The organism is Pseudoxanthomonas sp. F11 (genome assembly GCF_037046485.1).
Classification (GTDB): Bacteria; Pseudomonadota; Gammaproteobacteria; order Xanthomonadales; family Xanthomonadaceae; genus Pseudoxanthomonas_A.
Window position 1 is genome coordinate 111,713 of sequence record NZ_JBANLZ010000006.1, and the last position, 55,360, is coordinate 167,072.

56 protein-coding genes, 1 tRNA gene and 1 pseudogene (2 of these 58 cut by a window edge) are annotated in these 55,360 nt (G+C 67.7%); 40 read left to right on the top strand and 18 right to left on the bottom strand.

The window, feature by feature from the left end; all coding sequences use genetic code 11:
- A protein-coding gene (locus V8246_RS16525) for an NfuA family Fe-S biogenesis protein (protein ID WP_162110943.1) crosses the window boundary here: on the bottom strand, positions 1–347 show its 5' portion. 250 nt of this gene lie to the left of the window's left edge; 347 of the gene's 597 nt are visible here — the first part of the coding sequence; its start codon is at positions 345–347; its stop codon lies off the left edge, out of view.
- Between the two features lie 90 nt (positions 348–437).
- On the opposite strand from V8246_RS16525, the gene V8246_RS16530 reads away from it, so the two are divergent.
- Complete coding sequence (locus V8246_RS16530; RefSeq protein ID WP_162110944.1) at positions 438–785, top strand: 4a-hydroxytetrahydrobiopterin dehydratase; 348 nt, start codon at positions 438–440, stop codon at positions 783–785.
- Entirely contained in the window at positions 785–1,198 is a 414-nt protein-coding gene (locus tag V8246_RS16535) for an energy transducer TonB (protein WP_336190210.1), read from the top strand. Before V8246_RS16530 ends, V8246_RS16535 begins: the two co-directional genes overlap by 1 nt.
- Before the next feature lie 3 nt (positions 1,199–1,201).
- Here V8246_RS16535 and V8246_RS16540 read toward each other — a convergent pair whose 3' ends face one another.
- On the bottom strand, positions 1,202–2,191 hold the full coding sequence (locus tag V8246_RS16540; RefSeq protein WP_336190211.1) for an RluA family pseudouridine synthase: 990 nt from the start codon (positions 2,189–2,191) through the stop codon (positions 1,202–1,204).
- Between the two features lie 393 nt (positions 2,192–2,584).
- Here V8246_RS16540 and V8246_RS16545 point away from each other — a divergent pair, with 393 nt between their 5' ends.
- Positions 2,585–5,728 carry an Rne/Rng family ribonuclease gene (locus tag V8246_RS16545; RefSeq protein ID WP_336190212.1) on the top strand — a complete coding sequence of 1,048 codons (3,144 nt, stop codon included), beginning with the start codon at positions 2,585–2,587 and terminating at the stop codon, positions 5,726–5,728.
- A gap of 370 nt (positions 5,729–6,098) precedes the next feature.
- On the opposite strand, the gene V8246_RS16550 is transcribed toward V8246_RS16545, so the two are convergent.
- Positions 6,099–6,746, bottom strand: a complete 648-nt coding sequence (locus V8246_RS16550) for a response regulator (RefSeq protein ID WP_336190213.1) — start codon at positions 6,744–6,746, stop codon at positions 6,099–6,101.
- Between the two features lie 156 nt (positions 6,747–6,902).
- Here V8246_RS16550 and V8246_RS16555 point away from each other — a divergent pair, with 156 nt between their 5' ends.
- The 3 genes from V8246_RS16555 (at position 6,903) to V8246_RS16565 (ending at position 9,326) form a co-directional block, all read left to right on the top strand.
- Entirely contained in the window at positions 6,903–7,778 is an 876-nt protein-coding gene (locus tag V8246_RS16555) for a M28 family peptidase (RefSeq protein WP_336190214.1), read from the top strand.
- A gap of 424 nt (positions 7,779–8,202) precedes the next feature.
- Positions 8,203–8,424, top strand: a complete 222-nt coding sequence (locus tag V8246_RS16560) for a hypothetical protein (protein WP_162110951.1) — start codon at positions 8,203–8,205, stop codon at positions 8,422–8,424.
- 95 nt (positions 8,425–8,519) lie between these two features.
- Positions 8,520–9,326, top strand: coding sequence for an isocitrate lyase/phosphoenolpyruvate mutase family protein (locus V8246_RS16565; RefSeq protein WP_336190215.1), 807 nt, complete (start codon positions 8,520–8,522; stop codon positions 9,324–9,326).
- Between the two features lie 430 nt (positions 9,327–9,756).
- Here V8246_RS16565 and ggpS read toward each other — a convergent pair whose 3' ends face one another.
- From ggpS to V8246_RS16580, 3 genes are all read right to left on the bottom strand, one after another.
- Positions 9,757–12,054: a glucosylglycerol-phosphate synthase gene (gene ggpS, locus V8246_RS16570; protein WP_336190216.1), complete on the bottom strand. Its 2,298-nt coding sequence runs from the start codon at positions 12,052–12,054 to the stop codon at positions 9,757–9,759.
- Positions 12,055–12,445: 391 nt separating this feature from the next.
- Positions 12,446–12,715, bottom strand: a complete 270-nt coding sequence (locus tag V8246_RS16575; protein ID WP_313224139.1) for a hypothetical protein — start codon at positions 12,713–12,715, stop codon at positions 12,446–12,448.
- A gap of 53 nt (positions 12,716–12,768) precedes the next feature.
- Positions 12,769–13,047, bottom strand: coding sequence for a hypothetical protein (locus V8246_RS16580; protein ID WP_336190217.1), 279 nt, complete (start codon positions 13,045–13,047; stop codon positions 12,769–12,771).
- Between the two features lie 126 nt (positions 13,048–13,173).
- Here V8246_RS16580 and V8246_RS16585 point away from each other — a divergent pair, with 126 nt between their 5' ends.
- From V8246_RS16585 to V8246_RS16595, 3 genes are all read left to right on the top strand, one after another.
- On the top strand, positions 13,174–13,509 hold the full coding sequence (locus V8246_RS16585; protein ID WP_336190219.1) for a hypothetical protein: 336 nt from the start codon (positions 13,174–13,176) through the stop codon (positions 13,507–13,509).
- A gap of 412 nt (positions 13,510–13,921) precedes the next feature.
- Complete coding sequence (locus tag V8246_RS16590; protein WP_336190220.1) at positions 13,922–14,224, top strand: hypothetical protein; 303 nt, start codon at positions 13,922–13,924, stop codon at positions 14,222–14,224.
- 16 nt (positions 14,225–14,240) lie between these two features.
- On the top strand, positions 14,241–14,603 hold the full coding sequence (locus tag V8246_RS16595; protein ID WP_336190221.1) for a hypothetical protein: 363 nt from the start codon (positions 14,241–14,243) through the stop codon (positions 14,601–14,603).
- 45 nt (positions 14,604–14,648) lie between these two features.
- On the opposite strand, the gene V8246_RS16600 is transcribed toward V8246_RS16595, so the two are convergent.
- A tRNA-Ser gene (locus tag V8246_RS16600) sits at positions 14,649–14,738 on the bottom strand.
- Between the two features lie 113 nt (positions 14,739–14,851).
- Complete coding sequence (locus tag V8246_RS16605) at positions 14,852–15,859, bottom strand: LysR family transcriptional regulator (protein ID WP_162110958.1); 1,008 nt, start codon at positions 15,857–15,859, stop codon at positions 14,852–14,854.
- Between the two features lie 116 nt (positions 15,860–15,975).
- On the opposite strand from V8246_RS16605, the gene V8246_RS16610 reads away from it, so the two are divergent.
- Entirely contained in the window at positions 15,976–16,554 is a 579-nt protein-coding gene (locus V8246_RS16610) for an NAD(P)H-dependent oxidoreductase (RefSeq protein WP_336190222.1), read from the top strand.
- A gap of 58 nt (positions 16,555–16,612) precedes the next feature.
- On the top strand, positions 16,613–17,347 hold the full coding sequence (locus V8246_RS16615; protein ID WP_336190223.1) for a DNA alkylation repair protein: 735 nt from the start codon (positions 16,613–16,615) through the stop codon (positions 17,345–17,347).
- Positions 17,348–17,540: 193 nt separating this feature from the next.
- Here V8246_RS16615 and serS read toward each other — a convergent pair whose 3' ends face one another.
- Positions 17,541–18,821, bottom strand: coding sequence for a serine--tRNA ligase (serS, locus tag V8246_RS16620; protein ID WP_336190224.1), 1,281 nt, complete (start codon positions 18,819–18,821; stop codon positions 17,541–17,543).
- Between the two features lie 111 nt (positions 18,822–18,932).
- On the opposite strand from serS, the gene V8246_RS16625 reads away from it, so the two are divergent.
- Together V8246_RS16625 and V8246_RS16630 are read left to right on the top strand one after the other, a co-directional pair.
- A complete protein-coding gene (locus V8246_RS16625; protein ID WP_336190225.1) occupies positions 18,933–19,580 on the top strand; it encodes a TonB family protein in 648 nt (215 codons plus the stop codon).
- 265 nt (positions 19,581–19,845) lie between these two features.
- The gene (locus V8246_RS16630; RefSeq protein ID WP_336190226.1) at positions 19,846–20,406 is read left to right on the top strand and encodes a TonB family protein; all 561 of its coding nucleotides are present in this window, start codon (positions 19,846–19,848) and stop codon (positions 20,404–20,406) included.
- Positions 20,407–20,638: 232 nt separating this feature from the next.
- On the opposite strand, the gene aroA is transcribed toward V8246_RS16630, so the two are convergent.
- The 3 genes from aroA to serC form a co-directional block, all read right to left on the bottom strand.
- Positions 20,639–21,943 carry a 3-phosphoshikimate 1-carboxyvinyltransferase gene (gene aroA, locus V8246_RS16635; RefSeq protein WP_336190227.1) on the bottom strand — a complete coding sequence of 435 codons (1,305 nt, stop codon included), beginning with the start codon at positions 21,941–21,943 and terminating at the stop codon, positions 20,639–20,641.
- 107 nt (positions 21,944–22,050) lie between these two features.
- Entirely contained in the window at positions 22,051–23,196 is a 1,146-nt protein-coding gene (pheA, locus tag V8246_RS16640) for a prephenate dehydratase (protein ID WP_336190228.1), read from the bottom strand.
- Between the two features lie 97 nt (positions 23,197–23,293).
- Positions 23,294–24,379, bottom strand: a complete 1,086-nt coding sequence (gene serC / locus V8246_RS16645; protein ID WP_336190229.1) for a phosphoserine transaminase — start codon at positions 24,377–24,379, stop codon at positions 23,294–23,296.
- A 202-nt stretch (positions 24,380–24,581) separates the two neighbouring features.
- Between serC and msrP the strand changes: the two genes are divergently transcribed.
- Together msrP and msrQ are read left to right on the top strand one after the other, a co-directional pair.
- A complete protein-coding gene (gene msrP, locus V8246_RS16650; RefSeq protein WP_336190230.1) occupies positions 24,582–25,550 on the top strand; it encodes a protein-methionine-sulfoxide reductase catalytic subunit MsrP in 969 nt (322 codons plus the stop codon).
- Between the two features lie 7 nt (positions 25,551–25,557).
- Positions 25,558–26,187 (top strand): protein-methionine-sulfoxide reductase heme-binding subunit MsrQ, encoded by a 630-nt coding sequence (gene msrQ, locus V8246_RS16655; protein WP_336190231.1) that lies wholly within the window; start codon positions 25,558–25,560, stop codon positions 26,185–26,187.
- On the opposite strand, the gene V8246_RS16660 is transcribed toward msrQ, so the two are convergent.
- Positions 26,156–26,959 (bottom strand): FHA domain-containing protein, encoded by an 804-nt coding sequence (locus V8246_RS16660; protein WP_336190232.1) that lies wholly within the window; start codon positions 26,957–26,959, stop codon positions 26,156–26,158. The two genes, msrQ and V8246_RS16660, sit on opposite strands and share 32 nt — an antisense overlap.
- A 99-nt stretch (positions 26,960–27,058) precedes the next feature.
- Between V8246_RS16660 and V8246_RS16665 the strand changes: the two genes are divergently transcribed.
- Entirely contained in the window at positions 27,059–27,334 is a 276-nt protein-coding gene (locus V8246_RS16665) for a polyhydroxyalkanoic acid system family protein (protein ID WP_336190233.1), read from the top strand.
- 2 nt (positions 27,335–27,336) lie between these two features.
- Here the strand turns inward: V8246_RS16665 and V8246_RS16670 are convergent, their stop codons facing one another.
- Entirely contained in the window at positions 27,337–28,053 is a 717-nt protein-coding gene (locus tag V8246_RS16670; protein ID WP_336190234.1) for a hypothetical protein, read from the bottom strand.
- A gap of 87 nt (positions 28,054–28,140) precedes the next feature.
- Between V8246_RS16670 and V8246_RS16675 the strand changes: the two genes are divergently transcribed.
- From V8246_RS16675 to V8246_RS16690, 4 genes are all read left to right on the top strand, one after another.
- On the top strand, positions 28,141–29,385 hold the full coding sequence (locus V8246_RS16675) for a patatin-like phospholipase family protein (RefSeq protein WP_336190235.1): 1,245 nt from the start codon (positions 28,141–28,143) through the stop codon (positions 29,383–29,385).
- A gap of 94 nt (positions 29,386–29,479) precedes the next feature.
- Positions 29,480–30,031 carry a phasin family protein gene (locus V8246_RS16680; protein WP_336190236.1) on the top strand — a complete coding sequence of 184 codons (552 nt, stop codon included), beginning with the start codon at positions 29,480–29,482 and terminating at the stop codon, positions 30,029–30,031.
- Between the two features lie 240 nt (positions 30,032–30,271).
- The gene (locus V8246_RS16685; protein WP_336190237.1) at positions 30,272–31,219 is read left to right on the top strand and encodes a restriction endonuclease; all 948 of its coding nucleotides are present in this window, start codon (positions 30,272–30,274) and stop codon (positions 31,217–31,219) included.
- Positions 31,220–31,300: 81 nt separating this feature from the next.
- Positions 31,301–31,723, top strand: coding sequence for a group II truncated hemoglobin (locus tag V8246_RS16690; protein ID WP_336190238.1), 423 nt, complete (start codon positions 31,301–31,303; stop codon positions 31,721–31,723).
- Positions 31,724–31,759: 36 nt separating this feature from the next.
- On the opposite strand, the gene V8246_RS16695 is transcribed toward V8246_RS16690, so the two are convergent.
- Both V8246_RS16695 and V8246_RS16700 read right to left on the bottom strand, forming a co-directional pair.
- Entirely contained in the window at positions 31,760–32,365 is a 606-nt protein-coding gene (locus V8246_RS16695; protein WP_336190239.1) for a hypothetical protein, read from the bottom strand.
- Between the two features lie 45 nt (positions 32,366–32,410).
- The gene (locus V8246_RS16700; protein WP_336190240.1) at positions 32,411–34,399 is read right to left on the bottom strand and encodes an SDR family oxidoreductase; all 1,989 of its coding nucleotides are present in this window, start codon (positions 34,397–34,399) and stop codon (positions 32,411–32,413) included.
- A 152-nt stretch (positions 34,400–34,551) separates the two neighbouring features.
- On the opposite strand from V8246_RS16700, the gene V8246_RS16705 reads away from it, so the two are divergent.
- Entirely contained in the window at positions 34,552–34,809 is a 258-nt protein-coding gene (locus tag V8246_RS16705; RefSeq protein WP_312770685.1) for an acyl-CoA-binding protein, read from the top strand.
- Positions 34,809–35,435, top strand: coding sequence for a TetR/AcrR family transcriptional regulator (locus tag V8246_RS16710; RefSeq protein ID WP_312770686.1), 627 nt, complete (start codon positions 34,809–34,811; stop codon positions 35,433–35,435). Before V8246_RS16705 ends, V8246_RS16710 begins: the two co-directional genes overlap by 1 nt.
- Positions 35,436–35,551: 116 nt before the next feature.
- Here the strand turns inward: V8246_RS16710 and V8246_RS16715 are convergent, their stop codons facing one another.
- Positions 35,552–36,505, bottom strand: a complete 954-nt coding sequence (locus V8246_RS16715; protein WP_312770687.1) for a YafY family protein — start codon at positions 36,503–36,505, stop codon at positions 35,552–35,554.
- Positions 36,506–36,677: 172 nt separating this feature from the next.
- Positions 36,678–37,082: a hypothetical protein gene (locus V8246_RS16720; protein WP_312770689.1), complete on the bottom strand. Its 405-nt coding sequence runs from the start codon at positions 37,080–37,082 to the stop codon at positions 36,678–36,680.
- 165 nt (positions 37,083–37,247) lie between these two features.
- On the opposite strand from V8246_RS16720, the gene V8246_RS16725 reads away from it, so the two are divergent.
- The 18 genes and pseudogenes from V8246_RS16725 to fliI all read left to right on the top strand — a co-directional run.
- Positions 37,248–38,102 carry a hypothetical protein gene (locus V8246_RS16725; RefSeq protein ID WP_336190243.1) on the top strand — a complete coding sequence of 285 codons (855 nt, stop codon included), beginning with the start codon at positions 37,248–37,250 and terminating at the stop codon, positions 38,100–38,102.
- Entirely contained in the window at positions 38,086–38,652 is a 567-nt protein-coding gene (locus V8246_RS16730) for a hypothetical protein (RefSeq protein WP_336190244.1), read from the top strand. The genes V8246_RS16725 and V8246_RS16730 overlap by 17 nt, the downstream gene beginning before the upstream one ends.
- Before the next feature lie 342 nt (positions 38,653–38,994).
- On the top strand, positions 38,995–40,206 hold the full coding sequence (locus tag V8246_RS16735) for a flagellin (RefSeq protein ID WP_336190245.1): 1,212 nt from the start codon (positions 38,995–38,997) through the stop codon (positions 40,204–40,206).
- 81 nt (positions 40,207–40,287) lie between these two features.
- A complete protein-coding gene (locus V8246_RS16740; protein WP_336190246.1) occupies positions 40,288–41,469 on the top strand; it encodes a flagellin in 1,182 nt (393 codons plus the stop codon).
- 82 nt (positions 41,470–41,551) lie between these two features.
- Positions 41,552–42,757, top strand: coding sequence for a flagellin (locus V8246_RS16745; protein WP_336190248.1), 1,206 nt, complete (start codon positions 41,552–41,554; stop codon positions 42,755–42,757).
- Positions 42,758–43,194: 437 nt separating this feature from the next.
- Complete coding sequence (fliD, locus tag V8246_RS16750; RefSeq protein WP_336190249.1) at positions 43,195–44,559, top strand: flagellar filament capping protein FliD; 1,365 nt, start codon at positions 43,195–43,197, stop codon at positions 44,557–44,559.
- A 52-nt stretch (positions 44,560–44,611) separates the two neighbouring features.
- Positions 44,612–45,028 (top strand): flagellar export chaperone FliS, encoded by a 417-nt coding sequence (gene fliS, locus V8246_RS16755; RefSeq protein ID WP_336190250.1) that lies wholly within the window; start codon positions 44,612–44,614, stop codon positions 45,026–45,028.
- Positions 45,025–45,330 (top strand): hypothetical protein, encoded by a 306-nt coding sequence (locus tag V8246_RS16760; protein WP_336190251.1) that lies wholly within the window; start codon positions 45,025–45,027, stop codon positions 45,328–45,330. Before fliS ends, V8246_RS16760 begins: the two co-directional genes overlap by 4 nt.
- A gap of 3 nt (positions 45,331–45,333) precedes the next feature.
- The gene (locus V8246_RS16765; protein ID WP_336190252.1) at positions 45,334–45,921 is read left to right on the top strand and encodes a PilZ domain-containing protein; all 588 of its coding nucleotides are present in this window, start codon (positions 45,334–45,336) and stop codon (positions 45,919–45,921) included.
- A gap of 215 nt (positions 45,922–46,136) precedes the next feature.
- A complete protein-coding gene (locus V8246_RS16770) occupies positions 46,137–46,769 on the top strand; it encodes a response regulator transcription factor (RefSeq protein WP_336190253.1) in 633 nt (210 codons plus the stop codon).
- Between the two features lie 237 nt (positions 46,770–47,006).
- Positions 47,007–48,431: an RNA polymerase factor sigma-54 gene (rpoN, locus tag V8246_RS16775; protein WP_336190254.1), complete on the top strand. Its 1,425-nt coding sequence runs from the start codon at positions 47,007–47,009 to the stop codon at positions 48,429–48,431.
- A gap of 15 nt (positions 48,432–48,446) precedes the next feature.
- Positions 48,447–48,827: a response regulator transcription factor gene (locus tag V8246_RS16780; protein WP_245093753.1), complete on the top strand. Its 381-nt coding sequence runs from the start codon at positions 48,447–48,449 to the stop codon at positions 48,825–48,827.
- Entirely contained in the window at positions 48,820–50,298 is a 1,479-nt protein-coding gene (locus tag V8246_RS16785) for a sigma-54 dependent transcriptional regulator (protein WP_336190256.1), read from the top strand. The genes V8246_RS16780 and V8246_RS16785 overlap by 8 nt, the downstream gene beginning before the upstream one ends.
- Positions 50,299–50,375: 77 nt before the next feature.
- Positions 50,376–50,729, top strand: coding sequence for a flagellar hook-basal body complex protein FliE (gene fliE / locus V8246_RS16790; RefSeq protein WP_336190257.1), 354 nt, complete (start codon positions 50,376–50,378; stop codon positions 50,727–50,729).
- Positions 50,730–50,773: 44 nt separating this feature from the next.
- A complete protein-coding gene (gene fliF, locus V8246_RS16795) occupies positions 50,774–52,447 on the top strand; it encodes a flagellar basal-body MS-ring/collar protein FliF (RefSeq protein ID WP_336190258.1) in 1,674 nt (557 codons plus the stop codon).
- Positions 52,440–53,450 carry a flagellar motor switch protein FliG gene (fliG, locus tag V8246_RS16800; RefSeq protein WP_260618976.1) on the top strand — a complete coding sequence of 337 codons (1,011 nt, stop codon included), beginning with the start codon at positions 52,440–52,442 and terminating at the stop codon, positions 53,448–53,450. The genes fliF and fliG overlap by 8 nt, the downstream gene beginning before the upstream one ends.
- Before the next feature lie 83 nt (positions 53,451–53,533).
- Positions 53,534–54,064, top strand: a pseudogene (locus V8246_RS16805) (FliH/SctL family protein); the annotation flags it as partial.
- A protein-coding gene (gene fliI / locus V8246_RS16810; RefSeq protein WP_162111040.1) for a flagellar protein export ATPase FliI crosses the window boundary here: on the top strand, positions 54,061–55,360 show its 5' portion. 98 nt of this gene lie beyond the right edge of the window; only the first 1,300 of its 1,398 coding nucleotides appear in the window; it begins with the start codon at positions 54,061–54,063; its stop codon lies beyond the right edge, outside the window. The pseudogene V8246_RS16805 and the gene fliI, both read left to right, overlap by 4 nt.

Sequence of the window (55,360 nt, forward strand, 5' to 3'; positions counted from 1 at the left end):
ATCACCCAGCGCACCCGCTCGACCAGCGAGGCGGTGTCGCCGGGCGCTTCACCCTTGATGCGGGGCGCCTTGATGGTGAGCTGCGTGCTTGCACCCTTCATCACGTAATCGATCTCGGCGCCGTCCAGCCAATGCACGCTGGCGGCATCGACATAAAGCGTGAAGCCGTCGCAATCGACGGCCCATTCGTCGCCTGCCAGGTCGCGCGGCTCGGAGAACTCCAGCCGTGCGTCGGCCTGTGCCGTGCCGGGATGGACGGCGCTGAGGCGCACACCCAGTCCAGGCAGGGCCTCGCGTTCGATGAGCTTGCGGAAATGCGCCTGCGCGCTGTCTGAAATCTGGATCATGCGGGTATTCTAGCCCCCTGCCCGACAGCCATTCACCTTCACAGGCCCGTCGTCGGTCTTCATTCAGACTGGCCGCCCAGGAGACGCGCGATGTCCGATCTGATACCCCTCGCCCAGGCGCATTGCGTGCCACTGCGTGGCAGCGAACACCGCCTGCCGCCCGCCCGCATCGCCGAGCTGCTGCCGCAGGTACCCGGCTGGGAACTGGTGGAGGACGGCCACGCGCTGTCGCGGACGTTCCCGTTCGAGAACTACTACGAAACGATGGCGTTCGTGAACGCGCTGGCGTTCATCGCCCATGCCGAGGACCATCATCCGGACCTGGGCGTTCATTACAACCGCGCCGTCGTGCGCTATTCCACGCACGACGTGGGCGGCCTGAGCGAGAACGACTTCATCTGCGCGGCCAAGGCCAGCGCCCTGCTGGGAGAAGCCTGATGGACCTTCGTCCGACCCGCCTGCCGCTTACTGCGGCACTGATCCTGGCGCTGTCGCTCTCCGCCTGCGCGAAGAAGCAGGAAGAGGCAGCGGCACCCGCGATCCCTCCCACCGAACTGGCCGCGATCGACACCCCGCCGCCGGCTTATCCCCCGGAAGCGGAATGCGACAGCGAAGGCGGCACCACGGTGTTGCGCGTGACCATCGACAAGGATGGCGTGCCCGCGCAGGTGGCGCAGGCGCAGAGCAGCGGCCATGCCGCGCTGGACAAGGCGGCGCTGGAGGCCGTGCGCACCTGGACGTTCCGCGCCGCCACCCGCAACGGCCAGCCGGTCACCCACACGATCACCGTGCCGGTGACCTTCCCGCCCGTGCTGGAAAAGCCGACCCGTTGTTTCGCCCAGGGCAGCTGAGACTCAGCCCAAGCGATCCAGCGCCTCGGCCAGGTCGTCGGACAGCGGCGCCGTCAATACATAAGGCGTACGCCCGCCATCCAGCGCGAACTGCAGCGAGGCCGCATGCAGGAACAGGCGCTTCAGCCCCACCTGCTCGCGCAGGCGCTTGTTGACGGCCGGGTCGCCGTACTTGTCGTCGCCGGCCACGGGATGGCCGATGTGCTGGGCGTGCACGCGGATCTGGTGGGTACGCCCGGTCTCGATGCGGACCTCGCAGTAGGAATGCCCACCCCGTCGCTCCAGTACGCGGAAATGACTGAGCGACGGCTTCCCATCGCGATGCACCTGTACGTGCCGCTCCCCGCCCTGGCGCAAGCCGATATGCAGCGGCGCATCCACACTCATCACCCCATCGGGCATGCGCCCCACCAGCAGGGTGAGGTAACGCTTCTCGATCCCGCGCGTGCCCTCCTCGCTGTCCTCGCGAAGCAGCGCCTGCAGTTCCGACAGCGCCGAGCGCTTCTTGGCCATCACCAGCAGGCCGGAGGTGTCGCGGTCCAGCCGGTGGACCAGTTCCAGGGACTGGTGTGGCCGCAGCGCGCGCATGGTCTCGATGGCGCCGTGGCTGATGCCGCTGCCGCCATGGCTGGCCACCCCGGTCGGCTTGTTGATGACCAACAGCCGCTCGTCCTCGAACACGATGGCCGCTTCCATCCGCTTCAGGAAGCCTGAAGGCGGGGCCACCTTCTCTCCCACCTCGGTGAGACTGACGGGCGGGATACGGACCTCGTCGCCCCCTTCCAGCTTGCGCTCCGCCTTGGCCCGGCCGCCATTCACCCGCACCTGGCCGCTGCGGACCAGCTTGTAGACCAGGCTCCGCGGAGCCCCCTTCAGCTGGCCCAACAGGAAGTTGTCCAACCGCTGCCCTGCCCGGTCTTCCGGCACCGTGATGGTGCGCACGGCGGTCTTGGGCGGGGCCGCCGGCTTGTCCGAGGGGGGGCTAGGGGTCATGAACGGTAATCTGTTAAACTCGGGGGGCGAGATAAGGGTTTGATTTCGCTGGGAGTTGCAGTTGGGCCAGAAGCCCGTCTCCCCGCGATTCCGGCAAGTGCGCGGCCACCGCCCCAGGGGCGGCCATGTTAGCGGCTGATCGGCAGGCCCGGATACCGCCGGGTGCGTGACGGCACCTGATGCTGAACATGTCCCGCGCGGCGCCACCTCACCAGGGAAGCTGCCGCCGGCCCCGCAACACCTATTAGAAAGAAGCGCTCCCGCGGCCTGCCGTGGTGTCGTAGCGCTGGAAACCCGACCCGCCCCGCTGCGCCTGCGCAAGGGGTGGTGCAACGTTCCAGAGGCGAAACGCCATGGCGTTCCGCGCGGTAGCAGCGCGCGAGGAACGCACAAATGAAACGCATGTTGATCAACGCCACGCAGGCCGAAGAGCTGCGCGTGGCCATCGTCGACGGTCAGACCCTGTACGACATCGATATCGAACAGCCGTCGAAGGAACAGAAGAAGTCCAACATCTACAAGGGCCGCATCACCCGGCTCGAGCCCTCCCTGGAAGCCGCCTTCGTCGACTATGGCGCCGACCGCCATGGCTTCCTGCCGCTGAAGGAAATCTCCCGCGACTACTTCCAGGCCGGCGTCGACCACAACAAGGCCGGCATCCGCGAACTGCTGAAGGAAGGCCAGGAGGTCGTCGTCCAGGTGGACAAGGACGAACGCGGCAACAAGGGCGCCGCCCTGACCACGTTCATCTCGCTGGCCGGCCGCTACATGGTGCTGATGCCCAACTCGCCCACCGCCGGCGGCGTGTCGCGCCGGATCGAGGGCGACGACCGGGCCGAGCTGAAGAAGGCGATGGACGCCCTGCAGATCCCGGACGACATGGGCGTGATCATCCGTACCGCCGGTGTCGGCCGCGACGCCGAAGAACTGCAGTGGGACCTGGACTACCTGCTGAGCGTATGGAAGGCCATCGCCGAAGCGGCGCTGACCAAGCCGGCTCCGTTCCTGATCTACCAGGAAAGCCGCCTGATCGTGCGCGCCCTGCGCGACTACCTGCGCAGCGACGTGGGCGAGATCCTGGTCGACACCGACGAACTGTACGAGACCGCCCGCGAGTTCATGCAGCAGGTCATGCCGCACAACCTGCGCAAGCTGAAGGCGTACAAGGACGACATCCCGCTGTTCAACCGCTTCCAGATCGAGTCGCAGATCGAAGGCGCGTACGAGCGCAACGTCCGGCTGCCCTCCGGCGGTTCCATCGTGGTCGACCAGACCGAGGCGCTGACCGCCATCGACGTCAACTCGGCGCGCGCCACCAAGGGTGGCGACATCGAGGAAACCGCGTTCCACACCAACCTGGAAGCGGCCGAGGAAGTGGCCCGCCAGCTGCGCCTGCGCGACCTGGGTGGCCTGGTGGTCATCGACTTCATCGACATGTCCTCGAACAAGCACCAGCGCGAAGTCGAGAACAAGCTGCAGAACGCGCTGAAGTACGACCGCGCCCGCGTGCAGATCGGCCGCATCTCGCGTTTCGGCCTGCTCGAGATGAGCCGCCAGCGCCTGCGCCCGTCGCTGGGCGAGTCCAGCCAGATCGTCTGCCCGCGCTGCGAAGGCCATGGCCGCATGCGCAGCGTGGAGTCGCTGTCGCTGTCGATCATCCGCGTGGCCGAAGAGCACGCCATGAAGGACAACACCGGCCAGGTGCTGATCCAGGCACCGCTGGAGATCGCCAACTTCCTGCTCAACGAGAAGCGAGGCGCCCTGCGCGAGATCGAGCAGCGCCACGACGCCCCCATCATCATCGTCGCCGACGAAGCCCTGCATACCCCGCATTACGAAGTCACCCGCATCCGCCAGAACGAACTGGGCGAAGAGACCAGCAAGCCCAGCTACCAGCGCGGCACGCCGCGCAAGCTGCCGGTGCACGCGCTGACCAAGGCGCAGCTGAACATCCCGGCCGCCCCGGCGGTGACGCACGTCAAGCACACCCAGCCTGCCCCGGTGCGCGAGGAACGCGAAGTGCCGGCACCCGCGCCCGCACCGGCCCCCGTGGCCGCGCCTGTCGCCGTCGCGGCACCCGCCTCCGGCGGCGTGATCGGCTTCTTCAAGCGTCTGTTCGGCGGTGGCGAAGCCGCGACGCCAGCCCCGCAGGCACGTCCGCAGCAGGACAACCGCCAGCGCAACGATCGCAGCGAGCGCAACGGCCGCCGCGACAACCGCGGCCAGCAGAACCCGGGCCGTGGCGGCAAGCAGGAAGGCAACCGTCGCGACGAGCGCAACAAGGGCCAGAACGCCCAGGCCGGTAATGCGCAGCAGCAGAAGCCGCGCAACGAGCAGCCGCAGGGCCAGAAGCAGCCGAAGCCGCAGAACGCCCAGGGCAATGCGCAGCAGCCCAAGGCACCCCGCCAGACGCAGGGTCAGCAGGGCGGCAAGCAGCAGGTCCAGGAGGGCCGCCAGCAGGGTCCGCGTTCGATGCAGCAGGACGCCGCCGCCAAGCCGGCCGTGCCGACCGCCGCCGATGCGGTGACGACGGCCGCCGCCGCGGTCGGCGCCACGCAGGACGTCGCGCGCACCGTTCCCGCCGCTGCGCCCACGCCGGTCCCGGCCGCCGATGTGCCGGTCATCGACACGGAGGCGACGCAGCCCGTCGCAGTCACAGTCGAAGGCGATGGCGCATCGTCCGCAGATGCCGGTGAGACCGGTGAAGGTGGCCGTCGCCGCCGTGGTCGTCGTGGTGGCCGCCGCCGCCGCCGTGGCAACGGTGAAGCCGGTGCCACGGGCGAGGAAGGCCTGAACGCCGACGACCTGGGCAGCGATGACGACACGCCTGTCGCCGACCGTTCGCAGCCGGAGTTCGACTTCGAAGACGACGAGCCGGCGGTCGGCGCACCGCGTGCGCAGAAGGCACAAGCCTCCGCTCACGCCGTCACGGCGGCCGCACCGGTCGTGGCGGCCGTGGTCGCTGCGCAGGCACCGGAGATGGCGCCCGCCGCGGACGCGACACCGGTGCAGGCGCCCTCGCCTGTCGCCGTCGAAGCCACCCGCGCCGTCGAGGTCATCGAAGACGTGAAGGCCGAAGCCGCCCGTGCCCGCCCCGAGGTGGTCGCCACCGTGCAGCAGGAAACGCCTGCCGCAGTGGCCATCGTCCAGACGGTCAAGACCGAGATCGCCGCCGAACCGGCACCCGCGATCGAACAGACCCCCGCACCGGTTGCCACCGTCGCGGAAGACGTGGCCCCGGTGGCCGCCGTCGTGCGCACCGAGCCGGTGCAGATCGACCTGGTCGACGCGGTCAACGAAGCGACCGCCGATACCGAGGCCGCGATCGAAGCCGTCACGCCGGCGCCCGCCCCGGCCGCACCGAAGCCGGTCAGCACGCCCGCCACCGGCTCGCTGTTCTTCGTCGCCGATGCGGACACGCCGCCGTCCATCACGCGTAGCCTGTTCGAACCCGCCGTCACGCCGGTCAAGCCCGCCGACGACATCGCCCAGGGCGACAAGCAGGACGACGACACCACCGAAGAACGCAGCGCCTGACGCGCTGCGCTTCTTCCGAGGGTGGAAAGCACACTGGCCGCGCAAGCGGCCAGTGTCGTTTTAGGGGGCAGTTGCCGACTCAGGAGTTTCATCATGCAGTGGTCGCGGCGAACACCGGACACCGCGTGCGCTTGCGGTGACCGTCGCGGCTCACACGGGAAATGGATTCCAGCATTCGCTGGAATGGCGGGATGGAAAGCCCATCGACGCCCGCCGTCGTCCGAGCGAACGCTGGGACCCCTCTTGCCCTGCCGGTGAACGTCACCGCTCACACGGGACATGGACTCCGGCATTCGCTGGAGTGACGACAAGGGGACGGCATCATCTCACTCGCGATCCCACCGACCGTGTGGGCTACGAAGCGATCGATTCAAAGCGAACGCGTGGGATCCGTCAGCCCCCACTGCGCGGCCAGCCGCGCCAGGGCGATGTTGTCGTGCACGCCGGTCTTCTCGAACAGGCGCGTCTTGTGGGTGTTCACCGTCTTGGCGCTCAGGTTGAGCCGCCGCGCGATCTCTTCCTGGCGCAGGCCCTGGGTCAGCAGCATGGCCACTTCCAGTTCGCGGGGCGACAGCGCGTCGAACGGCGAGGCATCGCCGCCCACCGTATGCAAGGCCAGGTTCTGTGCCACGTTGCTGCCGAGGTAGCGCTTGCCCCTCGACACTTCGCGCACCGCGCGGATCAGTTCGGCCGCATCGCCGGCCTTGCCCAGGTAGCCGGATGCGCCGGCCTCGAGCAGGCGCTTGGGCAACGGCCCGTCCTCCAGCACCGACACGATGATCACCCGCACGCCCAGATCGGCACGCACGATGCGCTCGGTGACCTCCAGGCCGCTGTAACCGGGCAGGTGCAGGTCGCACAGCACCACGTCCGGCTTCAGCTGGCGCACCAGCGGCAAGGCCGCTTCGCCGGTCTCCGCCTCGCCCACCACCTCGATGTCGGGGTCGGTGCCCAGGATCAGGCGCATGCCGGTGCGCACCAGGGCGTGGTCGTCGATCAGGAAAACACGAATGGTCATGGACACGGATGCCTTCGGGAAACGGGTCGAGCGTAGGCGGGCCATCCGTCGCCGCGCAATTAACATTGTAGCGACGCACCCCCACTACATGCGTGTAGGCGGGTCGAGGATATGCGGCGCCTGCGGCATACTCGGGTTTTCCGAGGGGATGCCACCATGACCGATATCCGGCGCCGCCTGCGCGCGGCGTTGTTCCTGTCGATGTTCGCCAGCCTGCCGGCCTGGGCCGACGATGTGTCCGCCCGCTGGCTGACTCAGGTCACCGCCGTGAGCGCCAGCAGCGACACCGCTGCGCGTGGCGCCGCCATCGGCCAGCGCCTGGATGCACTGGGCATCGCGTGGAAACGCGAGGACTTCCAGCAGGACAGCGAATCCGGAACCAATCTGGTCGCCGACCTGGGCGGGCCGGCAGATGCGCCCCTGCTGTTGATCGGTGCGCACTACGACCGGGTCGACGTGGGCCATGGCGCCACCGACAACGCATCAGGCGTCTCGGCCGTGCTGGAACTGGCGCAGGCGCTGAAAGCCAGGCCGCTGGCGAACCACCGGGTGCAGGTCGCATTCTGGGACCTGGAAGAAAAGGGCCTGCTGGGCGCGCGTGCGTGGGTCGCCACGCCGGGACGCGAGCAGCCCGCGCTGTACGTCAACTTCGACGTGTTCGGCTGGGGCGACACGCTGTGGATGATGCGACCTGCTGCCGAAGGCGACAGCTTGCTGGTCGCCGCGCTGCGGGCGGCCAGCCAGCACGAGAAGCTGGGTTTCTCACCCGGCGACCAGTACCCGCCCACCGACCATCTGGCGTTCCTCAAGGCGGGCTGGCCGGCGGTGTCGTTCTCGCTGGTCGGCGGTGACGAGATCGATCCGATCCTCGCCGTCTTCGGCGGCGGCAAGCCGACGCAGGTGCCCAAGGTGATGCAGGTGATCCACAGCGAACGCGACACTACGGCCGAAGTCGACGGCGCCCGCGTGGACGATGCGCTGCGCGTGGTCGAACAGGGCCTGCGCGCCTGGGACGCATCCACCACGCCCTGACGCCGCCCTGCGGACATGCCAACGGGCCCTTGCGGGCCCGTTCGCGTTGGGGGGGCGAGAACACGCCTGGCTCTCCGGGCGGCGACGGTGTCGGACTCGCGGTCCACCGCCAGGCGCAGCAAGGAACAGGGGGTGTCCGGTACGCTGCGTTCGGTTCTCTCGTGGTGCCCTGGGTGTCAGCCTTGCGGCTCGGAAGCAGGGTTTGCGCAGGCGACGGAGGGGGTGGATCCGCCGGCCCGACCACTGGCGTACGTTGTACGCCGGCCGTTGCGAAGACCATGTGTAGGCCGTTCAGTCGCACCGCACATTTCTCACGCGGGTTGCACATGGCTTAACCTCAAGAAAAGGGGTACGGGCGCGCATGCGTCCGCATCACGGGACGATGCGTAGGTTGTGTCACAGGCAGCAACCCGTCTCAGCCCCCATGATGACCTTCGATCTGTTCCACGCCCCCGCCCAGGATGGCCTGTACGCGCTGTCCATCAACGAATCGCCGCCCCTGCATTTCGCCAGCCGGGGCGCAGCGCTCAGTTACGCCGTGAAGCTGGCCACCCAACGCCAGCAACAAGGCCTCGACTACGCCATCAACATCGAAGGCGGCGATGGGCGCTGGCGGCTGTTCGAAGGATGGCGGCTCTGCGCGTGAGACGCGGGCCGTCACCGCCCTGAAGTCTTCCGCGCATCGCGTCGCGGACGCCCCGGGCATGGCAGGCTGTGCGCTCACTCAAGGAGACGCCCCGCATGCCGCCCTCATCCGAAGCCGCCGCCCGCTTCCGCGACCTGCACCGCCAGGGCCTGTTGCGCCTGGCCAATGCCTGGGACGCCGGCACTGCCCGACTGATCGAACAGCGCGGCGCGGCCGCCGTCGCCACCACCAGCGCCGGTCTGGCGTGGGCACAGGGCTACGCCGATGGTGACCGGCTCGATCAGGACGTCCTGCTGCAGGCCGTCGAGCGCATCGTCCGCGTCATCCGCGTCCCGCTGACCGTGGATGTGGAAGGCGGCTACTCCGACGACCCCGACAGCGTCGCTGCGTTGGTGCCGCGCGTCGTGCACGTCGGCGCGGCCGGGATCAACCTGGAGGACGGCGCCGGCGCACCCGACCTGCTCGCCGCCAAGATCCGTGCGATCCGCAAGGCCTGCGTCGCACAGGGAATGGATGTGTTCATCAACGCGCGCACGGACGTGTATCTGCGCGGACTCGCGCCCGACGAACAGCGGGTAGACGAGACGCTTGCCCGCGCGACGGTGTACCGGCAGGCCGGCGCGGACGGGCTGTTCGTGCCCGGCCTGGTCGACGTGGACGCCATCCGGGCCATCGCCGCCGCCTGCGGGTTGCCGCTCAACGTGATGCTGCGTCCGGCGCTTCAGAATCTGGCGGCCCTGCAGGCCCTCGGCGTGCGCCGCGTCAGCACGGGGTCAGCGCTGGCCGAATCGATGTACGGTCGCCTGTCCGCGCAGGTGGACGAGTTCCTGCACGCGGACACCACCTCGTTGCCCGACCCGCAGGCGATGGGCTACGGTGCTCTCAACGCCCTGTTCGGCTGACGCCGCGGCACATAGAGGGTAGGAAATTTCCTACATCCGGCCGGGGCGCCCCCCGACTGCGGGCGCGGACACGCTGCGCGACCATGCGCCCTGTCCCCGGCAGCACGCCCTGCGCAGGCCACGAACGGCCGCTCTGCAACGGAAACGGGCGCTGCCTTGAGCAAGCAGCACTGCCGGAGCCGGGGACTCCCCCTTTCAGACCCGACCGCCTCTGGTCGGGTTTTCTTTTGCCCGTCGTGGCGCGCCTCAGCGCCCGCCCGGACCCAGCCAAAGTTCCGGCGCCTGCGCCAGGCCGAACAGCACCAGCGCGGTCGCCGCGATCAGCATCCAGGCCATGCAGCGCATCAGCAGGGTGCGCATGGGTGGGTCTCCTGTCCCGAATCCGCTTGGACTATCGCCGCCACGCCGGCATGCGTCAAACGTAAATGCATTAAGCCGCGATCGCCGCCAGCGTTTCCGCATTTACCTCATCGGGAGTCCCCTGCGCCGCCGCCAGGAATTCGCGTCCCCACCGCGACAGGTCGTGATGGCGCACGATGTCGTACAGCCGGCGCTGGCGGTCCTCGCGCTCCGGCGGCGTCATCGCCAGCGCCTGGTTGAGGCTGCGTACCAGGTCGGCCGGGTCGTGCGGATTGGTCAGCACCGCCCCCTTCAGTTCCGCGGCGGCACCGGCGAACTCCGAGAGCACCAGCACGCCATCGCCATCGTTGAGGCCCTGCACCGCCACGAACTCCTTCGCCACCAGGTTCAGGCCATCGCGCAGCGGCGTGATCCACATGACATCGGCCGCTGCGTAGTGCGCCACCACGCTGGCGAACGGCAGCACGCGCGAGAAGAAGCGCACCGGCGTCCAGTCCAGCCGCGACAGGCGGCCGTTGATGCGGCCCACCGCCTGTTCGATCTGCTGCTGCAGCGGACGGTAGACGGTCATTTCCTTGGCCGCCGGCACGCACACCATCACCAGCGTCACCCTGCCCTGCAGTTCGGGCGAGCCATCCAGCAGGCGTTCGAAGGCATGCAGCTTCTGCAGGATGCCCTTGGTGTAGTCCAGCCGCTCGATCGACAGCACCAGCTTGCGCTGTCCGATCTCGTCGCGGATGCGGGCGATGTCGGTGGCCACCTCATCGCTTTCCAGGCAGGCGCGGATACGGCCCACATCGGTGCCGATGGGATGTGCGCCGATGCGGACGGTGCGGCCATCGATGCGCAGTTCGGTGGCCATGTCCTCCACGCCCACGGCGCAGCCGAAGGTCATGAAGCGCGGCGCGCACGACGCGCGCTGGGTCACCTCCACCGGGAACGTACTGCGCACGGCGTCGGTGAAGTTCTCCGCATGCCGTGGGATGTGGAAGCCCACGTAGTCGCAGGCCAGCAGGCTGCCCAGGATCTCGCGGCGCCACGGCAGGATGGCGAAGATGTCCGCCGAGGGGAACTGGGTGTGGTGGAAGAAGGCGATCTTCACGTCCGGCCGCAGTTCGCGCAGCACCGAGGGCACCATCCACAGGTTGTAGTCGTGCAGCCACACGGTGGCGCCCGGCGCCGCCTCGGCCGCCGCGGCTTCGGCGAAGCGGCGGTTGACGCGCTTGAACAGCGCCCAGTCGTCCTCGCTGAAACGCGCGCGTTCCCAGAAGCTGTTGATGACCGGCCAGAACGCTTCCTTGGAGAAGCGTTTGTAGAACACGTCCACCTCGTGCTTGGTCAGCGGCACGTGCGCCGCCGTCAGGCCCGGGTAGCGTTCGGCATCCACCGGCGCGCGCGGCTCCACGGGCGGCGCCTTGGGATCGTCCACCGTCCACGCCACCCACGAGCCCGGCTGGCCCTTGCCGAAGAAGCTCAGCAGGCTGGGGATGATGCCGTTGGGCGAACTGTGCGGGCGGCGCACGCGCTGGCCGTCGACGATGTGCTCCTCGTACGGCAGGCGGTGGTAGACCATCACCAGTTCCGCCTTGCCCGGCGCGTGGATTGGCGGCGCGTAGGCGTCGGCTTCGATCAGGTCGAAGTGCGCCATCGCCTGCAGGATGCCGCCGCAGCCCGGTGCGTCCGCATGCAGCACGTTGTCCATGTCGGCGGTGGCGGCGACCAGCGCCGGCTCGGACTCGCCGACGCACACGCCGGGGAACCCCTCGCCGTACATCGACAGGTCGTTCAAGGTGTCGCCCGCCACCAGCACGCGCGACGGCTCCAGCGCCAGCGCGTCCACCAGTGCGGTCAGCGTGCTGCCCTTCTGGGTACCGCGCGGCAGGATGTCCAGGTAACGGTCGGCCGAATACAGCACCTCGCAGCCCAGCGACGCGGCCACGGCTTCCACGTCGGCCTGGATGGTCGACAGTTGTTCCGGATGGCAGTAGTACGAGCAGCGGCGTTCCTGGGGCACTTCCTGGCGCACCAGCATCGGGAAGCGGCGCATCGCCTCGGCCACCACGTGCTCGCCCGGCCAGCGCGCCTCGATCCGCGACTGCAGCGGCTGGATCGGCTGCATGTCGGCGGTGCGCAGTACGGTGGCGCCCACGTCGCAGATCACGTAATCCGGTGTGGGCAGGCCGGGGTCGGCCAGCAGCGGCAGGATCGCTTCGCGCCCGCGACCGGTGACCCAGGCGAGCTTGACGTCGGGATGGGCGTCCACCAGGTGGTACAGGCGTTTGCGGGCATCCGCATCGCCGGCCAGGAAGGTGCCGTCCAGGTCGGTGGCGAGAAGAAGAGGTTGTGCGGGTTGTTTCAACAGGCTCATGCAGGTGCACTCCAGGGTGGGGAGATGCCGCGCACAAGGCACGACGCGAAGGCGTTCACGGGGACGCCGGCGGGGATTCATCGCATCGGAAGGAGGCGCCGGAACGGCGCAGGAAACAGGGTGCCGCGTGCAAGGCACGCTACGCGCGGGAGCGCTGCAGATGTGCGTCCGTCCCCGAAGCATGGACGCGGACATCGACTGATGCGATGCAGCATTGTAGTCCGCATCGTCTTCGCTCAGGTCAACGTGATGTTAAGAACGTTAAATCGCCGCCGTGATCCGCGCGATGCGTCCATCGCGCGCCTGAGCAGCACACGGGCGCGGCACGACGCATGCGCCGCCGATATCGGCAGCGCCACGCGCTGTACGCCCGTGCAACGCGGGGCTGGGATCAGCGGGATTCGGTGATGCGAAGAATCTTGCCGCGGGTGTCGACGGTGAAGACGAGGGTCTTGCCATCGCGGAAGTAGGTCCAGTTTTCGCCTTCGCGTGCGCCGTATTCGTTTTCCAGTGGCGTGACGAGGTCGGGCTTGCCGGCGATTTCGACAAGCCTGCCGATGCTGTCGCCGCTGCTGATCACGCGATTGCCGAAGGCGTAGGTGTCGGCAAGGGCGGTGCCGGTGGCCAGCATCAAGGCCAGGAAGATGGCAGTCTTACGCATGGGATTTCCCTTTCCGTTGGGTGTGCCCCGAGTATAGACCCGGGCCATCGACGTTACAGCGACAGGATTCTCGTCAACGCCACGGCAGCCACGGCGGCGGCCAGCCATACCGCCACGCGCTTGATGAGCGCGCTGTTCGATCCGCCCTGCCCCGCTTCGCGCGGCGGGTTGAAGCCCACCACCAGCACGTGCATCGGCAGCGCGATGACCAGCAGGAACGCGAACACCCAGTTCAACGTTTCGTCCCCCAGCTTCGGCCAGATCAGCGGCATCACAACGCCGGCGAAGAGGCCGGCGATGGCGGCGGTGATGGGGGTGGGGGTCAGTTTCATGCGGATCTACGCCCTCGCGGAGGTCGCCGAAGTCTGGCGGAGTCGGACCAAAAGGACGGCGTATCGAAAAGTCGTAGGATGGGTTGAGCGAAGCGATACCCATCAACGCCACCCGTGAGGTCAAGGATGACCAACTACCGCCGCACCTTCGTCCCCGGCGCTACGTACTTCTTCACCGTCAATCTCGCCGACCGTCGTGCCATGCTACTCGTCGACCACATCGACCTGTTACGCGGTGCGATCCGATACGTGCGCCGCCGTCATCCGTTCTATATCGATGCAATGGTCGTGCTTCCGGATCACCTGCACGCCATCTTGACCCTGCCATCCGGCGATGCCGATTTTCCCCTGCGCTGGCGCCTGATGAAGACCTGGCTCTCACGCCACCTGCCGCACGGCGAACGTCGACGCGCGAGCCGTATCGATAAAGGCGAGCGCGGCATATGGCAACGACGGTACTAAGAGCATCTGATACGTGCTGAACCTATTTTTTGCGCGACATGTGCATTACATCTACTGGAATTCAGTCAGGCACGGGCACGCGACGCGCATTGTGGAGATTCTTGAACGATGGGGTGCTGGCAGCGGATTTAGCGTGCCCAGGCAGTGACGCGGATTTTTGAGGTCGTCGGTGATGGGCATCGCTGCGCTCGACCCACCCTACGCGCTTGAATCGCCATTGGGAGCCCCGCCCACAAGTCAGGCAGTAACGCTTCAGTCAAGTCGCTATTCTCAAGATGGCATGAGACGACTCTTCGGGCCTGACAGGCGGTTAAAGCCAGAAGCCCGGCGGTCGATACCATGACCAATGGCTAGTTGTATATACAATCGAGCTGTATATACAATTGCGGCCCACACAGCGTGGTAGGCAAGGATGAAGCCGTTCAAGATTTCTCCCCGGGTCAAAGACAAGCTAGAAGACCCATCTCACGGTGTGGCAATCAGCGAAGTGCTGGAGTGTTTCGCAAATATGGAAGGACCCGCCTTCCAGGATGATCGTGCTGATCATGTTACAGACCCACCGACGCAGTGGTTTGTTGCTGAAACAGACACGCGACGCAAGCTAAAGATCGTTTACGTCGAGTACCCCGATTACTTCGCCATCAAGTCTGCATACCCTGCTAATGCCACTTGGATTAGCTTGTACGAAGAAGCTTGCAGACAACACAACGCTTAATACAACGGAGCTACTTATGAACACGAACACCGATCTAGCTCAGGCCGAGCAGGCCTGCCCGTGGGAGAACGGAGAGCTGGGCAACTCGGTGGCGCATGCTGTCCCGGTTTCCCGGGAGCATGCAAAGGCTGTAGATGACTCTCTAGGTCTGCAGATGATTTCCATTCGGTTGCCGAAGCAACTGATTGAGGACCTGAAGCTGCTTGCGGATAAGGAAGGGCTGGGGTATCAGCCGCTAATTCGGCGCGTGCTGCTCCGGTATACGGCAGGTGAGTTCCGAAACATGGCGCATGGCTATGCTCTGCCGCCATGTGTAGAGGCACCCGTTGCCGAGCAGGAGTCTGAGCCAGAAGAGACTCACTCTCGAAAGTATGGATGAGATAGAAGCCCCGGCTTGGTCGGGGTTTTTTGCACGCATTGAAAGTGGCGGAGAGAGTGGGATTCGAACCCACGGTAGGCTTGCACCTACGGCAGTTTTCAAGACTGCTGCCTTAAACCGCTCGGCCATCTCTCCGTTTTCTGGAACTGCCCGCGACCCCGTCGCGGTGCACCGTCGCCCTACCCCGGCGGCGCGCCCGGCCCCTTGCAGGCCGCGGCGCATTTTCGCACGAACCCCGCCGCCGTGGCTTACGAGGCCTTCTTCACCTTGGCGGCCTTGGTGTTGTCGATGGCCATCGCGATGGCCTTGTCCTTCTCCTCCGAACACTTGCCACCACAATCCAGCCGTGACGACTCGATCTGCTGCGGCAGGTGTTCGGCCAGGAAATCGATGAACACCCGCACCGCCGGCAGCATGCCCCGGCGCGAAGCGAACACCGCGTGGCAGATGCCCTGCGGCAGGCTCCATTCCGGCAGCACCACCTCCAGCTCGCCCTTGCGCACCGCCTCCGCGCACACCGTCTCCGGCAGCAGCGTGATGCCGTAACCGTCCTTCGCCATCGACTGCAGCAGCGGAAAGTCGAAGCCGGCCAGGCGCGGATTCAGCTCGATCCGGCGCACCTCGCCATCGGGACCGTGCAGCTCCCAGCGCTGACGCGCCTCGTCCTCGCTGATGCTCAGGGTGACATGCTCGGCCAGGTCTTCCGGCATCTTCGGGCGGCCGGCGCGGTTGAGGTACTTGGGACTGGCGACCAGCAACTCCTGGATCTGGCCGAAGCTGCGCATCACCAGGCTGCCGTCGTCGTCCAGCTTGGCGCGCACGCGCAGGGCCACGTCGTAGCCCTCGTTGATGATGTCCACGCGGCGGTTGTTGACGTGCAGCTGCAGCCGCACCTTGGGGTACTTGTCCAGGAACGCCGGCAGGATCTTGGGCAACTGCATCTGCGCCACCGCCACCGGCACGCTGACGCGCACCACGCCGCGCGGCTCCGCACTCAGGCGATCAACCACCTCGCGCGCGGCCTGGGCCTCGGCCAGCATCGTCTGCGCATGGCGGTGCACGCTCATGCCCACGTCGGTCACCGCGAAGCGGCGCGTCGAACGCTGCAGCAGGCGCACGCCCAGGTCGGTTTCCAGCTGGCTGATGCGCCGGCTCAGGCGCGACTTGGGAATGCCCAGCGCCCGCTCGGCCGCGGCGAACCCGCCGTGGTCCACCACCATGGCGAAGTAATAGAGGTCATTGAGGTCGTGCTGCATGAATTAGGTCCACCTTTGGAACGATCAGTGACGTTTGAACACGTTTATCCCACAAATGCAACGACCTACAGTGTTCTCCAACGCGGTTGAGGCCGCATCCCGACCGGAGAACCACCATGAAACTATTGCATATCGACAGCAGCGCCCTGGCCGCCAACTCGGTCAGCCGACAACTGACCGCGGCCATCGTAGCCCGTTGGCAGGACACCGTGCCCGGCCTGGAGGTCACCTACCGCGACCTGGACGCCGACCCGCTGCCCCACCTGACCAATGCCGTATTGGGTGGGGGCGATGCCGCCGCCGCACAAGCCGGCGAGGCCGCGATGCAGCAGTTCCTGGCCGCCGACGTCATCGTGGTGGGCGTGCCGCGCTACAACTTCGGCGTGCCGTCCACGCTGAAGGCCTGGATCGACCGCATCGCCGTGGCCGGCCGCACCTTCAAGTACACCGAGAACGGCCCCATCGGCCTGGCTGGGCGCAAGAAGGTCATCGTGGCCGAGGCCAGCGGCGGCGAGTACGCCGGCACCGCGATCGACTTCGTGGCACCCTACCTGAAGCAGGTGTTCGGCTTCCTGGGCATCACCGATGTGGAATTCGTCCGCGCCGAGCGCGTGGCCTATTCACCGCAGCACAAGGCCGAGGCCATCGAGGCCGCCCTGGCCAGCATCCCGACCCCGCTGCGACAGGCGGCCTGAGCCCAGGGTGGAGGAACGGGACCGGTATGCTGCCGGCACCCGTCCCCGCACCCCGATGATGGCCCCGAAGAAGTCTCCGCCCGACTCCATCGAACCGGCACGGGCACTCGCCCTGCTGAAGAACGCCGCCAGCCCTGCCCATCGCGCCGGGCTGGCGCGTTATGGCATCCCCGACACCCACGCCCTCGGCGTCCCCATGCGCGAAATCCAGGCGCTGGGCAAACGCATCGGTCGCCAGCCTGCCCTGGCGCAGCCGCTATGGGACAGCGGCATTTACGAAGCACGCCTGCTGGTCGCCTTCGTCGCCGACCCCGCGCAGCTCACCGTCACGCAGATGGACCGCTGGTGCCGGCAGTTCGACAACTGGGCGGTCTGCGACACGCTGTGCCTGCACCTGTTCGACCGCAGCCCGCATGCGTGGGGGCGGATCGAGGCGTGGTCACGCAGGCGCGGCGAGTTCGAGAAACGCGCGGCGTTCGCGTTGCTGGCGGGACTGGCGGTGCACGACCGCCACACGCCCGACGCCCCCTTCCTCACCGGACTGGCCCACGTGGACGCAGCCGCCGGCGACGCACGCAATTTCGTCAGCAAGGGGGTGAGCTGGGCGCTGCGGGCCATCGGCCACCGCAATGTGGCGCTGCATGCGGAGGCGACGGGATTGGCCACCCGACTGGCGGCGTCCGACGACCCGACGCGGCGCCGGATCGGCAAGGAGGCGCTGCGCGATCTGGGCCGCGCAACGGTGCGCGCCAACGTGGCGAAGGCCCCCAAGGGACGCACGAAGACGACTTGATGCTCCCCTCGCCCCGCTCGCGGCGAGAGGGTGCCGAAGGCGGGTGAGGGGCGAGCGGAGACTGAGCCTTTACGTGACGATCAACGCTCAACGTTCGCCTGTCACCAAGGCGCGGATAATGTTGCGCGAAGAGCGCCCCTCATCCGCCCGTCGGGCACCTTCTCCCCGCTCGCGGGGAGAAGGATTCAATACCTCAGGCGATCCGTTCGGCCCCGCCCATATACGGACGCAGCACCTCCGGCACGGTGATCGAGCCGTCGGCGTTCTGGTAGTTCTCCATCACCGCGATCAGCGCGCGACCCACGGCGGTGCCGGAGCCGTTGAGCGTGTGCACCGGCTCGGGCTTGCCGGTTGCCGGGTTGCGCCAGCGGGCCTGCATGCGACGGGCCTGGAAATCCTCGCAGTTCGAGCACGAGGAGATCTCGCGGTAGGTGTCCTGTGACGGCAGCCAGACTTCCAGGTCGAAGGTCCTGGCGGCGCCAAAGCCCATGTCGCCGGTGCACAGCAGCATGCGGCGGTACGGCAGGCCCAGCTTCTCCAGCACGGTCTCGGCGGCGCGGGTCATGCGCTCCTGCTCGTCGTAGCTCTCCGATGGGCGCGTGATCGACACCAGTTCCACCTTCTCGAACTGGTGCTGGCGGATCATGCCGCGCACGTCGCGGCCGCCGCTGCCGGCTTCCGAACGGAAGCACATCGAATGCGCGGTCATGCGCAGCGGCAGGCGGGCGTCGTCGAGGATCTCGTCGCGGACGATGTTCGTCAGCGGGACCTCCGAGGTCGGGATGAGGTAGCGCTTGTGCTCGCCCAGTTGGGTGGCGAACAGGTCTTCCTCGAATTTCGGCAGCTGGCCGGTGCCGCGCATGGAATCGGCGTTGACGATCACCGGCACGCTGGTCTCTTCGTAACCGTGTTCGTTCGTGTGCAGGTCCAGCATGAACTGCGCCAGCGCGCGGTGCAGGCGGGCCAGCTGGCCACGCAGCACGGTGAAGCGCGCGCCGGACAGCTTGGCGGCGGTGTCGGCGTCCAGCCAGCCGTGGCGGGCGCCCAGTTCCACATGGTCCTTGACCGGGAAATCGAACGTGCGAGGGGTGCCCCAGCGATGCTGTTCGACGTTGCCGGCCTCGTCGCTGCCGACCGGCACGCTGGCGTGCGGCAGGTTGGGGATGCCCAGGGCGATGCCTTCGATCTCGGCGCGGATCTCGTCCAGCTTCACTTCCGAGGCCTTCAGCTCGTCGCCGAAGCCGGCCACTTCCGCCATCAGCGCGGACACGTCCTCGCCCTTGGCCTTGGCCTGGCCGATGGCCTTGGAGCGGGTATTGCGCAGGTTCTGCAGCTCCTCGGTGCGCTTCTGGATCTGCTTGCGGGCGGCCTCCAGGTCGGCGATCCGGGACACGTCCAGGTCGAAACCGCGGGTCTCCTTGAGGCGCTGGGCGAGTTCGGCGGGCTGGGTGCGGAGCAGGACGGGATCAAGCATGGAAACAGCGGTCTGGCGAGGGAGGCCGGCATTATCGCCCATCTGCGACCGCCTGCCCGCGCGGTTAACCCCGGCTGTGCAAGAATCGGCGCGACTTCACCGGTGATCCCCATGTCGGCCCCGCAACCGCACGAATCCCACTTCACCTTCCGCCTGCCCCGCACCGCCCTGCGCAACGCCGCCATCGCCTTCGGCGTGGGCCTGGTGCTGTTCCTGATCGTGTGGTGGGCCGGGCGCGACGACGGTTTCTACACCGCGCAGCCCACCCTGCCGGGCAAGGCCGCGCCGGTCGAGGCGCTACCCGAGCCGCTGTCCACCGGCGACGGGGCCAGCGGAATGGAAGAGCCGGCGCCCCGTGCCGCCAGCGATGAACGCCCGCAGCTGGTGGAAGAAAAGCCGATGCCGACGCCGGTACCGGAAGCCGCGGCCCCCACCCCGCCTGAAGCCACGGCCCCGGTCGCTCCCGGCGTGACCCTGGCGCCCGGCGACGTGCCGGTGCCCATTTCGAGTCAGAGTCGGCCACCCGACTATCCGCCGGCGGCGATGCGCAACGGCGACCAGGGCACGGTGCTGGTGCGCGTGGAGGTGGGCGCAGACGGCGTGCCGACCTCGGTCGAGGTGGCCCAGCGCAGCGGCTCGCGCGACCTCGATCGCGCCGCGGTGGACGCCGTGCGCCAGTGGCGCTTCCAGCCGGCGCAGCGCGATGGCCAGGCCGTGGCCGGTGCGGTGACGGTGCCGATCGATTTCAAGATACGGTGATGCGGTGCCGGCATCGCGCACGATGCCGCCAGGGCGCACGTAGAACCCCGCCTGAAAACCAGGACGCGTCGTCATGTCCCACGCGTCTCGGTGCGACGCATAAGCGCCGGTCGCATGCACGCCGTCTGCACACGCGTGAATACGGATTCCACTACCTGAACTCAGACTGGCCCTTTCCACTGCGAAATCACGCATCGTCAACATCGCCACGCGAAAACTCGGCCCCGTTCCAACGCGAAACCCACAACGCGCAACGGAGGTTCACATGTCGATGCCCACGAACAACGAATACCGTACGGCAGACACCGTGCAAGACACCACGGTGGAACCGCGACGTTCCACTTCGCCCGTGCTGCTGATGCTGCTGGCCTTTGCGGTGACGGCCGCGGCGCTGGTCTGGTGGACGCAATCGCGGCGGGCCACGGAAGCCCCGGTGGCTGCCCTGCCCGCCCCGATGATGGATGATGCGAACCCGCCCGCGAGCGAGCGAGCTGCGGCCACCAATGAGCGCAAGCGCTCAGAGCGTGCGCCCGTCACCCGCCCTGCCCCCATCAGCCGCGACGCTCGGCCGATGGCCGGCAATGCCGAGCCGAAGTATCCGGCCGCGATGCTGCGTGCCGGCGTCGGTGGCACGGTGGTGGTGCTGGCCGAGGTCGACGCCCAGGGCAATCCGGTGGACGTGCGCGTGGTGGAACGCAGCGGCGAACGCGACCTGGACCGCGCCGCGGTGAACGCCGTGCGCCAGTGGCGCTTCGAGCCGGCCATGCGCAACGGCAAGGCCATCGCCACCAGCGTGAAGGTGCCGGTGGACTTCAAGCCCATCTAAGCGCTGCATCGCGCCCGATACGGAGCTGACGAGGAAAGGAAAGGGGGACGCGGGCAAGGCGTCCCCCTTTTTTCGCATGACTTTCTGTAGGAGCGACGCAAGTCGCGACCGGGATTCGTCGGCACCCGGATCCTTTCAACAAGTCCCTGGAGCCGCAAGTGACGAACGAAAGCACGCTGGAGCCCCCAAGCTGCGGTCGCGACTTACGTCGCTCCTACAGGAAACGGCAGCGTCAAGCCTTCCGCAACGCGAACCCCGCACCCGTTGCCAGTGCGTCGTAGTTCGGGAACGAGGTCGCCACATTCGCCACATCACCGATGCGCACCTCGCCTGAAGCCAGTTGGCCGGCGATGGAGAACGCCATCGCAATGCGGTGGTCGCCATGCGAATCCACGGCGCCGCCCTGCAGCGGACCCGGGAAGATCGTCGCACCATCCGGCGTCTCATCCACCCGCAGCCCCAGCGCGCGCAGGCCGTTGGCCATGCTGGCCAGGCGGTCGGACTCCTTCACCCGCAGCTCCGCGGCGCCGCGCACGACCGTGGGGCCATCCGCGGCTGCGGCCGCGACGAACAGCGCGGGAAACTCGTCGATCATGTCCGGCACCAGCGCTTCCGGCACCTCGATGCCACGCAGCGGCGCATGGCGCACCACCAGATCGGCCACCGGCTCGCCGCCGTGCTCGCTGGCGTTCTCTTCGGTGATGTCTGCGCCCATCAGGCACAGCGCCTGCAGCAGGCCGGTGCGACGCGGGTTCAGTCCGACCGCGCGCAGGCGCAGTTCCGATCCCGGAATGATGCTGGCGGCGACCAGGAAGAACGCCGCCGAGGAGAAATCGGCCGGCACGGCGATGTCGGTCGCCTTCAGGCGCTGACCGCCGCACAGGCGCGCGAATCCGGGCGAGAATTCGATCTCCACGCCGAACGCCTTCAACATGCGCTCGGTGTAGTCGCGGGTGGGATGCGGCTCGCGCACCATGGTGTCGCCTTCCGCATACAGGCCGGCCAGCAGCACGGCGGACTTCACCTGCGCGCTGGCGACGTCCAGCGTGTAGTCGATGCCCGTCAACCGTTGGCCCCCGTGGATGCGCAGCGGCGGCAGGCCGCCCTCCTCGGTATCGATGCGCGCACCCATCGTGGCCAGCGGCCCGGTGACGCGGCGCATAGGGCGCCTGGACAGGGATTCGTCGCCGACCAGCACGCTGTCGAACGACTGCGCGGCCAGCAGGCCGGCCAGCAGGCGCATGCCGGTGCCGGCATTACCGCAGTCCAGCGGGCCCTCCGCCGCCTTCAGGCCATCGACGCCCACGCCGTGCACGACGCGACGCGAGGGCGACGGGGTTTCGATCCGCACCCCGAGCCGCGAAAAGATCGCGGCGGTGGCGCGAGTGTCCTCGCCTTCCAGGAAGCCGTCGATCGTCGAAGTGCCATCGGCCAGCGCAGCGAACATCACCGCGCGGTGCGACACCGACTTGTCGCCGGGGATGTCCAGGGTGCCGTGCAGCGGTTGGCCGGCGGAGGCGATCCAGTCTTGTTTCATGAGTATCGAGATTCGGGATTCGGGAGTGGAGATTCGGTACATCGGGCGGACTGGGTCGTGATCGATGTTGCGGCGAATCACGAATCCCTACGCCCGAATCCCGGCTTTCAGGGCACCGCAACCGGATACGACCCCAGTACCTTGATCTGCGCCGAATGCTGCTTCAGTTCGGCCAGCGCCTGCTTCATCGCCTCGTCGTCGATGTGTCCGGCCAGGTCGATGAAGAAGCCGTACTCCCACTTGGCGTGGTGCGAGGGCCGCGACTCGATCCGGTTCATGCTGATGCCGTGGCGTGCGAACGGGCTGAGCACGTCGAACAACGCGCCCGGCTTGTCGTGGATGAAGACCAGTACCGAGGTACGGTCGTGGCCGGACGGCGGGAAGATGCTGCGGCCGATCACCAGGAAGCGCGTGGTGTTGTCCTTGTCGTCCTGGATCGGGCTCATGACGACCTTCTTCAGCCCGTACACGTGCGCCGCGCTCTCGCCGCCGATGGCGGCGGCGTCGTCGCTGCCGCGGGCGCGGCGCGCGCCTTCGGCATTGCTCGACACGGGCACCTTCTCGACCTTGGGCAGATTGGCGCGCAGCCAACCGGCGGTCTGTGCGAAGGACTGCGGGTGCGCATAGATGCGCTCGATGTCGTCGATGCGGCCGGTGCGCGACATGAGGAACTGGTGCACGCGCAGCTCGACTTCACCGCAGATCTTCAGGTCCGAGGTCAGGAACATGTCCAGGGTGATCTGGATGGTGCCCTGCCCCGAGTTCTCCACGGGCACCACGCCGAAGTCGGCGTTGCCGCTGGCCACCTCCTGGAACACCTCCTCGATGCTGGCCAGCGGAAGACCGTGCGCCGAGCGGCCGAAGTGCTTGAGCACCGCCTGCTGGCTGAACGTGCCCTCCGGGCCGAGGTAGCCGATCTTGAGCGGCTCCTGCTGCGCCAGGCAGGCGGACATGATCTCGCGGAAGACATGCACCAGCACCTCGTCGCTGAGCGGGCCTTCGTTGCGGTCCACCACCATGCGCAGCACCTGCGCCTCGCGCTCGGGACGGTAATAGTCCACCGCGGCAGCCAGCTTGCCCTTGGCCTTGCCGACCTGGTGGGCGAAGCGCGCGCGCTCGGCGATCAGCGACTGGATCTGGCGGTCGATGCCATCGATCTTGGCGCGTACGTCGGAGAGGGCCGGAGCGGGCGTGGCTTCGGCCTTCTTGCTGGCTGCGGGCTTCTTGCTGGATTTGCTGGGCTTGGAGGCCATGTTTCTGGTTTCCTGGGGAAGCTCTCTGTAGGAGCGACGTAAGTCGCGACCTGAAGGTGGGCGGTCGCGACTCACGTCGCTCCTACATCAGCTTTGATCATCCGTTACGCTGCTGGAAATCCTGCATGAACTGCACCAGCGCCTGCGCACCTTCCACCGGCAGCGCGTTGTACAGCGAGGCGCGGATGCCGCCGACCGCCTTGTGGCCCTTCAGCGCCAGCAGTCCGGCCGCCTTGGATTCGGCCACGAAGCGCGAGGTCAGGGTCTCGTCGGGCAGGAAGAACGGGATGTTCATCCGCGACCGGACCGCTGGCACCACCTCGTTGCGATAGAAGCCACCGGAGGCATCGATGGCGTTGTAGACCAGCGACGACTTCAGCGCATTGCGGCGCGCGAACTCCTCCACGCCGCCTTCGGCGAGCATCCACTTGAACACCAGCCCGGCCAGATACCAGTTCCAGGTCGGCGGCGTGTTGAGCATGGAGTCGCGCGCGGCGTGCGAGCGGTAGTCGAAGATGTCGGCGCGCGGCTGGCCGCTGCGCTCGAACAGGTCCTTGCGGATGATCACCACCGCCACGCCCACCGGGCCCAGGTTCTTCTGCGCACCGGCATAGATCACGCCGTATTTCGACACGTCCAGCGGCTCGGAGGCGATGGACGAACTGAAATCGGCGAACAGCGGCACCTCGCCGACGTCCGGGGTATCGCGGAACTCGACGCCGTGGATCGTCTCGTTGGCGGTGATGTGCACGTAGGCCGCATCGGGCGTGAGCTTCCAGCTGTCGCGTGGCGGAATGTCGTGGAAGCCGCCGGCCTCGCCGTCGGCGGCGATGTTGACCGTGCAGTACGGCTTGGCCTGCTTGATCGCCGTCTTGCCCCAGTGTCCGGTGACCACGTAATCGACCACCTGGCCGGGCGCGGCGAAGTTCAGCGCCAGCAGGGCCTGGTGGGTGGTGGCGCCGCCGGACAGGAACAGCACGGCATAGTCGTCCGGGATGCCGACCAGCCTGCGCAAGTCGGCTTCGGCCTCGGCCGCCACGGCGATGAAGTCCTGGCTGCGGTGGCTGATTTCCACGATGGACGCACCAACGCCGTTCCAGTCGAGCATCTCAGCCTGCGCCTGCCGCAGGACCGATTCGGGCAAGGTGGCGGGACCGGCACTGAAGTTGAACGCGCGCGTCATGGGACACCTGAACAGGAGGACCCTTAGTATGCCGCAGCGCATCAGTTGCAGGGGCAACGAAGCGGACGCATGGGCATGAATCCCGGACTCGCCGCATCCTCCGCTCGTCCCGGCTCGTATAGGCTGGACGTTGGGTGCCGCCGCGGGAATTTTCTGGCGCGGGTAACGTCCAACCAACACCCCCCGCTTCACGGAGATGTCCATGTCCCTGCGCGACGCCCTGCGGATTCCCGCCTCACAGATCACCGACGAGTCGGTCTACCGGGACCGCCGCCGCCTGCTCCAGGCGTTCGCCGCTGCACCGGCCCTGGCGCTGGCCGGCTGCGCCGAGGCCGAACCTCCGCCTCCGCCCAAGGTCACCGTGACACCGGAACAGGCCCGCTCCGGCTTCCGGACGACCGAGACGCTGACCCGCTACCAGGACGTCACCACTTACAACAACTTCTACGAGTTCGGCACCGGCAAGGCCGATCCCTCGAATGCGCGCAAGACGCTGAAGACCTCGCCGTGGTCGGTGGTGGTGGGAGGAGAATGCGCCAAACCCGGCAGGATCGCGCTGGAGGACCTCATCAAGGGCCTGGCGCCGCAGGAGCGCATCTACCGGCTGCGCTGCGTGGAAGGCTGGTCGATGGTGATCCCCTGGCTGGGCGTGCCGCTGGGCGAGGTCCTGAAGAAGTTCGAGCCCACCTCGAAGGCCAAGTACGTGGCCTTCACCACCCTGGCCGATCCGGTGCAGATGCCGGGCGTGCGCTACCGGTCCATCAACTGGCCCTACCGCGAGGGCCTGCGCATCGATGAAGCCATGCATCCGCTGACCCTGCTGGCCACCGGGCTGTACGGCAAACCGCTGCCCCAGCAGAACGGTGCGCCGCTGCGGCTGGTGGTGCCGTGGAAGTACGGCTTCAAGAGCATCAAGTCGATCGTGGAGATCAAGTTCGTCGAACGCATGCCGGAGACGGCCTGGCACGACCTGCAGCCCTCGGAGTACGGGTTCTTCTCCAACGTCAATCCGGACGTGGACCATCCCCGCTGGAGCCAGAAGACCGAGCGGCGCATCGCCGGCACCCAGAGCAAGCTGTTCGCCGAGCGCATCCCCACGCGCATGTTCAACGGTTATGCCGACCAGGTCGCCTCGCTGTATGCGGGTCTCGATCTGAAGAAGTGGTACTGACCTGACGATGCGCAAGGCATCCGCCGGCCTGGTCGCCGCCAAGACCCTGGTCCACGCGCTGGCCCTGACTCCACTGGCGATCCTGGCATGGCAATTCCACGACGTCTGGCGCAATGGCAGCGACGCGCTCGGCGCCGATCCGGTGGCCGAGATCGAACACCGCACAGGCTTGTGGGCGCTGCGCCTGCTGATGGTGGCACTGGCGATCACGCCGCTGCGCCAGCTGACCGGCCAGCCGATCTTGTTGCGCTTCCGCCGGATGACCGGCCTGTACGCCTTCTTCTACGCCAGCCTGCACCTGGGGGTTTACCTGGCGTTGGACCTGCGCGGCTACTGGACGCAGATATTCGAAGAGATCGTCAAGCGCCCCTACATCACCGTGGGCTTCACCGCCTGGCTGCTGCTGGTGCCGCTGGCGATCACCTCGACGCAGGGGTGGATGCGGCGCCTCGGCCGGCGCTGGGGCCAGTTGCACACGCTGGTCTACGCCATCGGCGTACTGGCGGTGCTGCACTTCTGGTGGCTGGTGAAATCCGATATCCGCGAGCCGCTGCTGTATGCAGGCATCCTGGCGGCGCTGCTGGGCTGGCGCCTGTGGAAATCGCTCAGCCGGCGCCGAACAGCAGCAGCGCGCTGAGCGCAGCCGCCATCAGGACGGCCGCCAGCAGCAGCCACGGCCAACGCCGAACGGACGCTTTCGTTGCCGGCGGGGCACCGCCCTCCGCGGGCGTCTGGCCGGCATCGTCCAGCGATGCCGACTCCTCCGTCCGCGCACTGGGGGCCCATGGCACCTCGAGCACGAAGCGGTGCTGGGCGTCGAACACCACCTGGTCGCCCGCGGCCAGCAACGCATCGCGCACCGCCATGCCGTTGACGCGGGTGCCCTCGGCCGACCCCAGGTCGCGCAGCAGAACGCGGTCACCGCGCAGCTCCAGCCGGGCATGCCGATCGGCGAAGGCCGGATCGTCGACGCGGATGTCCGCCTCGCGCGCGCGGCCGACAATACGCGGGTGCTCCAGCGACACGCTCCTGCCGTGATACTTGCCTCCGACGCCCCGCAGCACCACCCGGGCGTCGCCCTGGCCTGCGTCGCTGTCGCGCACCTCTGCGGCCGAGCCGAACCCGGATTGCAGCAGCAGCTCCACGCCTTCCACGTAGACCGCATCGCCAGGCCGCAGCAGCGCCATCCGCTTCACCGGGCGGCCGTTGATGTGCACCCCGCGCATGCCGTTGGCCACCTGCAGCCACAGGCCGCGCCGATCCACGCAGATCTGCGCCAGCAACGCACCCTGCAGCGCGTCGCCCACACCGATGGTGCCGGCGGCCTCTCGCACGATGCGGTGGACGCCGGTGCTGAGCGGCCGGTCGGGCGCAGGGCGGTTGCTGAAATGAAGTCTGAGGTTCTGCACGCGACGGGAGCCTATCAGGTTGCCGCCCGGCCGTGATAGCCGTCTTGGCAGCGCACGGCATGGCCACGCAGAATAGCCCTACGCCACAGGAGCCTATGCATGGCCAGCATCGACATCGAGCACCCGCACTCCAAGACCCCCGCGCAGGCGCGGAAGGCCATCGAAGGCGTGGCGAAGAAGCTCTCCGAGCGCTTCGACATGGACTATGGCTGGGATGGCGACACGCTGAACTTCAGCCGCTCCGGCGTGGACGGCAAGATCGCACTGCTCGCCGACACGTTGCGGGTCACCGCGAACCTGGGTTTCCTGCTGTCGGCGATGAAGGGCCCGATCGAGGCGGAGATCCGTCGCGTCCTGAGCGAGAAGTTCGACTGAGGTCAGTCCCGGAAGGGATCCGGGTCCGCGGCGAACAACCGGCGCGAGACCGCACGCTCGGCGCGTTCGATATCGCGCACGAAGGCCTTGCCGTCGCCCAGCGCGGCGAAGGCGGCGAACCCGCGCTCAAGGAAGCCCTGCAGGTCGCCCAGGCCCGTCGCCCGGGCCGGCCCGCGCGACAGTTTCAGCAAGGTGGCCACGCCGGGCGTCTTCACCGCCTGCGCCAAGCCCACGCCGACCTCAGCGATCAGGTCGATCTGGTGCCGACGCAGGCGGCGCAGGCCCACCTCGCGATACGCCTGGCCGTACAGCTCGGCGTCCAGCCTGCGCCGCTGGGGCGCCAGCGTGTGCAGCGTCTCGGCCATGCGCATGTCCAGCGCATGCGTCAGCACGCCCAACTCGATGCCGTGGGCCACGGTCTCCAGCACGGAGGCCGGCAGCAGGCGCTGCATCATCGGCATGACCTTGGCCACGTTGGCGTCGCGCCCGCTGAAATCGTGGTCGCCGTACACATCGGTCAGGAAGAACATCGCCGCAGCGCGGCGGGTGGGATCGGCGAGGAAGTGGGCGAAGCTGGTCTCCAGCCTGGCCGCCTGCCAGCGCCTGACCTCCGGCAGCCAGCGCAGGCGGTTGCGCGGTTCGCGCACGGGATCGTGCGCTGTCTGGTGCCATTCCAGTCGCCTGCCCACGCGTGCGATCAACGGATTTGCTCGAGCCATGGGCACCATGATCCGGGCGGGGGGAGACCGCCGCAACCCGGCGGCCGGTCGGCTACACTCGGGCAGCAAGGTCACTACGGGTAGTACATGCTCTCGATTCACAGTGCGCGACAGCGGGGCCACAACGGCAAGATCGGGCTGGCGATCGCCGGCGGCGGCCCCATCGGTGGCATGTACGAGTTGGGAGCCCTGCGTGCCCTGGACGAAGCACTGGACGGCCTGGACCTGACCCGCATGGACTGTTACGTGGGGGTCAGCTCCGGCGCCTTCCTGGCCGCCGGTCTGGCCAACCGGATGAGCACGGCCGAGATGTGCCGCATCTTCATCACCGGCACCAGCGACGACGCGGAGTTCCGACCCGAGACCTTCCTTCGCCCCAACGTGGGCGAGTACCTGCGGCGGGCGGCCAGCCTGCCGGGGCTGTACGCCGACTGGGTATCCCGCCTGCTGCGCAGCCCGCACCGCGCCACGCGCTGGTCGGACCTTTTCCTCCGCTTCGGAGGCCTGGTGCCCACCGGGATCTTCGACAATCAGGAAGTGGAACGCTTCCTGCGCGACATCTTCACGCGGCGCGGCCGCAGCAACGATTTCCGAACGCTGGACGCGGACCTGTTCGTGGTGGCGGTGGACCTGGACAGCGGCGAGGCCGTGCGCTTCGGCGAGCCGGGCTGGGACGACGTCCCGATTTCGCGCGCGGTGCAGGCCAGTTCCGCCTTGCCCGGCCTGTATCCGCCGGTGGAGATCGGTGGTCGCCACTTCCTGGACGGCGCGCTGCGCCGCACGATGCACGCCAGCACCGTACTGGACCGCGGCATCGACCTGATGATCGGCATCAACCCGCTGGTCCCGTTCGACGCGAACCAGGCGACACCCCAGGCCGACCAGGCCGAACAGGTCGGCCTGGCCAGCGGCGGACTGCCCGCGGTGCTTTCGCAGACGCTGCGGACTCTGCTGCAGTCGCGCATGCAGATCGGCATGGAGAAGTACCCGCTGCGGTACCCCGACATCGACCAGCTGGTGTTCGAGCCGAACGCGGACGACAGCGAACTGTTCTTCACCAACCTTTTCAGCTTCTCCTCGCGCCACCGGGTCTGCCAGCTCGCCTATCGCAACACGCTGGCCGACCTGCGCAAGCGCGCGGCCGCGCTCAAGCCCATGCTGGCCGCACACGGCATCCGCTACAACGAGGACATCGTCCAGGATCGCAACCGGTCGATCCTCGCTGGTCTGGACGTGGCGCCGCGCATGACCGAGACCACCGCCCGCCTGCGTCGTGCGCTGGACGACGTCGACCAGCTGGTGTCCCGCCACCGCGCGGCCCGTCATTCGTGATGCGCTTGCGGTTGCGCCGCCCGCTGGTGTGAAAACTCTAGACGCGACGCCGATTCTGGCGCGCAATCCCCACACCACCCACTGACGGAACGCCATGGCCACGCTGAAGAAATCCGCACGCAAGAAAGCCGCTCCCGCTTCCAGCAACGAAACCCTGCAGGCTCAGGCCGAGCAGCTGTCCAAGCGTCTGGGCGAGTCGGCCCAGCAGGTCTGGCTGGCCGGGGTGGGCGCCTTCGGACGCGCGCAGGCCGAAGGCACCAAGCTGTTCGAGACCCTGGTCAAGGAAGGCCTGTCGCTGGAGCAGATCACGCGCAAGACCGCCGGGGGCAAGGCCCAGGCCATGCGCGATGCGGTGGAAAGCACCGTGGGGCAGGCGCGCGAACGTGCGTCCGACACCTGGGACCGGCTGGAAAAGGTGTTCGAGGAACGCGTGCATCGCGCACTGCGCCGCCTCGAGGTGCCCAGCCGCGAGGACCTGTCCGCCCTGATCGATCGCGTCGATGCCCTGAACGCCGAGCTGCGCAAGTTGGGCGGCGTGCCGGCCGCGAAGCCGGCACGGGCGCGCAAGCCCGCCGCCAAAAAGCCGGCGCCGGCCGCGAAGAAGACGCCCGCCAAGCGTGCATCGCGCAAGAAGGTCGCACCATAAGGTCGCATGGGCTTTTCTGTGCGCTTTCCTGAACATTTTTTTGTTGCGCGGCACCATCCAATGGCGTAACAATCATTCCAGCCCGCCAGTCCACCGAAGTTCGTTTGCTCCCCTCCCCTTACGGCTTCGGACTGGCGGGCTCCTTCATTCCGCCACGCGGCGCGCGGCGGGCCGCCACAGACGGCCGCAGGCATGGGCCGGTAGAATGGCCGGTCGAATAACAACAACGCCCCGCGCCGCATGTCCATCTGGTTCCTTGGCCTGGCCGTCACGCTCGTCAGTGGCGCGGCCGCTACCGCCTATTTCTGGCTGGTCCGCCGCCCCCGCGATGAGATGTCCTACGGTCTCCATGCGTTGTCTGGGCTGCGCTGGCGCGAGTTCTCGAAACTGGTCCTGGCCGCGATGGCGCGCCGCGGACTGGTAGAAGCCAGCCCCGACCCCCAGGACAGCCGCGAGCCCCAGTCCACCTTCCTGCTCACCCGTGGCGACGAACGCTGGCTGCTCTCGTGCAAGCATGGTTCGGCCTACCGGATCGCGGCCGCACCGGTACAGGAACTCGCCGCCAGCATTCGCCTGGGCGCAGCCCACGGCGGCATCCTGGCGACCGAAGGCAATGTGGAGAAGGAAGGTCGCGACGCCGCCCAGGGCAACACCATCGAACTGCTGGACGGCCCGCGCCTATGGCCCGAAGTGGTGGACCTGATCGAACCGGGCCTGCGCGAGCAAGTGGTCGACTACGCTGCCGCCCGCGCCAAGCGTCACATCGGCATCGCCTGGCTCGGGGCCGTGGCCATGGGCGCCCTGGCCATGGCCGCCTGGCCCGCCCCCCCTGCGCCGGCCCGCTCGGCCCCGGGTGCCGCATCGTCCGTGTCGCCGGCGTCCAGTCCTGCGATCCCTGCACCGGCGCCGGCACAACCCGCGGCGTTCCGCGAGCCCACAGAAGAAGAACTGGAAATCCAGATGCGCGAGGTGCTCAAGGCACTCGCCAGGACCCCCGGCGTCACGCGCGGCGTGTGGCAGACCAAACTGACCCTCAGCGTGGACCTTGCGGCCGGAGGGCAGGACGTCTGGCCGCGGATCTGCAGCGAACTCGAACGCTACCCTGCACTGCGTACGAGCCGTGTGCAGCTCAACCCACCTCCCGGCAGCAGCGAACCCGTGCGCTGGCGGCAGTGCAAGACCCTGTGACGCCGCTGCGACGTTCCGTCGCTGTGGCTGACGCGCGTACAACGGGATGATCCCGCCACCGCCCTGCCGCATGCCGATCCCATGAGCGACGTTCCCGACCCCACGCCCTACGAGCGCATCGGCGGCGAAGCCGGCCTGCGCCGGATGACGCAGCGCATGTATGCGCTGATGGATACCCTGCCGGAGGCCGCTGCCGTGCGCGCGCAGCACCCGCCGTCGCTGGAGGGCAGCGAGCAGAAACTGTTCGAATTCCTCAGCGGCTGGCTCGGCGGCCCACCGCTGTTCACGCAGAAGCACGGCGCCCCGATGCTGCGCGCGCGCCACCTGCCCTTCCGGATCGGCATGGAGGAAGCCAGCGGCTGGCTGGCCTGCTTCCATGGCGCGATGATCGAGACGGTCGAAGACGCCCACCTGCGCGACTTCATGTGGTCGCGCATCGAGCCGCTGGCGCTGCACATGCGCAACCTGCAGGCGGTGCCGCTGAGGTGGGCGAACGAAGGCTAAAGAATTCCGGCCCGGACCACGCCACCGGGAAACGGCTTACATGCAAATTACATAATCGTCCGGGTCGAGCGCCGTCTCGACCCGCAGTATCACCAAAGCCTCCGACCAGAGTTCGTCCCCCGGCTCCGTGCGATCTCCTGTGCCGAATCGCTCCGGCGGACCATAGGCCGACCGCCAGTCACCATTGACACATGCAGCGAATCCGGATCGCAGGCATGGAAATCCTGTGCAACCTGCCTTGTACGCATCAGGCAGCGCCAATGCTCGCATCGCCAAATCGCGGAAGCGCGCGGATTGCTGCTTAGTCAAGGCCATGTCGATATCACGATGAAATCTGCCGTTCCAGCGATATCCGACACCTTTCGAAGGCCTCAAGCGTGCCTCGCCCCCGTCCTTCGATGATCTTGCGTGGATGACGGAGCTGTCGAAGCAGCCTCGGGCAGCCAGGACGACGACCCAGTCCTGCGACGCGCAGGCCATGGTCTGCGTCGGGGGCAATTTGCCCAACAAGTCTCCTTCGATCTCGGATCTCGCCGCGGCACGCTTACCCTCTGCGGTCCATGCGGCCAGCCAGACATCGCGCTCGTCCAAGATGCGAGATGCCAGCCATGAGACGCCGACCACGGTACCCACCAGGAGCATGCAACCCAGCCTGAGTGCCCTGGCCCAGGAAATCTGCATCGCCCACTACCAATGCACGCCCCGCATCAGCGCGGCGAACGCGATCTGCTCCTGGCTGGGCGATTCGTCCTTCAGCGCCTTGCTGTCACCCTTGGCCGCGGCCGAGTCCGGGAAAAGTTCGAAGGCGGTGTTCATCACCACCTCGTACGCCTTCGGCGCCACGGCGTTGACCAGCGCTGCGAAGATGCCCAGGCGGGTCGCGATGCGGCTCGGCTTCTCGATGATCGCCTTGACCAGCAGGTCGGCCGCCTCCTCCGGCGACAGCGTGGGCACGCTGTCGTACATCTTCGTGGGCGCGATCATCGGCGTCTTGACCAGCGGCATGTTGACGGTGGTGAAGCTGATGCCCTTGCCCGACAGCTCGCCCTGCGCGCAGCGGCTGAACGCGTCCAGTGCCGCCTTCGACGCCACATAGGCCGAGAAGCGCGGCGAGTTGGCCAGCACGCCGATCGAGCTGATGTTGATGATGTGGCCCTTGCGGCGCTCGGTCATCTTCGGCAGGAAGCCCATGATCAGCCGCAGGCTGCCGAAATAATTCAGCTGCATCGTGCGTTCGAAATCGTGGAAGCGGTCGTAGCTCAGCTCGATGGATCGGCGGATAGAGCGGCCGGCGTTGTTGATGAGGACATCGACATGGCCGTGTTCGTCCAGCACCGTCTTCACCAGGCGGTCGCAGTCGGCCATGTCGGCCAGGTCCGCGGTATAGGCGAACACCTTGCCGCCAGCCTTCTTCATCTCGTCGCGGGCCTTGAACAGCTCCTCCTCGCCGCGCGCCACGATGATCGTGATGGCGCCCGCCTCGGCTACACGCTGCGCGGTGGACAGGCCGATGCCGGAGGATCCGCCTGTAATGACCACCACCTTGTTGCGCACCTTGCCCTTCAACGAGCGGTCGATGAACAGGTCGGGATCCAGGTGGCGTTCCCAGTAATCCCACAGGCGCCACGCATAGTCGTCCAGGCGAGGCACGGCGATGCCGCTGCCCTTCAGCGCACGCTCGGTCTCGCGGCTGTCGAAGCGGGTGGGATAGGTGATGAACTTCAGCACTTCCTTCGGGATCTTGAAGTCGCGCAGCAGCATGCCGATGAAACGCTTCACCGGCGGCAGGTTGCCCACCGCCATGCGGATGCTGCCCGGCACGAAGGCGAACATGCGCGCATCGATGCGCATGGTCATCTCCGGCGCATGGCCGGCGCGGCAGAAGGTGTTGAGCACTTCGCCCACCCGCATCGGCTCCGGATCGGTCAGGTGGAAGGTATGCCCGTCCAGCTTCGGTTTGTGCGCGATGTGGTCCATCGCATCGGCGACGAAATCCACCGGCACGATGTTGATCCTCCCGCCCTCGATACCGAGCACCGGCACCCACTGCGGCAGCAGTTCGCGCAGCTTCTTGATGAGGGTGAAGAAGTAGTACGGCCCGTCGATCTTGTCGATCTCGCCCGTCTTAGAGTGACCGACCACCATGCCCGGGCGGTAGATGCGCCACTTGATCCGCTTCTCCCGGCGCACCAGACCCTCGGATTCGTGCTTGGTGCGCAGATAGGGGTCGTCCAGGCCTTCGGCTTCCTCGAACATGTCCTCGCGGAAGATGCCCGGATACAGGCCGGCGGCGGCGATGGAACTGGTGTGATGGAAACAGCCCACCTTCAGCGCGGCTGCCAGGTCCAGTGCATGTTGGGTGCCATCGATGTTGGCGGCCTGCTGGGCTTCCCGGCTGGCGGTGAGGTCGTAGATGGCGGCCAGGTGGAAGAAGTGCTTCACCTTGCCGGTCAGCGTGCGCAGTTGGGCGGGGGTCAGGCCGCACCGGGGCTTGGTCATGTCCCCGTGCACCACCGTCACGCGCTTCATGTCCCAACCCGCCTTCTTCGCGATGGCGTCGAACTTCTTCTGCGAGTCCTTGCGGACCAGTACGTAGACCGTCCCGCTACGCTTGAGGAGGTTGCCGACCAGATAGCGACCGATGAATCCCGTGGCGCCGGTGACGAAATAGCTCATGACTGCCCCATTCCTCAAGTTGTGTGGGCCGGCCCCTCCGACCGCCCTGCGCGGTAACTTGCCAGAGCCATCCCGTTTCGACAATCCCGTCACGGATTGACCGCCTGCACCACCCGTGGTGTGATGGACTCGATCACTGGGAGGGATCATCCATGGCCGATCTGAAGACTGCATTCGAACAAGCATCCAAGGACATCCAGAACCTGTCGGAACGTCCGGACAACGACACGCTGCTGCGGCTTTACGGGCTGTACAAGCAGGGCTCGGAAGGTGATGTGAGAGGAGACAAGCCGGGCTTCTTCGACTTCGTCGGCACCGCCAAGTACGAAGCCTGGGCCAAGCTCAAGGGCACCGCGCCCGAAGACGCCCAGAAGAAGTACGTGGACCTGGTGAAGAAGCTTCTCGCCTAGTGGCGCGCGATACCCGCCAGCGCATCCTCGACGCCGCCCTGGCGATGTTCAACTCACAGGGCGAACCTCACGTCACGACCAACCATATCGCCGACGAGCTGGAGATCAGCCCGGGCAACCTGTACTACCACTTCCGCAACAAGGACGACATCATCGAGCAGCTCTTCGCGCGGTACGAGGAGCGCATGGACGCGGCGCTGACGCCGCCCACCGACCGTCTGCCCGGGCTTGAGGACATCTGGCTGCAACTGCACCTGGTGTTCGAGTGCATCTGGGACTACCGCTTCCTGTACCGCGACCTGGTGGAAATCCTCAGCCGAAACCGGCGCTTGCGCATGCGCTTCGCGCGCATCCTGCGGCGCGCCGACGACAGCGCGCATGCGGTGATGCGCGGCATGGGCCATGCGGGGGTGATGCGCGCCTCGGCGGCGGAGCTGGCCGCCACGGCCACCAACGTGCTGGTCGTGTCCACCTTCTGGCTCAACTACGCATCCACGCGCGGCGAGAAGGACGAACAGGCCGCCATCCGCCAGGGGATCGTGCAGGTGATGATGCTGGTGGCCCCCTTCCTGCGGGATGCGGAACGGGTACACCTGAACACGCTCACGCAGGCGTACACCGCCTAGGCACGCATCCTGTGCAGAAGGCGACTCAGCCTGCGCTGTGCCACGGATCGTGAAACCGACCGGCAGGCAGCGGGCTTGAAGCCCTTTCTACGTCCGCCTTTCCTTGAAAGCCCCGCTCAAGCGGCCGCCAATGCACTCCCCAGCCTCGACGCTGCCGCGCGCAACTCCGGCAGCAGGCCGCGGTCGTCGACGAACTCGAAGTCCGGACCGATCAGGGCCAGCAGCGCCAACAGCGCGTCGATGGATTCGCCGCCCAGTTCCAGGATGCAGTGCCGGTCGTCGCCGGCCTCCAGGATTCCGCACCACGGCGGCACGCGCGTGGCCTGTTCAGCGACGGAGCCGGGCAGCCGCAGTCGCACCTGGTAGCGCGTGAAGGGTTGGGTGATCGACTTGGCCACATAGTCCGCCACGTCGCCCGGGAACGCGCGTGGCGGGAACTGGGTACCCGTGTCGTGGAGCGACTGCACGCGATCCACGCGGAACGTCCGCCAGTCCTCGCGCTTGAGGTCCCACGCCACCAGGTACCAGCGGCTGCCGGTATGCACCAGCCGCAGCGGTTCGATCAGCCGCTCGCTGGCGCGCTGGCTGCGGTCGCGATACTGCATCCGCAGCCGGAAACCATCGCGGCAGGCCGCCGCAATGCGCAGCAGGGCGTCGACATCCGATGTGGGCGCACCGCCCGCCAGGGAGAGCGTGACCGAGTACAGGGCACTGGCCCGCTTGCGCAGGCGGGCCGGCAACCACTGATCCAGCTTGGACAGCAGCCGCAGCGACGTGTCCTCCATGCGGCCGACGCTGGCGGCGGCAGTCCGCAAGGCGACCGCGACGGCCACGGCCTCGTCGTCTTCCAGCAGTACCGGCGGCATCGCGCTGCCCGACCCCAACCGGTAGCCGCCGCCCAGGCCGGGCGAGGCATCGATGGGATAGCCGAGTTCCCGCAGCCGCTCCACGTCGCGGCGCAGCGTACGGCGGTCGATGTCCAGCCGCTGACTCAGTTCCGCGCCCGTCCAGTGGCGGCGCGACTGCAGTAGCGACAACAGGCGGAGCAGACGGTTGGAGGTGCTGAGCATGGACGCAGTATCAGGCCAATTGAGGACCGATTCTGTCCTGGATAAGCTCCTTGCGGCCCCACCATCCCTGGCGCGCACGCGCGGCGGATGTTCCGAACCGGCCGTCGCCCGGCGCCCAAGACGCAGACGCCCCGGCGAGCCGGGGCGTCGACGTTCCCTCTGGTGTGAGGGGTCAGGCGCGACGGCTGCGACGGGGCGCGGACTTGCGCGCCGCCGGCTTGCGGACGGTCTTGGTACGCGCCGGCGCGGCCTTGCGGGTGCGCGACGCCTTGCGGGCGGGCTTCTTCAGGCCCAGCTTCACCAGCACCGGTTGCAGGCGCGCCTCCACGTCGGCACTGAACTGGCCGACGCGGGCCTCGCCCTGCTCCCGGACATCCGCCAGTCGGCCCAGCACATCGCGCTGCGCCGCGTGGGCGAACGTCGCGGCCTGCTGGCGCACGGCGTCGATGCGTTGACCCGCCTCCGCGGCGGCGCCGCGCGCTTGGCGACGCGCCACCGCAACCACGCCGAGGCCGGCGAGCCAGAGATGGCGCAGGGTGGGTTCAGGGGTCTTGCGGCGAGTCTTCTTGGCAGCCATAGCGGGCATCCACATACCGGCCCGGGTGGCCGGCTTCCATGACGCGATGCTGTCCGGCCTGCGTCGAGCAATCACACTATTGGCCGCTCCACTCACATATTCCGTAGGGGTTGCCTGTCGACCGCGTTCGCGGCGATGCTCGCCACATCCTGGGAGGGACGACAGATGGCAGCCAGATTCTCGAAGTGGGCCCCGTTTCCGCACGACGCCAAGGCCTATGCCTACACGGGCGATGCACTGAAGAAGGCATGGCCGGCCCTGCATGCCGGCGACCAGGAGCCCTACCCCGACGAGAAACGCGCGAAGGCATTGATTGCCGCGGCGGGCAAGGCGGCCAAGGGCATCGCCGCCGACGATCTTGCACAGCGCCTGCAGGACGCATGGCGCGCATTCCACCGCGGCGACTTCCGGGCGGCATACGAGGCCGGCGAGGCGCTGGGGCCGCTCGGTGCGTCGGTGGCGGTGAAGGCGCTCGGCATCCACGCCACGTATCTGGTGGACGACGAAGCCGAGCAGCTCAAGCGGTTCGAACATGCGGCGCAGCTCGCCGAGGCGGCGGTCAAGGCGCTGCCGGACGAGGCGAACAGCCATTACCGTCATGCCTTCGCCCTGGGCCGCTACAGCCAGGGCATCAGCATCGCCAAGGCGCTCAAGCAGGGCATCGCCGGCAAGGTGAGGATCTCGCTGGATGCCGCGCTCGAGCTGGCCCCGAAGCATGCCGAGGCGCACACCGCGCTGGCGCTCTACCACGCCGAGATCATCGGCAAGATCGGCGCGATGATCGGTGGCCTGACCTACGGCGCCAAGGCGAGCGAGGCCGAGTCGCATATCAAGACCGCGCTGAAGCTGACGCCGGATTCGCCCATCGCCCATATGGAGTACGCCAACGTGATGCTGCTCCTGCACGGCGACAAGAAGGAGGAGGCCGCTGCGGCAGCCTTCGAGAAGGCCGGCAAGCTGAAGCCGCACGATGCCATGGAAGCGCTGGACGCAGCGCATGCCAATGCGCAGATCGAATAGCAACGCCCTCCTTGCGCTCGCATCGGCCTTGCTGGCCGCAAGCGCGACGGCAGTGGCCCAGGTCGTCGCGCCCGCAACCCCTGCCCCATCGTCGCCGGTGCAGGCGACGGATACGCTGGTGGACGCCCTGACCTGCAGGACCGCGGCCGGCGACATCGCCGGCCTGCTGGCCAGGCTGCGGCGCGAAAGACCCGGCGAATTCGCACAGACAGAGCGCCAGTACAGTACGCCGAAGATGGATCTCTACCGGCTCGACACGCCCGTGGATGCCTGGGGCAACGAAGGCGATGCCGTCGTGATCACCGACAACCGCGTGCTGCTGCTCGTGGAGGCGCCCATCGATACCGCCAGCATGCGCCTGGAGCAATCGCTGGCGGACAGTCGCGAGGCGCCGCTGTCCGGCGCACTCGATGATCTCCATGCGCTGGTGGTCTACGCCGGCGAGCATCCCGGCATGCAACAGCGCACGCTGATCGGATGCGAGTACCGCATGCCCGGACTCTCGCTGCTCACCCATCCGGACGACGCCTGGCGCACGCCGACGCCGTGACCCGATGCGCGCGGGCAGCGCAAACGACGCTTCCCTCCTCCTGCTAAAGCCGCACGCGTTACCCGCGACGGGCCGGCGCCGGTGCCCTGGCCGTTCCGCGGAGCGGGCTTAACGGCCCGTTCCCGACCATCTTTAGGGCCGACGTCACGTTTCTGCTGCCTCTCGCACACCCTTGCATTGCAGGGATTCCCGGGGGCCTAACACATTTTTTTGCAGCCGCCCTAAAGGTTTTTTTGGCAGCGCCGTTATTCATTTCGCAACACGAAGACGACTAGCCCAACAAAACAAACCGGCAGCGTCTTTTCCCTTCAACGCCGTGAATCCAAATAAGAGGAGACGAACATGGCACAGGTAATCAACACCAATACGATGTCGCTCAACGCTCAGCGCAACCTGAGCACCAGCGGCGCCTCTCTGGCCACCACCATCCAGCGCCTGTCGTCTGGCCTGCGCATCAACAGCGCGAAGGACGACGCCGCCGGCCTGGCCATCTCCGAACGCTTCAGCACCCAGATCCGCGGCCTGGACGTGGCCGTGCGCAACGCCAACGACGGCATCTCGCTGGCCCAGGTGGCCGAAGGCTCTCTGACCGAAATCGGCAACAATCTGCAGCGCATCCGCGAACTGGCCGTGCAGTCCTCCAACGCCAGCAATTCCGCGTCCGATCGCGCCGCACTGAACGCCGAAGTCAAGCAGCTGACCTCGGAAATCGACCGTGTCGCCAAGCAGGCCGACTTCAACGGCACCAAGCTGCTGGACGGCACGTTCACCAGCCAGCTTTTCCAGGTGGGCGCCAACGCCGGCCAGGCCATCGCCATCGACAAGGTGGTCGACGCCCGCGCCCAGACCCTGGGCGGCGTGACGTTCGCCAACACCTACACGGGTACGGCACTGGCTACCGACGCGGCCGCCGCCGACACCACCTATTCGCAGCTGCAGATCTCGGTCACGCCGACCGGCGGCAGCGCGACCACCGTCGACATCGGCGCCTTCGACGTGAAGGCCGGCCAGTCGATCACGCAGGCCGCGGCCGCCGCCATCAACAACAAGCTGGGCGAAACCGGCGTGTACGCCGAGGTCAAGGCCGGCGTCATCAACCTGACCTCGGTCAAGGGCGGGCAGGAGTTCGCCCTGGCGTTCGGCGGCCCGGTCGTCGCCGGCGCCACGGTGTCCACCGCCGCCAACCTCGGCCTGACCGAGACCAGCACCAACGGCGGCGACCTGGCCACCACGAACAGCTTCGTCCAGGGCCTGGACATCACCACCTTCGCCGGCGCCCAACGCGCCCTGGAAGTGGTGGACAAGGCGCTGACTTCGGTCAACGGCGCGCGCGCGGACCTGGGCGCGATCCAGAACCGCTTCACCTCGGTGGTCGCCAACCTGCAGACCAGCTCGGAAAACCTGGCCGCGTCCCGTAGCCGCATCCGCGACACGGATTTCGCCAAGGAAACCGCCGAACTGACCCGCACCCAGATCCTGCAGCAGGCCGGTACGGCCATGCTGGCCCAGGCCAACCAGGCGCCGCAGGGCGTATTGAGCTTGTTGCAAGGCTGAACCTAGCGTCCCCGGCGGCACGGCGGGGAATCGTTGGACAACATCATCCCCCGTGCAGAAAACGCCTAAGGAGTCGAACTCATGGCACAGGTCATCAACACCAACACCATCTCGCTGAACGCGCAGCGCAATCTGAGCAGCAGCGGGGCTTCACTGGCCACCACCATCCAGCGCCTGTCGTCCGGCCTGCGCATCAACAGCGCCAAGGACGACGCCGCCGGTCTGGCCATCTCCGAACGCTTCAGCACGCAGATCCGCGGCCTGGACGTGGCGGTGCGCAACGCCAACGACGGCATCTCGCTGGCCCAGGTCGCCGAAGGTTCGCTGACCGAGATCGGCAACAACCTGCAGCGCATCCGTGAGCTGTCGGTGCAGTCGGCCAACGCGACGAATTCCTCGTCCGACCGCGCCGCGCTGAACGCGGAAGTCAAGCAGCTGACCTCTGAAATCGATCGCGTCGCCAAGCAGGCCGACTTCAACGGCACCAAGCTGCTGGACGGCTCGTTCTCCAGCCAGCTGTTCCAGGTGGGCGCCAACGCCGGCCAGGCCATCGCCGTGGACAAGGTGGTCGATGCGCGTTCGCAGTCGCTCGGCAACGTGAAATTCGCCGCCAAGCAGACCGCCACCACCGCGGCAGCCGCCGCAACCGCGGATGGCAAGCTGGCCGGCATGCAGATCAACGGCGTGACCATCGCCGACGTGGAGTGGAAGAACGGCGCCGCTGGCACCGAAATCGCACAGGCCATCGCCACGGCAGTGAACGCCAAGCTGGGTGAGACCGGCGTGGCAGCCTCGGTCGGCACCGGTGCCGACGCTGGCAAGGTGATCATGACCTCGGTCAAGGCGGGCAAGGATTTCGACATCACCGCGGGCACCATCACCGGCGGCGCCACTGAAATCGGCCTGACGGGCATCGCCGACGCCACGGCGGCCGCCACCACCACGGCCAGCTTCGCCAAGGACCTGGACATCACCACGTTCGAAGGCGCGCAGAAGGCCCTGGAAATCGTCGACGCCGCGCTGACCTCGGTCAACTCGGCCCGCGCCGACCTGGGTGCGGTGCAGAACCGCTTCACCTCGGTGGTCGCCAACCTGCAGACCAGCTCGGAAAACCTCGCCGCCTCGCGCAGCCGCATCCGCGATACGGACTTCGCCAAGGAAACCGCCGAACTGACCCGCACCCAGATCCTGCAGCAGGCCGGTACGGCCATGCTGGCCCAGGCCAACCAGGTGCCGCAGAACGTGCTGAGCCTGCTCCGCTGACGCGGCGCCAGGCACCGGGGCGGGCGTCTCTCCCGCCCGTCCCGGTCAGGCACTCCTTCCTCGCCCCAATCAGGACTTTCCCATGGCACAGGTCATCAACACCAACACCATCTCGCTGAATGCCCAGCGCAATCTGGGCACCAGCGGCGCCTCGCTGGCGACCACGATCCAGCGGCTGTCGTCCGGTCTGCGCATCAACAGCGCCAAGGACGACGCCGCCGGTCTGGCCATCTCCGAGCGTTTCTCCACCCAGATCCGCGGTCTCGACGTGGCCGTGCGCAACGCCAACGACGGCATCTCGCTGGCCCAGGTCGCCGAGGGTTCGCTGACCGAAATCGGCAACAACCTGCAGCGCATCCGTGAGCTGTCGGTGCAGTCGGCCAACGCGACGAATTCTTCGTCCGACCGCGCCGCGCTGAACGCCGAAGTCAAGCAGCTGACGGCCGAAATCGATCGCGTCGCCAAGCAGGCCGACTTCAATGGCACCAAACTGCTGGACGGCTCGTTCTCCAGCCAGCTGTTCCAGGTGGGCGCCAATGCCGGCCAGGCCATCGCCGTCGACAAGGTCGTTGACGCCAAGGCCAATGCGCTGGGTGGTGCGATGTTCGCCACCGCCACCTTCACCACCGCCACGCCCACCGACGGCGTGACCGCCCTGAAGATCGAAGGCCTGCAGCTGACCAACGCCGACGGCGCCACCGTGACCATCGACACCGTCGATGTCGCGGCGCAGGGCACGGCGGTGGCCACCCGCGACGCCGCCGCCAAGGCGCTGGTCACGGCCATCAATGCCAAGATCGGTGAAAGCGGCGTGTATGCCGAAGTCGGTGCGGCCGGTGCGGTCAACCTGACCTCGGTGAAGGACAGCGTGGGCAGCAACGGCGCCTTCAAGGGCATCGCCATCGAAACCGGTACCTGGACCGGCGGCGGCGCCCCGGCCGACGTCACCGCCAGCACGGTCGCCACGGCCAAGCAGTACGCCTCCAACCTGGACATCTCCACGTTCAAGGGCGCGCAGCAGGCGCTGGAGATCGTCGACAAGGCGCTGACCGCGGTCAACTCGGCCCGCGCCGACCTGGGTGCGGTGCAGAACCGCTTCACCTCGGTGGTCGCCAACCTGCAGACCAGCTCGGAAAACCTCGCCGCCTCGCGCAGCCGCATCCGCGACACGGACTTCGCCAAGGAAACCGCCGAACTGACCCGCACCCAGATCCTGCAGCAGGCCGGTACGGCCATGCTGGCCCAGGCCAACCAGGTGCCTCAGAACGTGCTGTCCCTGCTGCGCTGATACGCAGCACGCCTCACCCGCAGTTCCTCCTAGTTACCTGTCGTCACGGACGGATTCGTCTCCCTCCGTTTGGCAGTACCCCAGCCCCCGCCGGCAACGGCGGGGGTCTTTTTTTGGCAGGAGTGAGTGGAGAGGAGTGAGGAGCAAGGAGTGAGTGGAAGCGAACGCTGCTGAGCCGGCTGGCCGCTTTGGCTCACTTCTCACTCCTCTCCGCTCACTTCTCGCTCCACTGGCACAAACCCTGCATCACCCCGAAAGCCTGCATTTCTCACCAGCACGCCGGACCCACGGCGGCGGTGGGAGACGGAGAAATGCCGGCTAAAGAACGGTGCCCGCGGGCCGTTATTGGTACTGCACGGGCGGGTCCCATTCGTCACCGGATGGCGACCCGCCCGGCCTCCCTTTTTTGCGGAAAGGGTCAGACAGGAGACAGGGCGATGGCAGACTATTCATTGGGTTACGGGGGTGTCGGCTCCGGCATGGACATCACCGGCATGGTCGAGCAGCTGGTCGCCGCCGATCGCAAGCCCGCCGACAACCGGCTCAACCGCATCGAGAGCCAGGCCAAGTTCAAGCTGTCCGCCATCGGCACCGTCAGCTCGGCCTTCAGTACGCTGGACACCGCGCTCAAGGCCCTGAAGTCCGCCACGGCCTTCGACGTACGCACGGTCAAGTCGGCCACCGATACCGTCGCGGCCGCCACCGTCTCCAGCGGCACGCCCAACGGCACCTACAACGTGGAAGTGGTCGATCTGGCCACCGCCAACAAATGGATCACCAACGCACCGGTCGCCGCCAGCCAGACCTTCGGCGCCGGCCAATTGACGCTGACCGTCGGCGGCGAGTCGCTGGCCATCGATATCGCCGAGGGCGCCACCCTGCAGGACGTACGCAGCGCCATCAACGACGCCGCGCGCAGCAAGGGCGTGCAGGCCAGCGTTCTCACCTCCAACGATGGGCAGTACCTGTCGGTGTCCTCGGACAAGACCGGTGCGGCCAACGGCTTCACCCTCGCCTTCACCTCAGGCGGCGCCGACCTGCAATCGCTTGTCGGCAGCCTGCAGGAGCGCGTTCCGGCGGCGGACGCCGTGGTCAAGATCGACGGCCTGACCGTCACCGCCAGCGGCAACAAGATCACCGAGGCCGTTCCCGGACTGACGCTGGACCTGAAGGCCAAAGGCACCAGCACCGTCACCGTATCCACCGACACCGCCGCCGCCAGCAAGCTGATCCAGGATTTCGTCAACGCTTACAACGCCGCCATTGGCGCCATCAATGCATCGACGAAGTACAACGCGGAAACCGACGAGCCCTCCGCCCTGACCGGCGATGCGCAGATGCGCAGCGCCTCCGGGCAACTGCGCAGCATGATGGGCAACCTGCTCGGCGACCTTGCCGCACAGGGGCTGGACGCCAAGACGCTGGGCCTGCAGACCAAGGGCTATCCGTCCTCCGACGGCACGCTGGTGTTCGACAGCAGCAAGTTCACCGCGGCCCTGACCGCCGATCCCCAGAAGATCAGCACCGCCTTCACCGGCGACACCGGGTTTTCAGGGCGGCTGCAGAAGGCGGTGGGCAGCTACATCGGCACCGATGGCGCCTTCACCCTGCGCACCAACGGACTGAACGCGCAGATCAAGGATGTCACGGCACAGCGCGCCGCACTGGACGCGCGGATGGAAGCCGTCGGGAACCGGTACAAGGCCCAGTTCGTCGCCATGGACGCGCTGGTCGGCCAGATGAGCAGCACCAGCAATTACCTCGCCCAGCAACTGGCCTCTCTGTCCAACCAGACCGGATAAGCAATGCGGCCGTGCGGCGCACGCCTGCGCCACCGTCCCAGGAGATCACGCAATGTCACTTCAGTCGTATGCCGCGCAATACCGCAACACCGGCCTCAGCAGCGCGGTGATGGAAGCGGATCCGCACCGGCTGGTCGCTCTGTTGCTGGCCGGCGCCTGCGAACGCCTGCGCCTGGCGGAAGCCTGCGTGGTGCGCGGCGATCTTGCGCGCAAGGGCAAGGCGATCGGCGAAGTCAGCGCGATCATCGGCCACCTCAACGGCTCGCTGGATCACGAAGCCGGCGGCGAGATCGCCGGCAGCCTGTCGGCCCTGTACGACTACGTGCAGACCCGGCTGATCGAGGCCAACCTGCACAACGATGCGTCCGCCCTGCGCGAATCGCTGGACCTGTTGGGCGAGATCGAATCGGCATGGAACGCCATTCCGCCCGAGCAACGCCACGTACCGGCGATGGCCGCCGCGCGATGAACGCCGCGCCGGCCCTCGACGACCTGTTCGCCCAGCTGGACGCCATGCGGCATGCCCTGCACGCGGGTGAGCTGGAGGACGTCGAGCGTCTGCTCAACCGCCACGATCACGACGTGCGCGCCTTCCTGCACGCGGGCGACGGCCACGCCGCCGGCCGCCACGACCTGGCATCGCTGCTGCGCGCGCAACTGGAATTGCAGAGAACCATGCAGGATGCGCGCGAGCAGGCCCGCATCCGCATGCATGCCAGCCAGCGCGCGGACCGCGCCGCGCGCGCCTACCTGTCCGTCGTCGAGGGATAAGCCATGGCCACACCCATCGTGCTGGTGGAACATCCGGCCGAGCATGTTCTGTTCGACGGCGCACTCACCTGCGACGTGGTGCTGCCGGCGCGCTTCGACACCGGTGCACGCGTGGTGATGGAGGCGATGTCGGAAGCGCTGCTCAAGGGACTGGCCATTGCCGAAGACGTGCGTGGCGACGATCCCGATGAACGCAAGGAAGCCACCCCCACCCAGCAGCGCATCGAGGCCAAGCTCGATCTGGTGCTGTCGTTGCTGGGACGTCTGGCGCGCCGCCACGAAGGCGCCCCGCCCCCCACGACACTGCGCTGGTCGCATCGCGGAATGAGGCTTGATGCCACATCGCCGGTGGCGTGCGTCGAGGGCGCGCCGGGCATCGTCGTCGTGCAGCCGGCCGCGTGGCTCAGCGACCAGATCGAACTGCCCGTGAGGGTGCTGGCCCAGGTGGAGGGGGCGCACGGCCTGCATCATCTGTGGCTGCAGTTCGATGCGCTGAACGCGGGCCTGGCCGAAGCGATGGACCGCCACCTGTTCCGCCTGCACCGCCGCCAGATCGCCGAAGCCCGTCAGCAGCAGTCCAGCCGCGCATAGCGCCATTCTGGACAAGCCGGGCCCGTGCCCCCCGCAACGCGAGGCATCCGTCACAGCAAGAGGCGCCGATAGTCGCGGTTTCTGTGGCACCCAGGACGCGCCAACTGTGACTGGCGTCTTGGTTTCACATCTACGTCGCGATTCTGAATTGGCGTGGCTCCAGCCCGCCGCTATCGTGACATCACCCTACGACGCGACAACAGCTGATCCCTCCCGTGCGTGTACTCATTGTCGACGACCATACCCTGGTCCGCGCCGGCATCGGCCGCTTGCTGCAGGCGTTGCCCGACGTCGATGTGGTCGCGGAGGCCTGCAACGGCCAGCAGGCGCTGGACATGGCGGCGATCCATCGTCCCGACCTGATCCTGCTGGACCTGTCCCTGCCCGACCGCAGTGGCCTGGACCTGCTGCCTCTGCTGCGCGAGTCGTTGCCGCAGACGCGCGTGGTGATCATGTCCATGCACAACGATCCCACCCAGGTGCGCGTGGCACTGGACCGTGGTTGCGCAGGCTTCGTCGTGAAGGAGGCCGCGCCGATGGAACTGGAGCTGGCCCTGCGTGCCGCCGCCGACGGACAGGTATTCCTCAGCCCGCAGGTGTCTTCCAAGATGCTGGCCCCGATGCTCAACTCGCAGCGTCCCACCGGTGTCGCCGCGCTGTCGCCGCGCCAGCGGGAGATCCTGCGCCAACTGGGCAGCGGCATGAGCAGCAAGGAAATCGCCGCTCAGCTCGGCATCAGCGTCAAGACGGTGGAAACGCACCGCGCGCGCATGATGGAATCGCTCGGCTGCCGCCGCGCCAACGACCTGCTGCTGCTGGCCGCGCGCCACCAGAACGAATTGGCCTGAGCCTTGCAGTAACGGCGTGGACGACCCCGCCGGCGACGGATTCCCGTTGCCTCGCCGCCCTCACGGGCACCTCCCATCGACGATAACCCGACGCTGTAGGGAAAACCCCGACAGCCCGTGGGGCGTGCCCGCATCGCGACCAGAAACGCCCTGATTTTTTTTCTGTCACCCGCCCCGCAAAGTGTCAACACGATGTGAAGCCGACCACGGCATGCCATCGAATCGGGGACAACGGGAATGAAGACGGGACTTTCCACCCAGCTCGGGCAGCAGCTCCACCTGACGCCGCAACTGCTGCAGTCGATCCGGCTGCTGCAGCTGGATGGCCTGCAGCTGGAAATGGAAGTGCGGCGCGCGCTGGACCTCAATCCACTGCTCGAGGTGGAAGAAGCGCAGGACGCCGAGCAGAACGGCGAGATCGAGGTGCTGCCCGCGCAGGACGCCGCCGCCACCGAGGTCGCCGCCTTCGACGAACTGCCCGAGTCCAACCTGTGGGACGTGCCGGGTACCAGCTGGCAGGATGGCGACGACGACCGCATGCAGCGCGTGGCCGCCGGCGAATCCAGCGACCCGCACGTGCGCGTGCTCGACCGCCTGGCGCTGGAACTGGATGAGCGCGCGCTGGACGTGGTCGCGTTCTGGCTGGAGAACACCAACGACGCCGGCTATCTGGAGCAGGCGCCCGAGACCCTGGCGCTGCTGGCGTCGGCGCGCTTCGACCTGAGCACCGACGCCGTGCTGGCGTTGCGCGATCGCCTGCTGCGTGGCGAGTTCCCCGGCCTGACCGCCGCCGACGTGCGCGAGTGCCTGCTGGTGCAGCTGGACTGCCTGCACGGCCGCGTGCCGGGGCGCCATGTCGCCCGCCGCATCGTCACCGACGGCCTGGCGTTGCTGGCCGCGCACGAATACGACGCCCTCGCCCGCCTGCTCGACCTGGACAGCGAGCAGGTGATGGAAGGCGTGCGCCTGGTGCTGTCGCTGGATGCGCGCCCTGGCGCGTCGCTGGCCCCGGCGCCGACGGGCTACATCGTGCCCGACGTGGTGGCGTGGCATGCCGACTGCGCCTGGCGCGTGGCGCTGAATCCGGCCACCACGCCGCGGGTGCGCGTAAACGCCCTGCAGGAGCACGCGCTGGAACAGGCCGGCCCGTCCGAGGGCGCCGGCAAGCTGCGCGAACTGCTGCAGGAAGCACGCTGGCTGACCCGTGGCCTCTCGATCCGTTACGACACCCTGCTGCGCACGGCGCGCGCCATCGTCGAGCGCCAGGCCGGCTTCCTCGCCCAGGGCGATGAAGCGATGGCGCCGCTGACGCTGAAGGAAATCGCCGATGCCATCGGCATGCACGAATCCACCGTCTCGCGCATCACCACCGGCAAGTACATGCAGACCCCGCGCGGCACCTTCGAGCTGAAGCACTTCTTCGCCGTGCGCCTGGAAGGCGCCAACGTATCCGGCCCCGCCGTGCGCGCGATGGTGCGCCGCCTGATCGATTCCGAGCCGGCCGGCAAGCCGCTGGCCGACGAGGCCATCGCCGGCCTGCTGGCGCGCCAAGGCATCCACATCGCCCGCAGAACTGTGGCGAAGTACCGGGAACAGCTGGATATCGCTCCCGCCCGGGAACGCCGACGCGCTACCGTATCGGTCTTGGCCAAGGCCGGATAACGGAGCACGAACGCAATGAGCAAGATCACCGTACTGCTGGTGGACGACCACGAAGGCTTCATCAACGCCGCCCTGCGCCATCTGCGCAAGGTGGAGTGGCTGGAGATCGTGGGCCGCGCCAGCAATGGCCTGGAAGCCATCGAGCGCTCCGAGACGCTGCGTCCGGACGTGGTGCTGATGGATCTGGCCATGCCGGAGATGGGCGGCCTGCAGGCCACCCGCCTGATCAAGACCCAGGACGCTCCGCCGTTCATCGTGATCGCCAGCCATTTCGACGACGCCGAGCACCGCGAACACGCGATGCGCGCCGGCGCCGACGATTTCGTCAGCAAGCTTGCCTACATCCAGGAAGTCTTGCCCATCCTCGAGAAGTTCAAAGACCGCCGCCATGAGTGAATCCCGCATCCTCGTCATCGACGCCGACGCCCCGCGTGCCGAACGCCTGGCCGGCCTGCTCGAATTCATGGACCTGACACCCCGCTGGGTCGCCAGCGCCGGTGACGTGGATGTCCGTCGCCAGCGTCCGCACGACTGGCTGGCGGTGGTGGTCGGCACGGTGGACGACCAGAAGGCCGCCGACGCCTTCTTCGCCTGGCTGGGCAAGGCCCAGCTGCCCCCTCCGGTGCTGCTGCTGGAAGGCGACACCGCGGCCTTCGCCGCTGCGCACGGCCTGCACGAAGCCGGCGTATGGACGCTGGAAAGCCCGATCCGCCATGCCCAGCTGGAAGCCTGCCTGCGCCGCGCCAGCCTCAAGCGCCTGGATACCGAACACCAGGCCGCGCAGGTCACGACCCGCGGCCCCACCGGCAACAGCCCCGCGGTCACCCGCCTGCGCCGCATGATCGAGCAGGTCGCCAGCTTCGACACCACCGTGCTGGTACTGGGCGAATCCGGGACCGGCAAGGAAGTGGTGGCCCGCGCCATCCACGAACAGTCGCCGCGCCGCGACGGGCCCTTCGTGGCCATCAACTGCGGCGCCATTCCGCCCGACCTGCTGGAAAGCGAACTGTTCGGCCATGAGAAGGGCGCCTTCACCGGTGCGCTGAGCGCGCGCAAGGGACGCTTCGAGATGGCCGAAGGCGGCACCCTGCTGCTGGACGAGATCGGCGACATGAGCCTGCCGATGCAGGTCAAGCTGCTGCGCGTGCTGCAGGAACGCAGCTTCGAGCGCGTGGGCGGCAACCAGACCATCCGCTGCAATGTGCGCGTGATCGCCGCCACCCACCGCAACCTGGAAACGCGCATCGCCGATGGGCATTTCCGCGAGGACCTGTTCTACCGGCTGAACGTATTCCCCATCGAGATGCCCGCGCTGCGCGAGCGCGCCGACGACCTGCCCGACCTGGTGATGACCATCGCCGCGCAGCTGTCGCGCACCGGCCGCGGCGAAGTGCGCTTCGCCAACGAGACACTGCAGGCCCTGCGCCTGTATGCGTGGCCGGGCAACGTGCGCGAACTGACCAACCTGGTCGAGCGCCTGGCGGTGCTGCATCCGGGCGGACTGGTCCGCGTGGCCGACCTGCCCAAGCGCTACCAGCCCGAGCACCTGGATGCCGTGGCGATGGAAGCGCCTGCCATGGCCGCGCAGCCCGCCGCTGCCGCACCGTCCATGACGACCGCCGTCACCCCGACCACGATCGCGGCCGCGGCCGTGGTACCGGCCGACCGCCTGCCGGAGTCGGGCATCGACCTGCGCGAACACATCGCCCAGATCGAGCTCAACCTGATCCGCGATGCGCTGGACCGCGCCGGCGGCGTGGTCGCGCACGCGGCGCAGTTGCTGGGCCTGCGCCGCACCACCCTGGTGGAGAAGCTGCGCAAGTACGGCGTGGAGCGCGAAGACGTGGCCCTGGCGACGGAAAGCTGACGGGCGGCGGTGCGCGATTCCGGCACGGGTCTTGCAACTGATCACGCAAGACATTCCGACGACCGAAGCATCCGCCCATGTCCGACGTCACCTCCATCCTCTCGCAGATCCGCAGCTACCAGCACCAGATGGGAGCGCGCGCGCTGGAGCCCAATCCGGGCGCTTTCGCGCCCAACCGGGTCGGCCTGGAGCAGCCGGGCGTCAAGGCGCCCAGCTTCGGCGAAACGCTGCAGAACGCGCTGGAAGGCGTCAACGGCGCGCAGAAGAACGCCGGTGCGCTGGCCCAGGCCTTCGAACTGGGCGATCCGCGCGCGGACCTGGCGCGGGTGATGGTGGCGGCGCAGCAGTCGCAGGTCGCCTTCCGCGCCACCGTCGAAGTGCGCAACCGACTGGTGCAGGCCTACCAGGACGTCATGAACATGCCGCTGTGATGCGGTCCCGCTGATCCGACCCCCTACCGAACCGATCCGTCGCCATGGCCCTCACGCTGTCCAAGGAAGCCCTGAAGGAATCGCTGACCGCCGACAAGGCCGGTGCGGCGCTGACCAAGATCCAGGATGCGCGCGTGTTCAAGCAGATGGGCACGCTGCTGATGATCGCCGGCGCGGTGGCGCTGGGCCTGTTCGTGTTCTTCTGGTCGCAGAAGCCGGCCTACACCCCGCTTTACACCGGCCTGGACGCCAAGGCCACCGCCGAAGCCACCGACATGCTGCGCGCGGCGCAGATCCCGTTCCAGCTGGACCAGGCCACCGGCGCGATCTCCGTGCCGGAAGCGAACCTGCACGACGCCCGGCTGAAGCTGGCCGGCGCCGGCTTGGCCGAAAGCGGCCGCCTGGGCTTCGAGATGATGGAGCGCGATCCCGGCTTCGGCGTCAGCCAGTTCGTCGAGAACGCGCGCTACCAGCACGCACTGGAAACCGAACTGGTGCGCACCATCACCACCTTGCGCCCGGTGCGCGATGCGCGCGTGCACCTGGCCATTCCCAAGCCCAGCGCCTTCACCCGCCAGCGCGAAGTCGCCAGCGCGTCGGTCGTGCTGGACCTGCGCTCCGGTGCCCTGCTGGAACGCAACCAGGTGGATGCCATCGTGCACCTGGTGTCGTCGTCAATCCCCGACCTGGCGCCCGAACGCGTCACCGTGGTCGACCAGAGCGGCCGCATGCTGACCATCAGCGATCCGAACAGCGAGGCCGCGCTCAATGCCGCCCAGTTCGAGCGCGTGCGCAAGCTGGAGACCTCCTTCAACGACCGCATCCGCGAACTGCTGGAACCGCTGACCGGTCCCGGCCGCGTGAATGCCGAAGTCGCCGTGGACATGGATTTCTCGGTCACCGAGGAAGCCCGCGAGACCTTCGCCAACGATCCGGCCAAGATCCGCAGCGAACAGGTCAGCCAGAACACCGTCGCCGGCACCGGCCCCGAAGGCGTCCCCGGCGCCACCAGCAACACCCCGCCCGGCCCGAACGCCGCGGCCGCGCCCAACCCTGCCGCGCCGGTGGAGACCAGCAGCAGCGCCACCCGCAACTTCGAGATGGATCGCACGCTGCAGCACACCCGGCAGCCGGCCGGCCGCGTGCGTCGTGTCACCGCCGCCGTGCTGGTCGACCACGTGCCGCGCACGGGCGAGAACGGCAAGGTCGTGATGACCGCGCTGGATGCCGCCACCCTGGCGCGCATCGAAGCGCTGGTGAAGGAAGCCGTGGGCTTCGACGCCGCGCGCGGCGACTCGGTGTCGGTGATGAACGCCCCGTTCGTGCGCGAGACCGACAAGCCGGAGGACGTTCCCTTCTGGGAAAGTCCGTGGCTGCACAACCCGCTGCTGCGCGACATCGCGCGTTACGGCCTGGGTGCGCTGGTGGTGATCGCGCTGCTGTTCGGCGTGCTGCGCCCGGCGATGCGCCAGATCATCCATCCGACCGGCAAACCGAAGGCGCAGGCCGACGAGGACGACGTGGACATCAGCGTGGTCGACGCCGATGGCGATGAGGGCGGTGTGGTCGCCACGCTGTCCCACGAGCATGCGCCGCCGCTGCGCGCCCTGCCCTCCGACGCGTACGAAGACCGGCTGCGCCAGGCGCGCGACGCCGTGAAGGCCGATTCCAAGCAGGTGGCCCAGGTCGTCAAGGATTGGGTGGCCAGCGATGAGTAACGCGAACGACAACGCACTGACCGGCGTCCAGCGCGCGGCCGTGCTGCTGCTCTCGCTGGGCGAGGAGGACGCCGCCGAAGTCCTCAAGCACATGAACGCCAAGGAGGTGCAGAAGCTCGGCATCGCCATGGCCACCATCTCCGGCGTGAGCCGCGAGCAGGTCATGCAGGTCATCTCCACCTTCGGCGAGGCGCTGGACAAGCAGACCTCGCTGGGCATGGGCGCTGATGACTACGTGCGCAAGGTGCTGGTGCAGGCCCTGGGCGAAGACAAGGCCGGCAGCCTGATCGACCGCATCCTGCTGGGACGCAACACCACCGGCCTGGACACGCTGAAGTGGATGGATCCGCGCGCCATCGCCGACCTGGTCCGCAACGAGCACCCGCAGATCATCGCGATCGTGCTGGCCCACCTGGACAGCGACCAGGCCGCGGAAACGCTGAAGCTGCTGGCCGAGCGCACGCGCACCGACGTGCTGCTGCGCATCGCCACGCTGGACGGCATTCCGCCCAATGCGCTGAACGAACTCAACGAGATCATGGAACGCCAGTTCGCCGGCAACCAGAACCTGAAAGCCTCCAGCATCGGCGGCGTGAAGGTGGCGGCCAACATCCTCAACTTCATGGACTCCGGCCAGGACCAGGTGATCTTGGGCAGCATCACCCAGGTCGACGCCGACCTGGGCGCGCGCATCCAGGACCTGATGTTCGTGTTCGACAACCTCGCCGATCTGGGCGACCGCGAACTGCAGGCGCTGCTGCGCGAAGTGCCGAACGACCGCCTGGGCCTGGCCCTGCGCGGTGCCGACGCGAAGGTGAAGGAAAAGATCACCCGCAACATGTCCCAGCGCGCGGCGCAGATCCTGCTGGAAGACATGGAAGCGCGCGGCCCGGTGCGCCTGTCCGATGTTGAAGGCGCGCAGAAGGAAATCCTGGCTATCGTCCGCCGCCTGGCGGACCAGGGCGTCATCTCGCTGATGGCCAGCGCCGAGGAAATGGTATGACCGCGGCCTCCCCGATGCGCTGGATGCCCGCGCCGCTGGACGTGGTGGTGTCGGCGACGGCGCCCGAGGAGCAGGTGCCACCGCCGGTGCCGCCGACACTGGAAGAGATCCAGGCCATCCAGGACGCCGCCTACCGCGAAGGCCTGGAACGCGGGCTCGCCGAAGGCCATGCCGAGGGCTTCGCCCAGGGGCAGGCGGAGGTCCGTCGTCTCGCCGCGCAGATGGAAGGCATCCTGGACAACTTCTCGCGGCCCCTGGACCGTCTGGAGAACGAGGTTGTCGCCGCGCTCTCCGAACTCGCCGTGCGCATCGCCGGTGCCCTCGTCGGCCGCGCCTACCAGACCGACCCGGTCCTGCTGCAGGAACTGGCCACCACCGCGCTGGACGCCGTCGGCGGCGCGCAGCGCGAAGTCGAGCTGCGCCTGCATCCGGACGACATCGCCGCACTGACCCCCGTGTTGGCCATGACGGCGCACACCCGCCTGACCGCCGACACCAGCCTCACCCGCGGCGACCTGCGCGTGCATGCCGAGAGCGTACGCATCGACGGCACCCTGGAAGCGCGCCTGCGTGGCGCACTGGAAACCGTGCTCAACCGGAGCGCGCGCGCATGAGCGCCCAACCCCTGGAGTGGCTGACCGCGCGCGACCTGCGCCTGGCCACGCGGCTGTCGCAGATCAATCCCGAACTGGGCGGCCGCGGCCTGATCCGCGAAGGCATCCTGCGCCGTGCCGTCGGCCTGACCCTGGAAGCCATCGGCTGCGAAGCGCCGATGGGCGCCACGTGCAAGGTGGAAGTCGTCGACGGCGGTTGGGTCGATGCCGAGGTCGTCGGCTTCTCCGGCGAACGCACCTACCTGATGCCCAGCGCCGAACTGCACGGCCTGCTGCCGAACGCGCGCGTGGTGCCATCGCGTCGCCGTGGCGGCGTGGAGGTCGGCGAAGGCCTGCTGGGACGCGTGATCGACAGCGACGGCGTGCCGCTCGACGGCCGCGGTCCGATCCGCGCCGAGGGCAGCGTCAGCCTGGCGGGCATGGCGATCAACCCGCTCTCGCGCGAGCCCATCACCCAGCCGCTGGATGTCGGCGTGCGCGCGATCAACGCACTGCTTCCCATCGGCCGCGGCCAGCGCGTGGGCCTGTTCGCCGGCTCGGGCGTGGGCAAGTCGACGCTGCTGGGCATGATGACCCGCTACACCGCCGCCGACGTGATCGTGGTGGGCCTGATCGGCGAACGCGGCCGCGAAGTGCGCGATTTCGTCGAGACCACGCTGGGCCCGTCCGGCCTGGCGCGCGCCGTCGTCGTGGCCAGCCCGGCCGACCGTCCGCCGCTGGCGCGCCTGCAGGGAGCCTACCGGGCGACCGCGATCGCCGAGTGGTTCCGCGACCAGGGGCTTAACGTCCTGCTGCTGATGGACTCGCTGACCCGTTTTGCCCAGGCGCAGCGCGAGATCGGCCTGTCGGTCGGCGAACCGCCGACGACACGCGGTTATCCGCCCTCCGTGTTCGCGCGCCTGCCGGCGCTGGTCGAGCGCGCGGGCAATGGCGCCAAAGGGCGCGGTTCCATCACCGCCTTCTACACCGTACTGACCGAAGGCGACGATCCGCAGGACCCCATCGCCGACGCCGCCCGCGCGATCCTGGACGGCCACATCCTGCTCTCGCGCCGCGTGGCCGACAGCGGGCTGTACCCGGCCATCGACGTGGAATCCTCGGTCAGCCGGGTGGTCACCGAGATCGCCGACGAGACCTGGCGCGACCGCATCCGCAAGCTCAAGCGCCTGCTGTCCGCCTATACCAGCAACCGCGACCTGATCGCCATCGGCGCCTACCAGCGCGGCAACGATCCGACCGTGGATGAGGCGCTGGAACGCTGGCCGGAAATCGTCGAGTTCCTCGGCCAGGACGTGG

Coding starts and splice junctions, on each gene's coding strand:
- V8246_RS16530 (WP_162110944.1), top strand. CDS start 438: ATGTCCGATCTGATACCCCTCGCCCAGGCGCATTGCGTGCCACTGCGT.
- V8246_RS16535 (WP_336190210.1), top strand. CDS start 785: ATGGACCTTCGTCCGACCCGCCTGCCGCTTACTGCGGCACTGATCCTG.
- V8246_RS16540 (WP_336190211.1), bottom strand. CDS start 2,191: ATGACCCCTAGCCCCCCCTCGGACAAGCCGGCGGCCCCGCCCAAGACC.
- V8246_RS16545 (WP_336190212.1), top strand. CDS start 2,585: ATGAAACGCATGTTGATCAACGCCACGCAGGCCGAAGAGCTGCGCGTG.
- V8246_RS16550 (WP_336190213.1), bottom strand. CDS start 6,746: ATGACCATTCGTGTTTTCCTGATCGACGACCACGCCCTGGTGCGCACC.
- V8246_RS16555 (WP_336190214.1), top strand. CDS start 6,903: ATGACCGATATCCGGCGCCGCCTGCGCGCGGCGTTGTTCCTGTCGATG.
- V8246_RS16560 (WP_162110951.1), top strand. CDS start 8,203: ATGATGACCTTCGATCTGTTCCACGCCCCCGCCCAGGATGGCCTGTAC.
- V8246_RS16565 (WP_336190215.1), top strand. CDS start 8,520: ATGCCGCCCTCATCCGAAGCCGCCGCCCGCTTCCGCGACCTGCACCGC.
- ggpS (WP_336190216.1), bottom strand. CDS start 12,054: ATGAGCCTGTTGAAACAACCCGCACAACCTCTTCTTCTCGCCACCGAC.
- V8246_RS16575 (WP_313224139.1), bottom strand. CDS start 12,715: ATGCGTAAGACTGCCATCTTCCTGGCCTTGATGCTGGCCACCGGCACC.
- V8246_RS16580 (WP_336190217.1), bottom strand. CDS start 13,047: ATGAAACTGACCCCCACCCCCATCACCGCCGCCATCGCCGGCCTCTTC.
- V8246_RS16585 (WP_336190219.1), top strand. CDS start 13,174: ATGACCAACTACCGCCGCACCTTCGTCCCCGGCGCTACGTACTTCTTC.
- V8246_RS16590 (WP_336190220.1), top strand. CDS start 13,922: ATGAAGCCGTTCAAGATTTCTCCCCGGGTCAAAGACAAGCTAGAAGAC.
- V8246_RS16595 (WP_336190221.1), top strand. CDS start 14,241: ATGAACACGAACACCGATCTAGCTCAGGCCGAGCAGGCCTGCCCGTGG.
- V8246_RS16605 (WP_162110958.1), bottom strand. CDS start 15,859: ATGCAGCACGACCTCAATGACCTCTATTACTTCGCCATGGTGGTGGAC.
- V8246_RS16610 (WP_336190222.1), top strand. CDS start 15,976: ATGAAACTATTGCATATCGACAGCAGCGCCCTGGCCGCCAACTCGGTC.
- V8246_RS16615 (WP_336190223.1), top strand. CDS start 16,613: ATGGCCCCGAAGAAGTCTCCGCCCGACTCCATCGAACCGGCACGGGCA.
- serS (WP_336190224.1), bottom strand. CDS start 18,821: ATGCTTGATCCCGTCCTGCTCCGCACCCAGCCCGCCGAACTCGCCCAG.
- V8246_RS16625 (WP_336190225.1), top strand. CDS start 18,933: ATGTCGGCCCCGCAACCGCACGAATCCCACTTCACCTTCCGCCTGCCC.
- V8246_RS16630 (WP_336190226.1), top strand. CDS start 19,846: ATGTCGATGCCCACGAACAACGAATACCGTACGGCAGACACCGTGCAA.
- aroA (WP_336190227.1), bottom strand. CDS start 21,943: ATGAAACAAGACTGGATCGCCTCCGCCGGCCAACCGCTGCACGGCACC.
- pheA (WP_336190228.1), bottom strand. CDS start 23,196: ATGGCCTCCAAGCCCAGCAAATCCAGCAAGAAGCCCGCAGCCAGCAAG.
- serC (WP_336190229.1), bottom strand. CDS start 24,379: ATGACGCGCGCGTTCAACTTCAGTGCCGGTCCCGCCACCTTGCCCGAA.
- msrP (WP_336190230.1), top strand. CDS start 24,582: ATGTCCCTGCGCGACGCCCTGCGGATTCCCGCCTCACAGATCACCGAC.
- msrQ (WP_336190231.1), top strand. CDS start 25,558: ATGCGCAAGGCATCCGCCGGCCTGGTCGCCGCCAAGACCCTGGTCCAC.
- V8246_RS16665 (WP_336190233.1), top strand. CDS start 27,059: ATGGCCAGCATCGACATCGAGCACCCGCACTCCAAGACCCCCGCGCAG.
- V8246_RS16670 (WP_336190234.1), bottom strand. CDS start 28,053: ATGGCTCGAGCAAATCCGTTGATCGCACGCGTGGGCAGGCGACTGGAA.
- V8246_RS16675 (WP_336190235.1), top strand. CDS start 28,141: ATGCTCTCGATTCACAGTGCGCGACAGCGGGGCCACAACGGCAAGATC.
- V8246_RS16680 (WP_336190236.1), top strand. CDS start 29,480: ATGGCCACGCTGAAGAAATCCGCACGCAAGAAAGCCGCTCCCGCTTCC.
- V8246_RS16685 (WP_336190237.1), top strand. CDS start 30,272: ATGTCCATCTGGTTCCTTGGCCTGGCCGTCACGCTCGTCAGTGGCGCG.
- V8246_RS16690 (WP_336190238.1), top strand. CDS start 31,301: ATGAGCGACGTTCCCGACCCCACGCCCTACGAGCGCATCGGCGGCGAA.
- V8246_RS16695 (WP_336190239.1), bottom strand. CDS start 32,365: ATGCTCCTGGTGGGTACCGTGGTCGGCGTCTCATGGCTGGCATCTCGC.
- V8246_RS16700 (WP_336190240.1), bottom strand. CDS start 34,399: ATGAGCTATTTCGTCACCGGCGCCACGGGATTCATCGGTCGCTATCTG.
- V8246_RS16705 (WP_312770685.1), top strand. CDS start 34,552: ATGGCCGATCTGAAGACTGCATTCGAACAAGCATCCAAGGACATCCAG.
- V8246_RS16715 (WP_312770687.1), bottom strand. CDS start 36,505: ATGCTCAGCACCTCCAACCGTCTGCTCCGCCTGTTGTCGCTACTGCAG.
- V8246_RS16720 (WP_312770689.1), bottom strand. CDS start 37,082: ATGGCTGCCAAGAAGACTCGCCGCAAGACCCCTGAACCCACCCTGCGC.
- V8246_RS16725 (WP_336190243.1), top strand. CDS start 37,248: ATGGCAGCCAGATTCTCGAAGTGGGCCCCGTTTCCGCACGACGCCAAG.
- V8246_RS16730 (WP_336190244.1), top strand. CDS start 38,086: ATGCGCAGATCGAATAGCAACGCCCTCCTTGCGCTCGCATCGGCCTTG.
- V8246_RS16735 (WP_336190245.1), top strand. CDS start 38,995: ATGGCACAGGTAATCAACACCAATACGATGTCGCTCAACGCTCAGCGC.
- V8246_RS16740 (WP_336190246.1), top strand. CDS start 40,288: ATGGCACAGGTCATCAACACCAACACCATCTCGCTGAACGCGCAGCGC.
- V8246_RS16745 (WP_336190248.1), top strand. CDS start 41,552: ATGGCACAGGTCATCAACACCAACACCATCTCGCTGAATGCCCAGCGC.
- fliD (WP_336190249.1), top strand. CDS start 43,195: ATGGCAGACTATTCATTGGGTTACGGGGGTGTCGGCTCCGGCATGGAC.
- fliS (WP_336190250.1), top strand. CDS start 44,612: ATGTCACTTCAGTCGTATGCCGCGCAATACCGCAACACCGGCCTCAGC.
- V8246_RS16760 (WP_336190251.1), top strand. CDS start 45,025: ATGAACGCCGCGCCGGCCCTCGACGACCTGTTCGCCCAGCTGGACGCC.
- V8246_RS16765 (WP_336190252.1), top strand. CDS start 45,334: ATGGCCACACCCATCGTGCTGGTGGAACATCCGGCCGAGCATGTTCTG.
- rpoN (WP_336190254.1), top strand. CDS start 47,007: ATGAAGACGGGACTTTCCACCCAGCTCGGGCAGCAGCTCCACCTGACG.
- V8246_RS16780 (WP_245093753.1), top strand. CDS start 48,447: ATGAGCAAGATCACCGTACTGCTGGTGGACGACCACGAAGGCTTCATC.
- V8246_RS16785 (WP_336190256.1), top strand. CDS start 48,820: ATGAGTGAATCCCGCATCCTCGTCATCGACGCCGACGCCCCGCGTGCC.
- fliE (WP_336190257.1), top strand. CDS start 50,376: ATGTCCGACGTCACCTCCATCCTCTCGCAGATCCGCAGCTACCAGCAC.
- fliF (WP_336190258.1), top strand. CDS start 50,774: ATGGCCCTCACGCTGTCCAAGGAAGCCCTGAAGGAATCGCTGACCGCC.
- fliG (WP_260618976.1), top strand. CDS start 52,440: ATGAGTAACGCGAACGACAACGCACTGACCGGCGTCCAGCGCGCGGCC.